The organism is Verrucomicrobium sp. BvORR034 (genome assembly GCF_000739635.1).
Taxonomy (GTDB): Bacteria; Verrucomicrobiota; Verrucomicrobiia; order Verrucomicrobiales; family Verrucomicrobiaceae; genus Verrucomicrobium.
The window spans coordinates 1-56318 of sequence record NZ_BATQ01000141.1; the positions used below are offsets into that span (position 1 = coordinate 1).

The window sequence follows — 56318 nt, forward strand, 5'->3', positions numbered from 1 at the left end:
TCTCAACCAGCGCAGCCTCTCAACCAGCGCAGCCTCTCAACCAGCGCAGCCTCTCAACCAGCGCAGCCTCTCAACAGCCCGCTTGCGGGCCGCCCAACCAGCGTGAAGCGCGCTTAACCCCCATAAGCTCCCACCACCCCATCCGCCCCCGCCGCTATCAAGGCCTCCTTGGGGAAGCTTGTCGTCAGCCCCACCACGCGACATCCTGCTGCCTTTCCAGACCTTACTCCGTTGATTGAGTCCTCAATCACCAGACACTCGGCCGGATTTACGCCCAAGCGCTCCGCAGCCAGGAGATACGGCTCGGGATCCGGCTTGCCACGTTTCACGTCATCGCCCGTCACCACGGTCTCGAAGAGTCCATTCAGGTCGAATGCATCGAACGCCATCTTCTGCATGCTTGGTGCCGCAGACGTCGCTACCGCCAGCCGCAGCCCCGCTTCCCCGGCAGCCACTGCAAACTCCCGGGCTCCAGAAATCAGGCGCACCAGGGAAAAGCGCTCCACAAACAGGTCAAAAGCCCGCTTCATCACTGCCGACGCCTCTCGACCGGACTCAGGAAACAACCGCATCAGCCCTGCCGCCACCTCTCGGTCCGGCACGCCCTTGAAGGTCAGCAATTCCGTCTCCACGAGCGCCCGGCCGCCCATCTCCTCTGCCAGAGAGGAAATGCAGGTCGCATGCACCGGCTCGGAGTCGATCAAGACACCATCCATGTCAAACAAGATGGCCTTCATGCCATCCAGCAGGCGGGATCCCACCTGCAGGCCCGTTTTCCCTATCCCACACCTCTCCAGATCACATTTCACGTCAGCTTCCATTTCGAGGGTTGCGTTCATGCTTCACGCTCCCTTCAAACTGGCCATTCTTCCAATGGCATGTTTTCATGATGGTGATAACCTGTTGTTATGGACATTCGCGAATTGCGATCCTTCGTCACCCTCGCTGAGCAGCTCCACTATGGGCGCGCCGCCCGGTTGCTGAACCTGAGCCAGCCTGCTCTGACCAAGCAGATCTTGCGGTTGGAGGAAGCTCTGGGGTCGCCCCTCTTCGAGCGGGACCGCCACGGCACCCGGCTCAGCGCCATCGGCCATCGGTTCCTCCAGGGCGCGCGCCCGATTCTGGCTGGGTTTGACCGGCTCTTGGCGCAAGGCCGCAAAGCAGCCTTGGGTGAAACGGGCAGCCTGCATGTCGCGTTTGGCTTCCACACCTTCGAACTGGTGCCACACCTCATCGTGCAACTGCGCGAGCAATGGCCTGAGGTGGAAGTGAGTCTGCGCGACCTCTCGTCTGCTGAGCAAATCGAGGGTCTGAACAACGGCCAGATCGACCTCGGCTTTGTGCGCCTTCCCGCACCTGTCCAGTTGCAGACCCTGCCCGTCATCAAAGACCGTCTGGCCTTAGTTTCTTCCGCGAACTCTCCCCTGCGTGAAAACGCCACCATTGCTGACTGTCGCAACGAGCCCTTTGTCGCCATCTCCGAAAAACGCGCTCCCGGCTTCCATCACCACATGCTGCTGCTTTGCGCCAAGCACGGCTTTCACCCCCGCATCGTTCAGGAGGTTGGAGAAATCACCACCGCGCTCGCCCTGGTTCGCGCCGGACTGGGCCTCGCGGTGGTGCCCCAGTCCACTGCCACCAGCGAGTTTGCCGGCATTCGCTTTCATCCCCTGCGTGACAAAGAAGCCGTGTGGACGGTCGGCGCCGCCTGGCGCAAGGGCGACACCAACCCGGTATTGAAGCGCTTTCTTCAGCTGTTGCGCCCCGGCGGATGGGTGAACAGCAAAAAGAAAACGGCAAACGGTGGAGCAACTGCAACTGGCACCTGAAAAAGCCGCTATGACCGCAATCCCAATTCATCATTCCCAACTTCTAGCTTGAGCAGCACGCTCTTCGCCTCCAGCCCACCGGCGAAGCCGGTGAGCTTGCCGTTGCTGCCAATCACCCGATGACATGGCACCACAATGGAGATCGGATTGCGGCCATTCGCCGCTCCTACGGCGCGGACGGCCTTCGGCCGGCCAATCTGATTTGCAATCTGCCCATAGCTGCGGGTCTCACCAAAGGGAATGGTCGATAGCGCCCGCCATACCTCTTTCTGAAACGCAGTGCCTTCGGCTGCGAGCCTGAGATCAAACTGGGTCCTCCGGCCCGCAAAGTAGTCGTTTAACTGCCGCTCCGTCTCCAGCAACACCGGATGCTGGTCATCGCGCACGGTCTCACCGAGCGGCACACGTTTGGGATCGTCGTCTTCCCAAAGGATCGCTACCAGTCCGTTGTCGCTGGCCACCAGCGTGAGCTCGCCCACGGGTGATTTGATGGATTTGTAAACATGCTTCATGGTCTTGATTGGATGATTTACGGCCCCAGCATGCCACGGGGGCAGGATTATCGCTGGCCGTTTTCGGACATGAAAGTAAAATGACATCCATGTCCGAAAACGGCGAGTTTCAGCGCGCCAGTCCGGCTACCTTGTCCTCAGCCATGAACAATCCAGAAGGAAGCTCACTCATTGATGACCAGGCAGCCTATCAGGCCCTCACCTCCCACGATCCGCGGTTTGACGGTGTGTTTTTCGTGGGGGTCACCTCCACGGGCGTGTACTGCCGCCCCATCTGCCCTGCCAAGGTGCCGATGCTAAAAAACTGCCGGTTTTTTGGGAGTGCCGAGGCGGCCGAGAAGGCACAGTTCCGCCCCTGCCTACGATGCCGGCCTGAGCTCGCCCCCGGCCATGCACCGGTGGACAATGCCCAGCGCATCGCCCACCTCATCACCCACCGCATGAACGAGGGTCTGCTGGAAGACGGAGCGGGGATCGAGGAAATCGCAAGCGAATTCGGAGTCAGCTCCCGTCAGCTCCGCCGCATTGTGCAGAAAGAACTGGGCGTCTCCCCCATCGAACTCCTCCAAACCCGGAGGCTGCTCCTGGCCAAGCAGCTGCTCACAGAGACCCGCCTTCCTGTGATCGACGTCGCCTTTGCCAGCGGCTTCTCCAGTCTCCGCCGGTTTAATGACGCTTTCAGCGCCCAGTATCGCATGCCCCCCAGCCGCCTGCGCAAGGAAGCCACCACTGGCGAGGACACAACGGCTCCTGCCGGAGTGACCTCCACCCTCCAGCTCAGCTACCGCCCTCCGTATGACTGGCAGGCCATCCTGGAGTTTCTACAGGGACGCATGATCAAGGACGTGGAGCATGTCACAAGCACCTGTTACGCCCGCACCGTCCGATTGGGCAAGCACGCCGGCTGGGTACGCGTGACCCAGTCACCGCAGAAACATGCCCTGCTCGTGGAGTTCACCCACAGCCTCGCCCCGGTGCTGCCCGCGCTGTTGGACCGGCTTCGCAACCTTTTCGACCTTGCAGCGCGCCCTGACTTGATTTCCTCGCACCTTTCCCAGGATCCCCTCCTGCGCCCGAGTCTGGAGGCCCACCCAGGTCTGCGAGTGCCCGGAGCCTTTGACGGATTTGAGCTCGCCATCCGCGCCATTCTCGGCCAGCAGGTCACTGTGAAGGCCGCCACCACCATCTCCTGTCGTTTCGCCGCGGCCTTTGGGGAAAAGATCGAGACTCCGTTCCCCGACCTCACGCGGCTCTCCCCTCAAGCCGATCGAGTGGCACGCGCCACGCTGGATGATGTCGCCCGACTGGGCATCGTCGCTGCCCGCGCCAGCTGCATCATTGGCCTCGCCCGCGCTTATCACGACGGGACCCTCAAGCTAGACGCTGGATCCCCACCCGACAGCGCCATCGCCCAACTGGTTACCCTCCCTGGCATCGGCCAATGGACTGCCCACTACATCGCGATGCGCGCCCTGCGCTGGCCCGACGCCCTCCCAAAGGAAGACATCGCCGTACGCAACAAACTCGGCGGGGTGACCGCCAAGCGGGCGGAAGAGATGTCACAACGCTGGCGTCCCTGGCGGAGCTATGCCGTCCTTCACGTTTGGAAATCACTTTGAAACAATAAGTAGTGCTGGGCCTTAGCTCGTCAGTCGTAAGACCCACGACTATCACCTCATCCCGGCCTCTGACAATCGCCACAGGGAACCTCAACGTCTACGTGGGGTTGAGGAGGGTGGAGCACTCACTCCGAAGGAGTTTCGGCGGTCCGACTTGCCACAGCCCCCAGAGGTCCTCTCCGGACACCGCACAAGGTCGCCTCCACGAACCGTTCCCCGCCCCGCCCTCCGCACACGTTGCTCAAATTCTACGAATGATTCCCCAGTCACCCACGTATGCCCTCCCACGCTCAAGCCTACGTCCATGTCCCGCCCCGCCCTTCTCGTTTGTTCCCTCGTCCTGGCCACCAGTAGTGTCGCCAGTTTTCACGCCACAGCCCAGGAAAAAGCTCCACCGACCCCGACCGCGGTCCCATCGGTGCCTGCCACGACGCAGCCCCCGGCCGCGACGCCCCCTGCAGGGTTCCGGACGCTGTTCAACACCAAGGACCTCACTGGCTGGCATGGGCTCAACCCGCACTCCGTCGCCAGGCTCACGGGTGAAAAGAAGGACGCCACCCTCAAGCAGATGCGCGAGGAATTCCCAACCCACTGGCGTGTGGAGAACGGCGAACTCGTCAACAATGGTACTGGCCCCTACGCCACGACCGACGAGGACTTTGGCGACTATGAGTTGATGCTCGAGTACAAGACGGTGGCCAAGGCCGACAGTGGCATCTACCTGCGCGGCGTTCCGCAGGTGCAGATTTGGGACTGGAACCAGGTTTTTGATCCCACCAAGCCCGACCGCCGCCCCCATCTGGGTTCAGGAGGTCTCTTCAACAACCCGCCCAAAACACTCGGCCGGGATCCGATTGAACTCAAAGACAAGCCCTTCGGCCAGTGGAACGCCTTTTCCATCAAGCACATCGGTGACCGCGTTTGGGTGACTTACAATACCCGGCTCGTGGTCGACGGCGTGCGCATGGAAAACTACTGGGACAAAACACAACCGTTCCCGGCCAAAGGGCCCATCATGCTTCAGACCCATGGCGGAGAGATCCGCTGGCGCAACATCTTCATCCGCGAGATCAAGGAGGCCGAGGCCAAGAAATTCGTCGCCGAGAATCCTCCAATCCCCAACCCCACCGAATACGACGTGGCCTATGGACCGCACCCGAAGCAGGTCATGCATTTCTGGAAGGCTGAGTCTTCCAAGCCCACTCCTCTGCTCTTCTTCATCCATGGCGGCGGTTGGTCGGGTGGTGGCCGCCTGAGCGGTGTCACCAAGATGCTGCCCGAGATGCTCAAGGCGGGCATCTCCGTCGTTTCCGTGGAATATCGCTTCGTCGGTGAGGCCACCAAGGACGGCGTGGTCCCGCCTGTGAAAGGTCCTCTGCATGACGCTGCCCGCGCCCTGCAACTGGTGCGCAGCAAGGCCACCGAGTGGAACATCGATAAACAGCGTATTGGCGCAAGCGGAGGCTCCGCCGGAGCCTGCACCTCCCTTTGGCTTGCCTTCCATCCCGACCTCGCCGATCCCAAGAGTGACGATCCCATCGCACGTGAATCCACCCGCCTCTGGTGCGCGGCCGTCCTCGGAGCCCAGACCACCCTGGACCCTCAGCAGATGAAGGAATGGATGCCCAACAGCAGCTACGGTGCCCATGCCTTCGGCATCTCGGGTGACATGGCCAAAAAGACCTCCTCCTTCGTCGAATTCCACGCCAAACGGGAGACTATCCTCCCCTGGATCGCCGAGTACTCGCCCTACGCTCTCGTCACCTCCGATGATCCGCCCATCTACATGTCCTACAGCGCCGCTCCCGCCATGGGACAGAATCAGAAAGACCCCACCCATTCCGCGAACTTTGGCGTGAAGCTGCAGGAACACTGCCGTACCAACAACGTCCCTTGTGAACTGGTGTACCCTGGGGCCCCGGAAGTGAAGCATGCCACCGCCGAGGATTATCTCCTCGAACGTCTGAAGGCGGAGAAATAACCCGCTTTGCGGGAGACTCCAGACTGCCAGACCTCAGACGCCAAGCTTGAGGCGGGAAGAAATGACCACCAAGAAACGGCGGCTTGTGCCTTGAGCACAAGCCGCCGTTCCATATAGCGCAGGGTCACTTGTACTCCAGAATGTCGCCCGGCTGACAATCAAGCGCCTTGCAAATCGCCTCCAAAGTGGACAGTCGAACCGCTTTTGCCTTCCCATTCTTCAGGACGGAAATGTTGGCCATCGTGATGCCGACTTTCTCGGCGAGCTCGGTGACGCTCATCTTCCGTTTCGCCAGCATGACGTCGATGTTGATGATGATTGCCATGGAGGAAAGGATTGCGGAAGTCGGAATGCCGATACTGGACTTTGAAGTTTGAAATTTGGAGTTTGGATTTTGAATCTTGGCTCCTAAACCGTCAGGTCGTTCTCGGACTTCAGTTCCACGGCACTTTGCAGAGTCCTCTCGAACACAGCAGCGACAGTAGCAACAACCGTGGAGATGAACATCAGCAGCAGCCCCATCATCACCCCACCCGCAATGTCCTCCTTGCCACGCTGAAATAGGAAGATGTAGGCCTCTGCTCCCAAAATGAAACCGACCAGCGACATCGCGCAGTACTTGATCGTCCGCAGAGATTTCACTGCGCGTTGCGAGAACACCTCATTCTGCCCCACATAGCCAAGAAGCCTGAAAGCCTGGTAAAGCGCGGTGAAGAAAGCGATCGAAGCAAGATACACATACGCCAGAAACGGATCGTTGAAGTAGATCTGAAAAACTGTGGAGTGGGCATTCCTGCCTTCAAGTTGAGGCTCCCAAAGCATCAGGCCAAGCGCAACCATGCCGACGAGCACAACCACCGCTTGCAGAAAGACCGTGGAGCTTTTCTTCATGCTCCGACCTTACATCGATCATTTATCGTTTGTCGATATATTTTTATCGTGATTTTCAAAAGGAGATACCTCCGGCACCTTTGCCAGTCCTGCTCATCCCAGCGCGCATCCGCCGCCATCAGCCCGCCGCACCCGGCCAAACGACTGGCACCTAGCGGCGCATTTCAGGGTTGAAGCCCAACTTCTGCGCCAGCATGGCGAAACTCTGCTTCGCCGCCGCCACGGGATCGTAGCCCGGCTTGTTAAAGATCATGGCACTCACTTCGACGACCACAGGGCCCCTCCAACCGGACTGCTTCAACAATTTCGCGAACTGAGCGTAGTCGGTGCGGCCTTCGCCTGGCAGGAGGAACTGGACCTTCTTCGCATCACCCGCGGAGTCCTTGACGTGGATGAAGCGCGTCTCGGAGATGAGCGGCTTGAGCGTGGCTTCCATCTCCATTCCCTGGAGCTCAAAGTGGCTGTAGTCGTAACAGAGTTTCACGAACGGACTTGCAGCTTGCGCGTGCAGCCAGAGCAATCGTTCCGGTGAATTCACCGCGCTGTTGACGTGTGCCTTAAGACAGATCGTAAGCTTATTTTCGGCCGCGGTTCTCGCCCAATCCCGCACCCGATCCGCCATTCTTTCCTTCAGCGCGCCCCACTCGGCGGGTTTACCACCCAGCACGGATTCCAGAATAGGCGGCGCACCGGGCGAGAGTTCGTATGCGAACTCGGCCGCGATCTTGATATGCTCCAAATTCTTAGCGTGTGCGGCATCGTCCACCACGAGGCTGAGGTTGTTCATTAGACCGGAGACGGTGAGTTGATGTCTGCCAAGTGACTCGCGAAGAGAGGCACGATCCGCCGCAGACAGCCGGCCCGGCTCGGTTGGGAATCCCGCATTGAGGGGGAGTTCAACGTTGTGATAGCCGATCTCGGCACACGCCTTGAGAGCCTCCGCGACGGGTAGCGACTTCATCCCATAGAGGCTGAAGCCCAGGCTGAGATTGGATTCTGCCGCATCCACCGGCAGGGGGAAGTTTGGCAGCGCAAGTCCAGCGGTGGCGGCGGTTTGTTGGAGGAATTGGCGGCGAGTCGGCATGGTGTATTGAGTGGAGGCTGATTCAAGCAAGTCCGACATGCTTTAACGCTTCAATGGGCGGACCTTCGAAGGTGGCGGTTGGCCTGTTGCCCACGTAGCCGATGGCCTGCATGCCCTCAGGCGTGGTGTAGTAGCCGCCTGCGGTGAGATCGCGGTAGCGCTTGAAGAATGAAGCGGGCTTCTTGTGCTCGGGCTTCACTTTTGCGCCGGCTATGTCTGTACAGATCGTAGTTTGCTGGTCGTGAGTGAGATCAGCGAAGGGTTTGGAGAAACGACGTCGGGCTTCTTCGTCAATCCATTCCAAACCTTCGAGGATGACGCGGCGATCACCGGCTTGAGCGGGATACGGCGAACTGATCCATTCATCAATGAAGTCGGGCACTCCGACGGCGGAAGCGCTCGGCGAAGCATCATCGGCGGGGATGATCACATCGCACAAGGCGCGTGCCGTGTGCCTCTGTGGCCCGGTGAGTGTGAGCGGCCACACGTCGCCAGGCTTGTAGATCTTCGCCATCACTGGGTCGGGGCCGTAACCCTTGGCTTGGACTGGGGTGTCGGCGGCAATGGCAAGGTGATCACGCGCGGCAAGCGTTGCCGCAGCCCCAAGCATCCACTGAATGGCAACGCGGCGATCCACGCGCGGGAGGTCGTCTGGGGAGCCCATGTCAGATATTTCCTTTCTTGAGTTCGTCCATGAGGTGATCAGCCATGCGCCAGGCGAGGGCCATGATGGTCAGCGTGGGGTTCTTGTCCGCAGTGCTGGCAAAGGGTGCGCCATCGGCAAGGAAGACGTTCTTCACATCCCATGTCTGACTCCATTGATTGGTCACAGACATTGAGGGGTCATCGCCCATGATGGCACCTCCAACTTCATGAATGACCGTGCCACCGGGCTTCAGGGACTTCAGCACATCGGCATCCGTCTTGGGCGAAACCTTGCCCCCCATCGCCTCAAGCAGTTCACCGATGTGCTTTTGCTGATGGCGCGCTTGATTGAGTTCAAAGTCGCTCCACTTCCAATGGAAGCGCAGCACCGGAATACCCCATTGATCCCGCACCGTCGGATCAAGTTCACAGAACGAACCATCATTGGGCAGCATCGTGCCCTGTGCTCCAAACCCGACCCGGGAGCCGTAGTAGCGCCTTGCGTCTTCTTTGAGTTTTTTGCCAAAGAGCACGCCGCCATTGCCCTCGAAAGTGTCGATGCCATTCAGTGATGTTAGTGATGGCATCTGTCGCCCAGTAGTGAACTCCAGGTGATAACCACCGGGGAATCCCAGCCCGCCTTCGCGATTCTGGTCATGCAGCGTCCACGGCACATACGCATGAGGGCCGCCTGCGCCGTCTTCATTGTGAACTGGCATTCCTTCAAAGGCTGGGATATGCGCACTGAGGCTCGTAGAAACAGAATCTGTGATGTATTTGCCAATTTTTCCGCTCGAGTTCGCAAGCCCTTGAGGAAAGGCATTCGACTTTGAGTTCAAAAGCAGGCGCACCGATTCCTGCGAACTCGCTGCCAGCACGACGACCCGCCCCTTGGCATGGCCTTCGCGACCACTGGTCTTGTCGATGAAGGTGATCCCTGTGGCCCGGCCCTGCTTGTTGATCGTGATCTCACGCGCCATTGCATTGGGCAGAATGTCGAGGTTGCCCGTCGCAAGCGCAGGTCGCAGGTGCACGGTCTGCGAATCGTAGTTCGCGCGGATCGAACATCCACGATGGCAGTCCGTCGCCCAGAAGCACGGGGCCCGCAATCGCATGTGCTCCGCCAGAATGCGCTGAGCTGTGGCATTGTGCGGATGCAGCTTCGCCGGAATGGTCTCCGCGTCCTGCACCTGGGTGAGTACCGCACGATGAATGGAGGTGACGCGCGCATTCACCTTCTTCCCGTGCTTTTGCGCATACAGTTCGCCGACTCGCAACTTCGGTGCTGGCTGCAACACACCTGGCGAAGAATCGGGCGAATTCTCCAAACCTTCGTTTGTGCCGAATACACCGATCAGCATCTCTACTTTGTCATAGTAGGGTGCAACCTCTTCATAGCTGATCGGCCAGTCAAAACCCGCTCCGAAACGCGTCCGCGGCTTGAAGTCATACGGCCCGTTGCGCAGGGTGATGCGCCCCCAGTGATTTGTGCGTCCCCCCATCATCCGCTGCCGCCACCAGCGGAACTGATTCGCCGGCTCCGGGTGAGCATTTGTGTAAGGCTCCCCCGGAATCTCCCAACCGCTGTTGATCGAGCAATCGTGGAAACCGTATTGCTTGTCCGGCGTGGGCACGCCCCTCAAAGGCGCCTGGCTGGGCAGTTGAAACATAGCAACCTCAGTCGCCGGATCAAACGAACGCCCCGCCTCCAGCACGAGCACCTTCACGCCTTCCATGGTGAGCGTATAGGCCGTCTGGCCGCCGCCGGCACCAGAGCCCACGATGATCACATCGTAGTTCTCCTGAAGTTTGTCATGGGTGATGACTGGCATTGGGGAGGGGTCTTGTTAGTTGCCGCGTGCCGCTTCCAACATCTTGATCCAAGGACCGACGTAGTGGCCGTTGTCGTGAAAGGTGCGCCCGCTGACCATGTGGCGGTCGACGACGCACGGTTCGTTGACATAGATGCCTCCGCAGACTTCGAGGTCGAACTTGCACTTCGCCACCGTCGCCATCCGCAGCCCCTTCACGATGCCAGCACGGGCGGGGATCTCCACTCCGTGGCACACGCTCGCCATGGGTTTTTCGTTCTCCCAGAACCAACGGGTGACGCGGAGCAGGTCCTCATCCTCGCGAATGTATTCCGGCGCTCGACCGCCGCTGAAGAAGATGCCCGCGTACTCTTCGGGCTTGATGTCCTTGAAAGTGATCTCGGCATCGATCGTGTAGCCCTCCCACTCCTTGGTAATCGTCCAGCCAGGCTTCACCTCATGCATTACCATCTGGTATTTGCGCTTCTCCGGCGCGGCGACGACGGGCTGGAACCCCGCTTCGATGAGGCGGTAGTAAGGGTACAGGGTGTCCACCGTTTCGGTGGCGTCGCCGACGATGACAAGGACTTTGGGCTTGCTCATGGATGATGAGGATTCTTTGGATTGAGTTGGAGATGGATCCGATGCCGATGCCGCACGCAGGAGGACAGTTCCCGCGGCAGCGAGACTGGAGTGTGCGATGAAACGGCGTCGATCCACGGCGGCAACCCTATCCCCTTGCCAGCAGGCGCCAATACAACTATGGTGCACCAATCCTCAGGTTTTTCGTCACCCGTTTTTCCGGACATGAGCCTCCGCAAACGCCGCCGCGCCCCTCGCGTCGCACTCCTCATCGAGACGACTCGCACCTTTTCGCGCGATATGCTCGCGGGAGTCCGTCGTTACGTGGCAGAGCATGGCCCCTGGTCCACCTTCCTCGAACTCCGCGCTCCTGACTCGGCACCGCCGGCCTGGCTGCGCCATTGGGATGGCGACGGCATCCTTACGCGAAGCTTTACCCGAGAGACGGCTGATTTGATCGATGCCACCGGCCTGCCAGCCGTCGAATTGCGATCCAAGGCCCTCGCCGGAAATCGCCCCTTTGTCGGCATCGACAACGCTCATATCGGACGCACTGTCGCCGAGCATTTCTACGAGCGTGGTTACCGGCGATTTGCGGTCTACAGCCTGACAACCGAGATCTTCTTCATCGAACGGGTGCGGAATTTTGTCAGCACCGTCGAGGCCTACGGTTGCACCTGCGCAGAGCTTCCTGAGGTCGTTTCCGACAATGTCTCTGACTGGGAGAAGAACCAGGCCCGCCTCATCTCCTGGTTGGCGCAATTGCCGAAACCCGTAGGCATCTTCGCAGCCAACGACCAGCTCGGCGTTCACCTTCTTGCCGCTTGTCAGAGGGCAGGCGTCGCCGTGCCCGAGGAAGTCGCCGTCGTGGGTGCGGAGAACGAGGAAACTCTCTGCACTTTCGCCACGCCACCCTTGAGCAGCGTCCGATTCGACGGCCAGGCTGTTGGGTACCATGGTGCGGCAGTGCTGGACAATATGATGCGCGGCAAGACGGCACCTGTTCGGGAGATACTCTCGCCCCCTAAAGGGATCGTCGTGCGCGGCTCGTCTGATGACTTGGTCATCAATGATGCGCTCGTTGCCCATGCCGCGCGCTTGATCCGTGAGAACGCGATGACCGGCATCAATGTGGACGACCTTTGTCGCAAACTAAACGCCTCACGAAGCACGCTCGACCGCCGCATGAAAGCCGCGCTCAACCGCAGCCCCAAGGAAGAGATCACGCGCATCCGTTTTCGCGAGGTGGAACGCCTCCTCTGCGAGACGGACCTCACGATCGACATCATTGCCCGGCAGACCGGCTTCGCGCACAGCCACTATCTGCAAGCCGCCTTCAAGCAAGCTTACGGCCGGACTCCCGGAGCCTTCCGGCGCGCCCATGCATGAGGGCTGCGGGCGCGTATTGAAATCACCCGTTCCAACCTTTCCGCATGACGCCAATGTTTGCAGCAGAATGCTCTAGGCCAATGGAAATCAAGTTTTTTCGGGAACGACGCTGGATTGGGACCGAGATGGAAATTAACACCTTCCATTCGTTGCCTCGCTGTATCCCTCTGTCATACACCGCAGTGGAGCCGCCTGTCGTTGCCCACCACCATCTGGGCAACACTAATCATTGAAATAACCACGATACCCCAGGGAAATGAAGCTGATGACGTTGGTGAACACACACACCCATGCTACGGCTCTCTCAACTTTCACAGTGCTGCGAGACGCCAGCAATGCGGACCAGAACAATGCGACTGGCAAGAGCAGATACTGAAGAACGCCCATGCCCCCAGTCCACTCCATAACCTTGTTCCACCTGCGCGCATGTTCCTTGTCCTTCTCGAAGATGCTGCGCTCTTCTGAAGTCAACAGTTTCCCTTCTTTAAGGGACGGATCTTCAGTCTCAATGCTACTTGCGATTCTCCAAATCTCCTCTCTTTCGAACGGGGAATAGCGTAACCTTCCTCCTTCCCTGTTGGGCAACATGTTGCCGCCAGCCAGGAAATGCCAGACTTCAATTTGAAGGCAGGTATTCAACACCACCGCCGAGAGGATCCCACATAGGTAGCGAGCCACATACAAAACCTAGAGACTCCCCGCTCAAGATCAAGAGCTTTGGTCCGCATGTGCTTCATGCAAAACTTCCGAGGGGAAAAAGCTGGCGGAGAGAGAGGGATTCGAACCCTCGGTAGCTGTTAAAGGCTACGCATCTTTAGCAAAGATGTGCTTTCGACCACTCAGCCATCTCTCCAATAAATGCTCAGCTCAGGCGGTTAAGCCCGGGAAGAGATTCTTAGCCGAGCCGCCTTCAGAGTCAAGCAAGAGGTGCATTTTTGACACAAAAAAGACGGGCTTCGGCCCGTCTTCTTCGCAGATCTTTTGTTCGCTCTCGCAATCGGGGTCACTCGACGGAGTTTCGGCCCGTAAGGCCGGGGTGGAGGCGATCCACCCGGTCATATACACTCACCTCAACGCCGCCAGCTCCAGTCCCTTCAAACGGGCTCCTTCAGGAGCGTGAGCGCCTGGTCAACCTTGGCGCCTTCGTGCACGATCGCCGCCAAACTGCGGGCAATTGCCGCTGGGCTCTTGTGCTGCCAAACGTTGCGGCCAATCGCAATGCCCGCGGCACCGGCCTTCATGGCGTCATGCACCATGGAGAGCAGGTCCAGATCATTGCCGTCTGCCGCGCCGCCCAGCACGATGACCGGAGCGTAGCAGGACTCTACGATGCGCTTGAAGTCCTCTACCGTACCGTTGGTGGGGTACGCGGTCTTCACCACATCAGCCCCCATCTCGGCGGCCAGACGCACGGCGAATCCGATGTTTTCCACGGTGTACTTGTCCTTCTGGCCCAGTCCGTAGGGCAGCGTCTCAAGAATGACGGGGATGTCCACGTCCAGGCTCTCGCTGATGAGATCGGCACAGTTCTGGGTGATCAGCTCTTCATTCTCGCTGAAGGGAAAGAGCATGTTCATCACGCCGGTAGCCCCCACCATCTCCGCCTCGCCGAGGCCGTAGATGTTGATGCTGCCAGCTCCCTTGCCCGTGGTGCGGACGTTGTACACGTCAGTGCGCAGACAAATGCCCTTGCCCGTGAGCATGTCGCCCGTGCGCAAAGCCAAGCCGAGATTCAAGACATAACCATCCACATAGGGGTTCACATCCTCGATCAGTTGGAACGGATTCTCCAGACCGGGGACGGGGATCGCCACTCCGTGGTCGATCGGCAGAATGACGGTCTTTCCGTCACGGAAGAAAGTCTCAAGGTTGTCTTGTCGGCTCATAGCGGGTCGGAACCTTGAGGCCAATTGGGGAAAAAGTAAAGTCCGCAATGGTCGAGGCCTTCCGGAGGCAGCCCGGCCTTCCCACCTGCACTAAAGGTTCTCAAGCGCAGTCGGGAAGCCATCTGCCCCCTTGCCATCGGTCGCATAGCGTCGCTCCCGTCCCGCCACGCCATCCTCATAGCCCCGCAGGCACATCTCAAATACCTCTCGGGGCGGATTCTCCACACCCAATGATTTCAGCGCATACGCGAGATCCGCAGCGGTGGCCACGGGCGCAGTCTCAAACGCCGCACACACGCCAGCATGAGTGCGCCCCAGGCGATGACCAAACTCATACCAGCGTCCGGTGGGATGAGGCGCCTCCACAAGACCCGCCGCCTTTCTCAATGCATGCCAAACCGGGCCTGACCGGGTAGCGTCCCAGGCCAGGCCCGCTGCGAGCACCACCAGCACTCCTGCTGCAATCCCCACCCGCAAGCCAGCCCGCCCAGCCCGACGGGCCGGGAGCGGAAGCTGCCCGTGCGGAATCCCCGTCTGGGCAGGGCGGACCGATACACCAGGAGCGACCGCCATACCTGGTGAAGCAGACCGTGGCGGCGGGGGTGGCGAGGATGGAATCGGCACACCCGCGTTGGAAGATCCCGACGGGGCCGGAATGGAAGACGGCATAGGCGGCGGCACCAGAGGTGCGGAAGGCGGTGGCAGTGAAGATTCCATGGTGCTTTCAGGCCCGGCTCTAGGATATCACGATAAAGGGTGTTGCATCAACTCAGCCAACTCGCCTCAACGGCCATTTGGCGAAACGGCCGCACGATCGTCCGCCAGCCCCAGCGCCACCAGCACGACCTGATGATAGCCCCCATCTTCTCCCAAAAGAGGACGGCTCAGAGCGAGGTAGCCCGTGGTTCCCCCGACCATCAACGGCACCCGCTGGGACAGTGCTCCCGTCTGCGACAATGAGGTGAGCGCCACCGTCATCGCTCGCGGGAGAGCCCGTTGCAGTTCACGGCTCACGTCTCCCACCGCAGCCGCCAGACTCCGGATCTCCTCCCCTGCCACCAGGCCACCTTTCGCATCGGTCGGCACCTGAAATGCCATGAGCAATCCCGAGCGAGTTGCCTCAGCCGAACCGGACTCGCCCGTTCGCACCACGCGAATCATCAGAGAACTCCCCCCTGCAGACTCCATCCAGGCGGCAGGTTGAGTGCTCCCCTGCGCCGCAGGCAAATCCGTGCTCCCCTTGGCAAAGTGCTGTTGCATCAACAGTGCCTCTGCGGCGCCTGGCAAGTCCATGCCAGGGAACGTCTCCCGCCCTGCCCGATACCAACTCTGAAGAGTTTCCCACTCCGCCTTCAACAGCGCCGCAGTCGGGCCACTTCCCAGCCGATTCCAGTTCACACGGAGTCGCGACTGCTCCTTCTCCTCCTGTGCCCGTTTTTCCGCCAGGAGCTGAGCTTCCTTTTCCTGCTCTTCCTCCATCTTCCGCTGGGCGGCCCGGCGTCGATCCTCCTCCTCCATCCGCGCCTGCTCCTCCGCCTTCACGCGATTCGCCGCAGACTGCACCATGGCCTTGGCCTCTTCCTCCTGACGCTGTATCTCCAACTTGCGGGTGCGCTCCAGCGCCTCTGTCATAGCGCGGGTGTCCTTTACCTTCTGCCGCTGCTCTTCCTTGACCCGGTCGTATGAGGCCCGCGTCATCCAGCGGCCTTCATACTGCACCATGCCCTGGTCCCGAAGCAGCAAAACCTCAAGGATGGGCTTCAAGAAACGAGGTGACTCCTGTCGCACCGCTGGGTACCGGGCCTCCAGCGTGCGTGTCCGCTCGACCACTTCCAGCAGAGGCGCATAGTCCTGCAGGTCCACCAAATCCACGGCCAGCAGCACGGGATCGTACTCAACCATCCCGAAGACCTCGCTGATCAAAAACACTTTCTCCCCGCTCCCTGTCACCTGGACCTTGTAGTTTACCGCAAACTCCTCACAGCGGGAAAACGTCACCACCTTGGCGAACTCCGGACTGGTATTCGCCCCTTTCAGCACCAGCAGTCCCAAGGCCCACGCCGCCCCCGGCACAGCCATCCCCAGACTCACCGCCATCAGCGTGACCAGCGACGCCCATGACCGCCCCCGGAGGAGGACGTTGGCCGCGGTAGGGAAGCGGGATTCAGACGGAAACGGGGGCTTCATGACGGGATCCATGGGGCAGAAAGTCGGGCCTTCATGATCCGACACCGGAGAACTCTACGACAAGCCCTAAAAAAATTCGAAAAAAGCGGCAGGATCTTTGCAAATTCAGTTGCAAAGATCACAGGCTGGGTAAGATAACGGCCCTCACGGAATTCCTGAGTAGCTCAGCGGTAGAGCGGGTGGCTGTTAACCACTAGGTCGTAGGTTCGAACCCTACCTCAGGAGCCAATCAAAATTGGCTCCGACCATTCAACCGATCACGGTCAAAGCGCTTCGTGTTTTGGGTATACGTCCTCGAGAATCCATCTGGGAAGTTCTATGTCGGTCAGACGGAAGATCTGGATGCGCGCCTGCGCAGCCATAACGATGACAACTCCCCCACGGAAGGCAAATTCACCCGCAAAAACGGCCCTTGGGCCTTGGTATGGAAGGAGATTCACCCGGACCGAGCCTCCGCCATGCGCCGGGAACGCCAGATCAAAGCCTGGAAGTCCGCTCGCCAGATCCGCACACATCTGCTGGGTCGCACGTAGTAGCTCAGCGGTAGAGTCCCGACTTGTCGGGATTAACCACTAGGTCGTAGGTTCGAACCCTACCTCAGGAGCCAATCAAAATTGGCTCCCTATTCTCCAAGATTAGACTTGGGAAACTTCATTTGAATCGATGGTCGGCGCGCCATGCTCGCGACCTTTCAGGCCGCAACTCAAGGGGGATGTCTGTGCCCAGGGTCTCCGTCCATTTCGCGGCCTCGGTCCCATAGGCTGGACTCTTTAGGCCCGAATCATCACCAGAAAACTGCGATTGTAATTTCCTCCGGCCTTTCCTTGCCGTGCGGCTACTGCGCCTGCGCTCACCGCTCCCTTGCACCGACAGTTGCAACCCGCGAGGTCCAGATTACAGTTCATGGCAAAAATACCCCCATCCACCAGTCGCCTTCCCCGCTGCTCTACCTGATTTGCCAAGTGCAAACGGTGCGCGGAGGCGGCTTTTCTTGCAATGTCATCGCTCACACCAGTCGCATCAGTTCCCACGGCCGCCATCTTGGCACCGCCTGGCGAGGTGGCCCTATGCCCTCCTGCTCCCGCCGCCCCGGCTCCTTCATCCTCGCCATCTCCCCCGGGTGAACTCGTTGCCCTCCAGGCGCGGTGCGCCTACCTGAGCCAGGAGCTCAACCGCCGCGGTCTGGCCATTCACCAGCAGGCAGCGCGTCTCGAGGAGAACAAGGTACAAATCACCGCGCTGGAGAAACGCCTCGCCAAACAGGAGAGTGCGATCAAACGGCTTCAGAAAGTAGTGGCTTCTGCAAAAGAGTGGCAGCAACGCGGCTGGATGAAACGAGCCTTTCACAAGTGGAGGGCACCAGGCAGTGAAGGATCCTAACGCGTCCCTCCCAAGGCAGCCCCTCAACGACAGACTCGATACATCAGATCCTGGAACGCTCCCTTGGATGCTTGGCCGGGCTGGCGGGGCGACCACCGTTCTTCTCGAGTTGACGTCTGCGCACAGCTCACCGTTCAACGGTACTGCCACCATTCAGATTGCTGCAGACCAGATCCTGTCAGTCGCTTCCGACGTCGAATCCCAATTCCCGCTTGCGGATATCCTGCTATGGATTGGCGATGCTCACCAGCGTCCGCTGTCCGAGTGCCAAACCATCCTGCAACGGATTTCCCGGCTGACCGACTGCATCCTTTTCGCCGCAGAGCCTCCCCCTTTCGTCTCACCTGACCAAGCAGAGACTACGGCCGCGTTGTGGCCAGATCAGTGGTCAGTCCACTTTGCTGACGCAGGCTACACCCTGGTCGATTTGTTCCGCGATGAGCTGTGTCAGGCACCCTCCGTGCCGGACTCGCTGGCCCAGAACCTCGTGATGTACGTCCGCGGTTCCCGCCTGAAGAATCATCCCACGTGGCAACAGCACATTCTGCCCACACCCAAGCGTCGGGTGCACCCCGACAGGCTTTGCAGGCATCTGCATGAAGCGACAGACTCGGGACAGGATTTGAAACTCTCCCCCCATCGTCTGGCAGGGGGCAGCATCGCTTCGTATCTGGCGGATCGGTGGCACGGCCACCCCGTCAAGAGCAGCATCTCCGTGGTCATCACCTTTCACAATGAAGGGGCCTATGCCCACCGCACGCTCAACGGCCTGGAGTTGATGTGCCAGTCTGCGGCCGGCCATGGTCTGCAGGTGGAACTGCTGTGTGCACTGGACAACGCCGATCCCCTGACTGCCAGGATTGTTTCCCAGCACCCGCTCGTCACCCGGCTGGGCAGATGCCTGGAAATGCGGCACGGCGATGTCGGATCCTCGCGGAACCACGCCATCGATCAAGCCAGCGGTGACTACGTTGCCATTCTGGATGGGGACGACCTCTACTCCCCCCGCTGGCTCGCACTGGCCCATCACCGGTGCCGCCAGTTTGAGTGGCCTGTCATTGTCCACCCTGAGCGTATCGTCAGCTTCGGCATTCTCAAAGGCATGGCGACGGTGTTTGACACTACCTGCGGTGACCTGAACGAGATCTCTCCACTCACCGCCAACCGCTGGATCGTCACCTCCTTTGCTCCTAGATCCGTGTACCAGTGCCTGCCCTACACCGCCACGGACACGGGCCGCACCGGCTTCGGCTTTGAGGACTGGCACTGGAACTGTGAAACCCTCGCCGCCGGCCTCCACCATGTGACGGCGGCGGAAACGGCCCTCTTCTACCGTCGCCGCCCGGATTCCATGGTCATGCAGCAACTCGGCCAGCGGGCCATCATCCGGCCCACCGCCCTGGCCCGCAGCCCACACTATGCCGGAGCCTACACCCCCAGATAGATCCGATGCCAAAGCCCCTCCCCCCGCCGCTCTGGGTCATCGAGGACATGGTCGCACTCTCGACCGTGGAACCGCAGTTGTTTCCCGATCCCGACGACCGCCAACTCTTGTGGCATGACTACCACCCCGTCTCCAGCGCCGGTGGCGTGTACCATCGCGATCTTCTCCCCCGGCTGCATGCCGCCCGCGCCGCACAGATCTTCATCGTCCCGAACCCGGCAGAGACCACGGCACTCCTGCAGCCGCATCTTGCCCAGGCAGCCGCAGAAGGACTCCGCTGCGCCGTTGTCTGCACAGGCTCCGCAGAGGAGAGCACAGACGCAGACTCAGACCTTGTGTTCGAGGAAACTGCATCCGTCGCGGTCATCCCCTTCGGAACACTCGCGGCAGACCTGCCTGAGGAGGAGCGTCTCACCGTCCTCGTACAGTGGCTGCAGAACTCCGGCGCCCGCATCCTGCACATCATCCAGTGCCCCATGGGATGGCAGATCATCAGCCGCTGGGCTCGACAACTGAAGCAGACTGGCATGCGCCTGCACGTGACCGTAGCACCTGACGACTCCACCCCTCTGGGTCAGGCCGCCGGCTCCTTGGTGACATTGTTCCCCCTCTGCGCCCGTCATCTGGACGCTCTCTTTTCCTCCTCCCAAGCCTGCACTGCCACTCTGCAACATCGCGAAGGCTACCCCTTGGAACGCATCCTCCCCCTCCCAGGCACCACCCCGTCCCACGGCTAAATTCATGCCCGACCCGTTTGTCATCAAGATCCGTTATGGCGGTCTGGGAGACCACCTCTTCTACAGCCACCTGCCTCGTATCGCCAAGGAGACCGGCGCTGCGGACCGCGTGTACATCTCGAACTTGTCCGAATACCGTTCCGCCGACTACAAGGAACTCGTCTGGGCCATGAACCCGTATGTGGACGGCTTTGTGGATGAGGATGCACCGTACCCTGAGTTTGACCAGGTGGAACCCGGCACGAATCTGCTGGACCGCATCATGCTCGAACGCGGGCTGGATGATGGCCTCCGCCACCACGAGCCGGAGGTCTACTACCGCCCCACGCTCCTCCCAGACTATGTCTCTGCCTACGTCTACGATCCCAACTACGTCTCCTACGTGGGCAACGCATCCGCCGAAAAGATCACCTACCAGCTCCGCCGGGATCTGCGCCATGTGATCCAGCTCCAGCCACGGGAAAAGTCCCTGCCTCTCACGAGCCATCCTCCCTTACTGACGACGCAGTCTTTCTGGCACTACTGCGATATCATCTGCTCCTGCAAAAGGTTCTACTGCCTCACCTCCGGAGGCGCTACTCTGGCCGCCGCCCTGCACCGTCCCGCCACCGTGTTCCATGGCGTGGGACAAAACACCATGTTTCACCACTCCCATCTCCACCGATACTGCGACGTCTCACCCGAAACGGCACTCCCCAACCCCTCTGATTTCCCCATCCTATGATCATCGTCCGGCTCATGGGTGGTCTGGGCAATCAGATGTTCCAATATGCTGCCGGGCTCAGCCTCGCCACGACCCGCAGCACACAGCTGAAGCTGGACCACAGCTTCCTGGAGGACCGCACCCCGCGCGTGAATTTCATGCCGCGAGAGTACTCTCTGAATCTCGTGGGAGTCACCGAGCCTCGAGCTACTCCGGCAGAAGTGCGTCGCTTCCGTCAGCACCTGGAACCTCAATCTCGTACTTGGACGCAAAAGCTGCGCGACCGGTTCCAACCTGTGCAATTTCACATGGAGCCGACACCTCCTGCCTGGCAGCCAGAGTTCGCCAGCCTGCCCCGCCATACGTATCTGGAAGGTTATTTCCAGGATGAGCGATACTTTGGCCATTGCGCCGTACTCCTGCGCCAACGTTTCTTCCAAGGGCTCCAGTCCCTTCCCCATGATGCAGAGGCCGCCACGCTGGCGCAGAAAATCGCCGCGCAATCCTCCATTGCCCTTCACATCCGGCGCGGCGACTACATCAACATCGGGCCCACCCATGCCTTTCATGGGGTCCCCTCCGTGTCTTACTATGCCCGCGGCTTGGCCGCCCTGCGCGAGGCAGGTGTTTCCGGACCCGTGTACGTGTTCTCAGATGATGTGGCATGGTGTCGGGAGAACCTTTCTGCTCTAGGCGGGCTGCACTTTGTGCCTGAATCCCTGGGAGGTCCGTCCGGCACCACGCACCTGTATCTCATGTCTCTCTGCCGCCACTTCGTCATCGCCAACAGCACCTTCGCCTGGTGGGCCGCCTGGCTGGCAGAGGAAACTGAAGCTCTTCCAAAAAAGATAATCCGCCCTGCGGCCTGGTTCCGCGCCGCAGAGTTCCGCCAGGTGCACCCCTGCCCACCATCGTGGATGGCGCTGGATGACGAAGCCGCCGCTTGATGTGAACGCCCACCCCAATCCCATCCGGGTCAAGATCATCGCCCCTTGGTGCAGCGATGCCCAGATCCACCATGAATGGAGGCGCTATGCGAGGGCAGGCGGTCGCTGGAACCATCTGCAACTTGTGATGGAGGATCCGTACGACGTCCTCGTCGTGCACAATTACCCAGACCGGCCTTTCGATCCAGCACGCACTTTAGTATATCAACACGAACCCAGTGCCTTCCGTGCCGCCTGGCCCGCCCCCTGGCACGATCCTCCAGCTGATGCCGCCGCGTTGGTGCACACGATCGACCGCCATCACATGCCGATCCACTGGTACGTGGGTTATGACCGTGATTGGGAATTCCTCACTCATGACCGACCTGAGAAGTCCCGTACCCTTTCCGCCGTCATCTCCGGCAAAGACCACCTCAAAGGTGGATGGCACCGGGCCCGGTTTGTACGGGAGCATCTGCACCACATCATCCCTCATGTTGACCTCTACGGTCGCTGGCCTGAGCCTCCGTCACCATGCTATCTGGGAATGACGGAAGACAAAAGTGAGGCACTGCGCCCCTACCGCTACACCATCGCCTGCGAGAATTGCTACGAGCCCAACTACTTCACTGAGAAAATCACCGACGCCATTGTTTCCGAGACGCTCGCCTTCTACAGCGGGTGCCCCAACCTCGAGGATTTCTTCGATCCTGAATGTTTTGTCCGGATTGACCTGTCCAAGCCCAAACACGCCGTCAAGGTGATCAACGAAGCGATCGCCATGGGGCTCTATGAACAACGGATCGATTCCATCCGTCGGCAAAAGAGGGCCATCTTGGACCGCCTGTCCTTCTTCCCCATGATCGAGCGGCACATCAGCGACCTGGGATTGGACGCCATCGACTGCCAGCCGGCCTCTATTTCGTAGAACTGTGATCCAGGTACACGCCTGCCTCCCTCCACGCACGCTGAACTCCCGTTTCCCCACCCCATCGCCAAACAGAGCCTTGACCCCATCCCGCCATTCCCTAGGCTGGGACCTATGCGCTATATTGGGATTTCCCCCTTTCTCATCTGGCTTGCAGCAGCCCCGCTGATTTACGCCCAAGTCTCCACACCTCCATCGGCCGCGACGTCAGACGGCGCGTCTGCCACGGACGGAAAAGACACGGCAGAACGCATGGCCAAGGCCATCACTCATGCCATCGCCGCTGGCGAGGACGTGTTGGCGCTGGAACGCAGGGACAATATTGCCGCCAGCAAGCAAGCCTCCGTCGTGCACCACACCGGGACCTTGCTCGCCTCTGCCGGGCGGGATCAGGAGGCCCTCCCCTGGCTCCAGGCCGCCGTGCGACTTACTCCCCACCGGTTCGACTGGCAGTGGAGCATGGCCCAGATGCAGAACAAGCTGGGCAACTCCCAAAAAGCCAAGTCCCTGGCGGCCCTAGTGTATGAAAGGGCCGAAGATGGCGACCTCATTTCCCAGAGCGCTGCCCTGCTGGGAAAAAAGCCCCAGTGGACCGTACCGCCCATGGCGGACACCAAGCCTGGAGAGCCAGTAATTTGCCTCACCACCGCCGGACCTGTGCAACCTTGGCTGCTGCACGCTGCCGCCCGCAGCATCGAAACCCGCCTGGGCGTCCCTGTGCGATTGACCGGCATCACGCTGGATCTTGGCAAGCCCGACCGCACCAACGCAGAATCCGTGACAGCACAAGCCCGTCAACAGATCATCTGGGACTCAGCCTTCACCCGTCAGGTCATGAAGGAACTCAACATTCCGGGTGAAGAAGCCGCCACCGACGAAGACGTGGTGACGCTGCTGGCCACTCTCATGCTCGAGGCAGGGCAAAAAAAGCCGCCATGAACTGGCTCAACGCCTACTCTGAGGAACTGGAACGTCCTCAATGGAGTGCCGAGACCGTCGCTGGCAAAGCAGGGAATGCTTACCGCGAACCCAACGCGACCGGTCCCAGGGTGCTGCTCAACCTGGTGCTGACCGAGGCCGACATCTTCCAGCGCGACAGCAACTACGTCTTTGCCGTGTATTGGTCGCCTCCGCCCAGTGCAGTGGTTTCCACCGCCCGGTTCAAGGCAAACTTCTACGGCACCACGCCCAATCGATCACGCCTGCAGGAGAGGATCGAAAAGCAGCTTCTCACCAGCATCGGCCACGCTGCCCGCGTGACCCGCTGCAGCGATCCTCGTTGCGTCCGCGCCTACCCGGCCTCGCTAGATGAGTTCGATGCGAAGGGCAGCACGTACTGCGCAGATTGTCAGGCCGGCATGGAGCGTTTCCTCGGGCGAAGCCTGCCTTCAGGCAAAGGAAGGGAATAGGCCCCAAGCGAGCCATGAAGACCGCCATCCTCTTTCTCCACTGGGGAAATGCGCAGGAATGCCTGCACCTCAACCTCGCCGCCATTCAGGCGCGACTGTGGAACCCCCATGCGAAAATCTATGTGCTGGCCGATGCTGCCGCACGTGAATCCCTGACCTTGCCCGGAGTCGAAGTGGTTCCTCTTGAGGACTACCACACGGCTGCAGAGAGCTTTCGCGGCCACTATGTCCATTTCAGCGTCAACCGGCCCGCATACACCCGGTTCAACATCGAGCGCTGGTTTATCATGCGCGATTTTGTGCGGCAACACGGCCTGCAGCGCATCCTGCACCTCGACAGCGATGTGCTGCTCTATGACGATGTCGAGGCCGCAGGCCAGCAGTTCGAGGAATGCGATCTGACTCTGAGCTGGCCGTCCACCTCACAGGTCCCGAACTCCTCTGGACACAGCTCGTACTTCAACCTCCGTGCGCTGGAGGAGTTCAGTGCATTCGTAGAAGCCGCGTATGCCGATCCCGCCACGATCGAGGCCTTCGAAAACCGGGTGGCTGGGCGCCGGGCCAACGGCGGCGTCTACAATATTGGCGACATGTATCATCTGGCCTGCTTTTCCCTGACCACACAGCTCAAGATCGGCTATGGCCAGCAAGGCCACCCCCTGTTTGACGGGAACATCAACTACGATTTCGAAACCAAATCGAGATTGGCTGACGGGCACAGACCGATCGAGTATCGCAAGGGGCAACCGCACGCTCGATACGCAAGCCAGGAGAAAGTCGTGCGCTATGCCACCCTGCATTTTCAAGGGCGGGCCAAAGCGTGGATGCCGGAGAACCTCCAGGCCCCGGAAGGCACCCAGCTCCCCTGTGATCTGCTTTTCCCCCTCATGGCCCGGCTGAGCCGCACTACCAACCACAGCTTGGGCGAATCGAAATCCGCCAAGCTCGACTTTCAAAAAGAACGCGACAAGGCGCTGGCAACCGCAGCGTCGTTGCAAAGTGAGTGTGAAAGTCTCAAGGAACGACGGGCGGAAGATGCCCGGAATCTGAAAGTCATCCGTCAGGCCATGGCTCAGGCAGAAAAGAAGGTGGAAACAGCCGCCCGGTCCCAGTGGGTGACCCGCGGCACCCAGCTTGGCCTCACCAAAGCCGGCACCCATCTGCAGAGTGCAATTGACCATCTACAGGTCCCGCAGCAGAAGCAAAATCCAGACTCGCCACCAAAGTCGACTAGGAAATAATCTACACTTGGCGTCAGAGCCCCCCAACTGCCTCCGTCCCGCCATTCCGCACTCCGCATTTCCCTGAACCCGGAGGGTTTAAGGCATAACTGGCGCAAGAAAGAACCAAGAACCTTTCACCGCCCCACTTCTGCCGCAACAAACCACTCTACCGTCGCGCTCAACACGTGCGAGTCCGTCATGTCATACAACTCTACTTGCACCGTCACCACCGCCCGCCCCTTGGCCGCCAGATTTCCCTTCAATTGCGTGACCCGCTCCTCACTGAGTGATGCCTTGGCGCCCACCACCCCGTTCGCCGGTTTGCGGAATTTTGCCTCCAGGCGGCGGACCACTGGCACGACACCGTCACTCGTACCGAAATGCTGCAACAGGCACTCCCCACTCGCCGCCTCAGCAAGGGACAGGAGAGCGCTCGCGTGCACGGTCCCCAGGTGATTGAGGTATTGATCTCCAGCAGGAAGGCGGAGCAATAGCTCCCCGTCCCTGCACGATTCGAGACCCAGAAAGCTGTTGAACGGCAGCTCCGTGACGCTGTGTTTCATCTCATCAAATTGCACTGCCACTTCAACGGACCGCCTGACTCGCCACCGGTTCCTCCACGATCAGCGGGGTCGGCAGTGGACGGGCCAGAATCTCAAAGTCATCCACCAGGGCCACCCCTCCGGGTCCACTGGCCCGCAGGGCCACCCAGACCGGCCCTTCCATAATCCCTCCCAAATGGAAGTCGGCCCCCATGAAATCGCGATCGTGAAACACGCCCACGCGATTCCCATTCTCCCCGTTGCGCCGCACTTCGTACACTGCCCCTTTCACCCGGAGCCGGTCAGCGGCCATCCGGATGAAGACGACTTGTAGCCGGTACCATTGACCCACTTCTGTCTCAAACTTGTTCTTTCCAATCCAAGATCTCGGAGCCTTTGTCTCCGCAGGCTTGCTCATGAATTGAAACTGCAGCGACTCATCCTCTGGCGTGAGTCGCAGGGCCACAAATGGCGCTCCAGACACACCACTCAGGTGCCCCTCGCTGCTCGCAATAAGCCCGAGCGCCAGCGCATTGGAAGCCGCACCGATGTCCTGGCGCTGGAAACAACACGACACCTCCAGAAACGACAGCCGTGTGAGATCATACGATTTGCGGCTGTACACCAGCGTCCCCTCCGTGCTCATGTTTTGCGCCAGCACCAAGCCCTGCGTCCTCGCCACGCCATGAATGGTGTTGGCATAGCCGCTCCGGCCAAAGAGGATGTTCTCAGCGAAGTAATCCGCAAGCTTGCCAGAGTCGAAGTCCACCACATCCGTCCCGGGCCGCTTGGGCTTCGGCCTGCCCGTCAGGTCATAGATGTAAACAGCCACCCCCGCGATCAAGAGGCCGGCGACAACGACCGCCAACACGAGTTTCCACCTCTTTCGGCGCGATACAGGTGCCGCCACCGCTACCGCGGGCTTGGCTGCCCCAGCAGACGGTGCCGCCGAGGCGATCACGGCCTCAATGGACGTCCGCAACGCGCCAGCCGTGGGGAAGCGCAGTTCGGGCTGTTTCTCCAGTGCCCGCAGCACGATCTCATCAATGCGGATATCCACCTGCACATGCCGGGAGGGAGCTTCGATCTTCCCCTTGGGCCGCTCACCTGTTAGCATCTCGTACAGCACCACCCCCAGGCTGTAGATATCCGCCCTGTGATCGGCTCTTCCTGTGGCCTGCTCCGGAGCAGCGTAGTCCGGCGTGCCCGCCAGACTCGCGCTACCAGAAGCCTCCTCAAACGCCCCAGTATTGGGTTCAACGATTCTGGCAATGCCAAAGTCCGCGATCTTCACCACCCCGGCCTTGTTCACCAGCACGTTCTCTGGCTTGATGTCGCAGTGCACGATGTGGTGATCGTGCGCGCATTGCAGGGCATCACACACGGGCGGCACGATGGTCAGCGCTTCCTCGGGAGTCAGTCGCTTCGTTTGCAATAGCTGCCGCAGATTCACCCCATCCACAAACTCCATGAGCAGGTAGTAGTACCCGCCGCTCTCGCCAAAGTCATAGACATCCACGATGTGCGGATGATTGAGCGCCGCCAGAGCCCGGGCCTCCTTCTCGAAATGGGCGGAAAACTGTGCATCCCCCGCCCGCTCCGGAGCCAGCAACTTCAGAGCCACGAGTCGATTCAGGGACTTCTGGCGGGCCTTGTACACCACCCCCATGCCGCCCCGGCCCAGGCATTCGATGATCTCCAATTGCGGGAAGTGCCGGGCCAGATCTTCTGGCTTGGGAGGAGGCACGGCCGCCAAATCATCTTCCACCTGCGTGGGCAGCATTGCCGCAGCCATGAGGCAGCGCGGACATAGGCCACCCACCGCGTCAGCAGGCAGACTTTCGCCACAGCGTGGACAGGTCGATTCCGGGGCAGAAGATAGGCTCATGCTTCACCGTGGCGTTTTGCCGGGGAATGGTTACACGCATTGCACACATTTTCTTTTTATCCACCCAGCGCCAGGAACAAGGATCGCATTTCATCCTCCACCGCTCCTGGATCGGAGAGGGTCCCCGCAATCTCTTCCTTCACACACTTGCGGAACCGCTGCCTGAGCCGGTGCACCGCTACTTTCACCGCGGCCGCGCTCATGCCGAGCGCCGCAGCGGCTGCAATTTGGTCCCCATGCTCCGCCTCCCCCAGTAGCGAGGGGCGCAGTGCTTCCAACAACGCCGCCTTCCCACCCGCGGCGCATTCTGCCGTGATCGCATTCATCGCTCGCGCCAGCACCGTGATGGCCCACTGCCGGTCATAGACCGCATCGGGCGACAACCGGCCACTGGCGGGCACTTCCAAAGGCAGAGCATCCGGCAACTCAGCATCCAGCGAGAGCGTTGCCACTCTGCCTCCGCGCTTCTGCCGGATCGCCGCCTCGCGATGATGAGAGAGAAAGTGCTTCACCGCCCCCAGCAGATAAAATCGAAAACGCCCTCGTTCTGGATCTGCCGTGCCTATCGCCCCGCCCTCCAACACATCCGCAAAAAAAGCGTGGCTCATCTCTCGTGCCGCATCCGCATCCCGCAATACACTGCCCAGATACGCCACCACCGGCTCATAGTAGGCATCACACAGATCCGCCAGCGCCCTACGTCCATCCTCAGAGTCCGCCTTGGCCAAGTTCACCCGCGTCCACCGCGTCGTGTAAAAATCAGCGGGCACGTGAGGTTTGGAAGCTGATTGGGGATTCTCGTTCTGAGTCATGCGATGCGCCGAAATTCATCCTGCCATGATCCCATGGCGTTTTGGAGCAGAAAGGTGACATCATTCCGCGCAGGCAGCTGCACCCCGGCGTTCCTTTGATTTTTGGGAAGCCCCTGTGATAGGATAGCAGCCGTTCGTGAATTCGATGTCCTCCCCACCTTCCTCCGATCTGATCATCCGCGCTGCGAAGGTTTCAGAGCGTGAGATGTTGGAGGCGTTGCAGTGGCGGGCATCTTTGGCCAATGAGGAGCATCAGGCCGATCTTCTGGCCCATCCTGATGCCATTGATCTGCCGGTTGAGCACATCACGGAAGGCTGCACCCTGGTGGCGGAGCGGGCCGGGGACATTCTGGGCTTCAGCGTGATCCTGCCTCGGGATGATGGCGAGGCGGAACTCGACGGACTATTTGTGGAGCCTCACGCGTGGCGATCCTTGATCGGCACCCGCCTGGTGGCGGAATCCAGCCGCGTGGCGGCGCTCAGCGGGGCGACCTTCCTGTGGGTCGTCTGCGGGCAAACCGCCGCCGCCTTCTATGCGAAATGCGGCTTCGAGCAGGCCGGACAATCTAAGACCCGTTTTGGGCATGCAGTGTCGATGCGAAAGCGGGTTACTCCTCGGGCATGACAAATGCCTTTCCGACTATGCGCCAGTCTGCTGATATCACCTGTGCAACCCCAACGTTCCGCTGATTCCCGCCATGAGTGTTCCTAGCAGCCGACGCCGGCTCTCCCATAGTCTCTTCATCTGGCCTCAGTGGTCTGGCTCGCCTGTCCCGTGCTTCCAGCCCAGACTGAAGGCCAGCTTAAAGCGTTGTATGCCCAATCGGAACGGGTGGTCAGCGGGATGATCTCCGAGGCATTGCCGTTCACGTCTGGCATCAGCGCCATGTGGTCGGTGCGCATGACGGTGGAGGAGGTGTTTAAAGGAGACCCCGCACTGAAGGGACAGGAGGTCCGCATGCAAGCAGACCTCCTTCCGGCCTCAGGCGTGAAGTTTTGGAAGGCACCTCCGGATGGGGGCGCGAACCACTTCAAGACCGGCGAAGCCCGGGTGCTCTTCCTCCAACCTACTGGCAGGAGCAGTCCTGTATGGGAGGTGATCCCCACAGGTGTTCCGTCGGAGGGATCACCAGTTTCCGATCACACCGCGCAAATCTCTGTTTTGCAGCGACTGCAAGTCGAAGCCTGGCCGTTCAAGTGATTGAACTCACCCCGGATTCCCAAAAAAATCGGGAACTCAGAGCAACCGCTCGCACAAAAAAACCCGCCTTGCGGGCGGGTTCCATAAAAATGGAGCGGGTGACGCGATTCGAACGCGCGACATCTTCCTTGGCAAGGAAGTGCTCTACCACTGAGCTACACCCGCAGGATGCGGGGCAGAGAGTATGCCTATAACCGGAAAAAGAGCAAGTAAAAAGGTGCTCTTTTCCCCAAAAATCCATGCAAATGCGTTTTCACCACCACCTCACGCTGAACGGCAGGCGAATTGCGATGTCTCTAAAGAAAAGGACGCCGTGCAAAAAATGGCACGACGAAGGCTGACATCTATGAAATCGAACCAAACCCCATCCAAGACCGTTGCCCCTTTGCAAAAAGAAGTGAACCGGCTCCACGCGAATGGAAAAGCGCCGGACATGATCGCAATCCGCCTGGGAATTAAAATCTCCAAGGTGCTCGCGCTCATCACGAAGCCATAGAGTTCATTGTTCAGTTACCCCCTCTAATCCGCAGGAAACAGACCAAAAAAACCAGTCCTGCGACAGACGCATTAATTCATTGTCCAAACTGGCTGTGACGGGACTATCCCCGTCACAGCCATGCGTCTGACCCTACCTTCCTTCGCTTTCCTCGCTGCGGCCACGTTGCCTTTCACGGCACGCCTGACCCAAGCAGCCCCGCCCCAGATCTCCGGCATTTACCCGGGACTGGCCATGTTTAACAACGAGGGAGAATGTGGCACCGGTGCCGTCGTTCCCTGGGCAGATCGTCTCTGGGCCATCACCTATGCTCCGCATCAGCCGAAGGGCTCATCGGACAAGCTCTACGAGATCACCCCCGAGCTTCAGCAGATCGTGCGGCCGGAAAGCGTGGGCGGCACCCCTGCCAACCGCATGATCCACCGCGAGTCGAACCAGCTCTTTGTGGGGCCTTATGCCATCGATGCCCAGCGCCAGGTGCGCGTCATCCCGCCCAGCGTCATGTTTGGCCGTCACACCGGCAATGCCCGGCACCTGACTGACCCCGCAGGCAAGATCTACTACGCCACCATGGAGGAAGGCATCTACGAAGTGGATGTGAAGACCCTGGCGGTGAAGGAACTCTGGGCTGACGAAGCCACCAAGGGCAAGCCGAAGGCCGACCTCCCCGGCTATCACGGCAAGGGCCTGTACTCCAGCCAGGGCCGCCTGGTCTATGCCAACAACGGCGACCGTGACAAGAAGGTGACCACTGACCCCACGGTGCCTTCCGGCGCCCTGGCCGAATGGGACGGCAAAGCAGACAAGTGGACGCTCATCCGCCGCAACCAGTTCACCGAAGTGACCGGCCCAGGCGGCATCTACGGCAATGAGAATCCAGACAAGGATCCCATCTGGAGCATCGGCTGGGATTTCCGCTCGCTGATCCTCCAGCTCCTGGAAGACGGCAAGTGGCACACCTACCGCCTGCCCAAGTCCAGCCACAGCTATGACGGCGCCCACGGCTGGAACACCGAGTGGCCCCGCATCCGCGAGATCGGCGAAGGCGACAACCTCCTCATGACCATGCATGGTGCGATGTGGAAGTTTCCTAAAACCTTCTCCACAAAGAACTCCGCCGGCGTCGTCCCCCGCTCGAACTACCTGAAGGTGATCGGCGACTTCGCCCTGTGGAAGGACAAGGTCGTCTTCGGCTGCGACGACACGGCCAAGAATGAGTTCTTGAACAAGCGCAAGGCCAAGGGCGAGATCGCCGCACCGCAGTCCCAGTCCAACCTCTGGTTCGTTGAGCCCGCGCAAATTGATCACCTGGGCCCGGTCATCGGCCGCGGCGCGGTGTGGATGAATGACGCCGTGAAGGCGGGCGAGCCCTCGGACGCCTTCCTCCTGGCAGGTTACGACCAAAAGGGGCTGCACCTCCGCACCAAGGCCCCGGCAGGAGCCCACCTCACTCTGGAGGTGGACGAGGCTGGCAACGGCACCTGGACCAAAGCCCGTGAGATCGAGCTCTCCGGCTCCGGCTACCAGTTCGTGGACCTCACCGACGTGAAGGGCACCTGGATCCGCCTGACCTCCAGCGCCGCCCTGGAAAAAGCCACCGCCTACTTCCAATACCGGAACAACGACAAGCGCAGCAACGAGGCCGACGCTATCTTTGCGGGTGTGGCCCGTGTGGGCGATGACAACGTTACGGGCGGACTCATCCGTGCCCGCGCCGAGAACAAGCGCACGCTTGCCTTCGCTGCCCAGGCCTCTGGAGGCAAGGATATTGGTTACTACGAGCTGGACGCCGAGCTGAAACTGAAAGCCGTAGCCGATGCCCAGCTGCTGGAACATACAAAGACCCACACCGCCATCCCGGCGGGTGTGCTGACCGTCGACGCCGCCTCCGTCATCTTCACTGATGACGCCGGCAAGCGCTGGCGCCTTCCCAAGGGCGATGCTGGCTTCGACAAGGCCGGTCCGCTGCAAGGCTCCCGTGTCGCCCGTGAGGTGGCCACCGAGCGCGACCTCTTTGCCGCGTACGGTTCTTTCTTCGAACTCCCCGCCAACAATGCCGGCGGCTTCAGCAAGGTGCGCCCTGCAGCCACGAGCAACATCCGCATTCAAGACTACTGCTCCTATCGCGGTCTGTTCCTCATGACCGGTGTCAGCACCGATGCCGCCGCCACCAAGGACAATCCGCACATCATTCGCAGCGATGATGGCAAGACCGCCCTCTGGGTCGGTGCCATCGATGACATCTGGAAGCTCGGCAAACCCCGTGGCGAAGGTGGTCCATGGAAGGACACAGCGGTCAAGGCTGGCGAGCCCTCTGAGCCATATCTGATGACGGCGTACGACAAGAAGAAGGTCACCCTCAACCACACCGGCAAGGACGCTGTCAATCTAACAGTGGAAGTGGACGTCACCGGTTCCGGTGACTGGGCCGCGTACCGCAGCTTCGAGGTGACCGCCGGCAAACCAGTCATGCACGAGTTTCCTGCCGCCTTCACCGCCTACTGGGTGCGCGTTGTGTCGGACAAGGACACCACGGCAAGTGCAACGTTCTTGTACGAGTAGGACCGACAGAGTCGCGGACGAAAGACAGAAGACCTGATCCTGAGCGCCCCGGTTTCACGACCGGGGCGCTTTTTGTTTGAAGGCGTGACTGCAACAAATAGCGCAGATTGGCAATCTGCTGTGCCGCCGATTGGCAATCGGCATCAGTCGCCAGCACAGCAACACGCGACCTCCTGCAACACCCCTCTCAACCTGACACCCCACCACTCACTGAAACGTCACACCTGCGCCAATCTGGCCAAAACGTCACGCCCCATTGCGCCACTTTGTCCCCAATTCCACCCATCACCGCTTCACCCCGTCACTCCACCACTCCCACAACCAATTCACCTTCAACGTCTTAACTCAAAAACAATCCTGATGGCACGTCTCGTGCCCTACTACACCCACCCGGACCGATTCCGGGCACGAAAGGAACTTTACCAACATCATGAGCAAAATTTTAGGCATTGACCTCGGTACCACCAACTCCTGCATGGCCGTCCTTGAAGGCGGTGAGGCCCAGGTCTTGGAGAACTCCGAAGGTGCACGCACGACCCCCAGCGTGGTGGCTTTCACCAAGGGCGGCGAGCGTGTGGTGGGCCAGGCTGCCAAACGCCAGGCCGTGACCAACCCGCGCAACACGGTCTTCTCCGTGAAGCGTCTCATGGGCCGCAAGTTCGCGGAGCTCACCGCCGCCGACAAACAGGTGCCCTACAAGATCGTTGAAGCCTCCAACGGCGACGCCCACGTGGAAGTGGAAGTGGGTGGCGAAAAGAAAGTTTACAGCCCCCAGGAAATCTCCGCGATGATCCTGGCCAAGCTGAAGTCTGACGCCGAAGCCCGCCTGGGTGAGACCATCACCGAGGCCGTTATCACGGTGCCGGCTTATTTTAACGACTCCCAGCGCAACGCCACCAAGGCTGCTGGTGAGATCGCCGGACTCAACGTCCGCCGTATCATTAACGAGCCGACCGCCGCCTCCCTGGCCTACGGTCTCGACAAGAAGAAGGACGAAAAGATCGCCGTGTATGACCTCGGCGGTGGCACCTTCGACATCTCCGTGCTGGAGATCGGCGACGGTGTCTTTGAAGTGCTCGCCACCGATGGCGACACCCACCTGGGTGGTGACGACTGGGACAACAAGCTCATCCAGTGGATCATTAACGACTTCAAGGCAGACTCCGGCATCGACCTCAGCGGTCAGCCCGACGCCCTCCAGCGCATCAAGGAAGAGGCAGAGAAGGCCAAGATCGCCCTCAGCTCCTCTCAGAGTTATGACCTGAACCTGCCCTTCATCACGGCAGACGCCACGGGTCCCAAGCACATCATGAAGTCCCTGAGCCGCGCCAAGATGGAGCAGCTTACCGACGACCTCTTTGAGCGCACGGTCAAGCCCGTCCGCGAGTGCCTCAATGCCGCCAAGCTGGACGCCAGCAAGATCGACGAGCTCGTGCTCGTGGGTGGCATGACCCGCATGCCCAAGGTCATCGAAACCGCGCGCAAGCTCGCCGGCAAAGAGCCTCACAAGGGCGTGAACCCGGATGAAGTCGTCGCCGTCGGCGCCGCCATCCAGGGCGGTGTGCTCCAGGGCAGCGTGAAGGACGTGCTCCTGCTCGACGTGGCCCCGCTCACGCTGGCCATCGAGACGGAAGGTGGCATCGCCACCCCCATGATCCCGCGCAACACCACCATTCCCAAGCGCCACACCCAGACCTTCTCCACCGCCTCTGACAACCAGCCCGGCGTGGAAGTGGTGGTCATCCAGGGTGAGCGCCCGATGTCCCGCGACAACAAGACGCTGGGCACCTTCAAGCTCGACGGCATCCCCCCGATGCCCCGTGGCACCGCGCAGATCGAAGTGACCTTCGACATCGACGCCAACGGCATCCTTCACGTCTCCGCCAAGGAAAAGACCACCGGCAAGGAAAGCAAGATCTCCATCGCGGGCTCCAGCGGCCTCAGCAAAGACGAGATCGAGCGCGCCAAGCAGGAGGCTGAATCCCACGCTGAGGAAGACCGCCTCCGCAAGGAAGGTGTCGAGACCAAGAACCAGGCTGAAACGATGGTGTACCAGGTGGAAAAATCCCTCGCCGACCTCGGTGACAAGGTGCCCGCCACCCAGAAGCAGCCCATCGTGGACAAAGTGGACGCCCTCAAGAAGGCGATCGCCGACAACGACACCGCTGCCATGAAGTCCCAGACGGATGAGCTGCAGAAGCTCTTCGCCGAGGCCTACCAACACATGGCCCAGGCCGGTGATGCCCCTGAGGGTGCCGCCCCCGGATCGGAAGCCGCAGGTGACGCCCCCGAAGGCGCTGCTGAGTCCACCAAGGACAAGGGCAAGGTCGTGGACGCCGACTTCGAAGTCGTCGACAGCGACAAAAAGAGCTAAGACTCCCCCTTTGAAGCACGTGGTATCCACCCCCTAAAAATGGGTCCGATCCCGTGCTTCAACCGTATTCTGCGTCTCCCCCTTCGACGTGGATTCAGTGACCAACAGAGATTTCCCCACAGCCGGTAGCGACACCGCATTTTTGAAAAACGGCGCGCTACCGACTGGGTGAACCAAACCAAAACACAACAGAAACCCGAAAAGCAAACAGCATACCAACCATGGCTACCAAAATCACACCTCTGGGCCGCCGCGTCCTTGTTAAGCGCGTTACGAGCGAGGAAAAGACCGCGGGCGGCATCTTTCTGCCCGACACCGCCAAGGAAAAGCCCCAAGAGGCTGAAGTTCTCGCACTCGGCACCGGCAAGGATGACGAAGGCAAGGACGTGACTTTCACGGTTGCCGTTGGCAACAAGGTCCTCATCTCCAAGTACGGCGGCACGGAAGTGAAGCTCGACGGCGACGACGTGCTCATCATCAACGAAACCGACATCCTCGGCATCATCGCCTAATTACAGGCGCTTCCTCCCCACTTAACTCAAACATCGAATACCTAAGAACATGGCTAAACAACTCAACTTCGACGAAAGCGCCCGTCAGGCACTTCTCCGTGGCGTGCAAAAGATCGCCAGAGCGGTCAAAGCCACCCTCGGGCCTTCCGGCCGCAACGTGATCCTCGAGAAGAAATTCGGTTCCCCCACGATCACCAAAGACGGTGTCACCGTGGCCAAGGAGATCGAACTCAGCGATCCCTATGAAAACATGGGCGCCCAGCTCGTGAAGGAAGTCTCCTCCAAGACCAGCGACGTGGCCGGCGACGGCACCACGACCGCCACGGTGCTTGCCGAGGCGATCTACTCCGAAGGTCTCCGCAACGTGACCGCCGGTGCCAACCCGACCTCCCTCCAGCGCGGCATCCTCAAGGCCACCGAGGCCATCGTGGCCAAGCTGAAGGAAATCAGCCAGCCCGTGACCAACGCGACCGAAATCGCCCAGGTCGCCACCGTCTCCGCCAACTGGGACACCGAAATCGGCAACATCATCGCCGACGCCATGGACAAAGTGGGCAAAGACGGCACCATCACGGTGGAAGAAGCCAAGAGCATCGAAACCTCCCTCGACGTCGTGGAAGGCATGCAGTTCGACAAGGGCTACCTCAGCCCCTACTTCGTGACCGATGCTGAGAGCATGGAAGCCGTTCTCGAGAACGCCCTCATCCTCATTCACGAGAAGAAGGTCAGCAACCTGAAGGACCTCCTTCCCCTGCTTGAGAAAGTGGCCCGCACCGGCCGCCCGCTTCTGATCATCGCTGAAGACGTGGAAGGCGAAGCCCTCGCCACCCTCGTGGTGAACCGCCTCCGCGGCACCCTCAACATCTGCGCCGTCAAGGCTCCTGGCTTCGGCGACCGCCGCAAGGCCATGCTTGAAGACATCGCCATCCTCACCGGTGGCCGCTGCATCACCGAAGACCTCGGCCTCAAGCTCGAAAACCTTGAGCTCAGCGACCTCGGCCGCGCCAAGCGCGTGACGATCGACAAGGAAAACACCACCATCGTCGAAGGCGAAGGCGGTTCCGAAGCCATCGCCGGCCGTGTGAACCAGATCCGTCGTCAGATCGACGAAACCACCAGCGACTACGACCGCGAGAAGCTCCAGGAGCGCCTTGCCAAGCTCGCCGGCGGTGTGGCCGTCATCAACGTCGGTGCCGCCACCGAGACTGAGATGAAGGAAAAGAAAGCCCGCGTGGAAGACGCCCTGCACGCCACCCGTGCAGCCGTTGAGGAAGGCATCGTCCCAGGGGGCGGTGTTGCCCTTATCCGCGCTCAGGCCGCTCTGGCTGATCTCAAGCTGAGTGGCGACGAAGCCACCGGCGCTGACATCGTCCGCCGCGCCATCGAAGCTCCCCTCCGCCAGCTTGCCGCCAACGCAGGTCTGGAAGGCGCGCTCATCGTGGCCGAAGTCAAGAAGGGCAGCGGCAACAGCGGTTACAACGTCGCCACCGGCGAATACGTCGACCTCATCAAGGCCGGCGTCGTCGACCCGACCAAGGTCACCCGTAGCGCTCTGCAGAACGCCGCCTCCATCAGCGGTCTTCTCCTCACCACCGAGTGCCTCATCTCCGACATCCCCAAGGAAGAGAAGGCTGAGCCTGCTCACGACCACGGCGGCATGGGCATGTAATTCAGTGGTTCGGTAAACCGGTAAAACGGTGAACCAGTAACCCAAGCATCAGCGGGTCGCAGGAAACTGCGGCCCGCTTTTTTGTTTTCAGAAGGAGCTGTAGCCCCCAAAGCATCGGGCGGAGATCGATTGCTCCAACGCGCACAAGTGTCGCAAAGCGTCTTGGAGTGCTGGTGGCTTGACACCGCTTTCGCGGCTCAACTAATGTCCTAGAACCTCGGAGCTTCAACAGGGCGGGTGACGCCCTCTCCCATTCAGCATCCGCGGCGTGAGGTTGGAGTTCCGTCCCGCATGCGGGACCAATGCCACCGGTTCAAAAGGACCAAAGGCTCGGCCTCATCAAGCCTGCACACCACAAATATCCCTGAATGAACCGGGCCTACAGCCCTGAGCATTTTACATACACGATCACCTTGGGCGTTTGGCCAAAGGGCGGGCATGACACCGGGCTTTCAGCCCTCAGTTCGTTCCCAAAGGGAGAGGCTATGGGAGGGGCCGCTCTCTTTCCCTGATCGCATTGATCCCGCATGCGGGACGGTACTCCAACCCTGCTGCAAATTTCACATGCCACAGGGGTGGACACCAAGGAACCAGTTCAACCGAAGGCTACAAGCCCAACGCTGACGGCTTCCAGCGAGTCTACCTTGGGGTGAACGAAATAGGGGCCTACTCCGAAGTGCCTCCATCAAGGCGTGAGCTCACGTCTTGCGTCTTCTGTCTTGAAGTCTTCCGTCTCCCCCACGGGCGGGCCTCACTTCAATACAAACACCACCGTCGCCGCCACCAGTGTTGCCACCGCCAGCCAGATGAACAACGCCATCACGGGGTTGCCATTGGCAGCCGCGGCCTCACGATGTTCACGGGTCATGATGCTGCGCAGATGATCATCCAGTTCCGGATGCTGGGAGAGCTCCAACTGCGCCATCGTCACCTCACTCAAAAAGGGGCTTGGCACATCCTTCGGTTGACGCCAGGTGACTTCGCAGACGCTGCCGCCGCACATCATCAGCGCCAGTCCCGCCCCTGGCAGCCACAGGGTTCCTTCATAGAGCAATGCGGCATCGCCCGTGGGATTCGCAGCCTGCGATGGAGACACCACGTCCGATTCCTGGAAGGGATCTGTCACCGCGTCTTCCTTGCGCCATCCTGCACCGGAGACAATCGGTTGCATGGCCAGCAAGGCCTCGTGCAGTGGGACATCCACGATGGCTTTGCCGGCCCACCGATACTTGTCTGAGTCCTCAAAGGAGATCTGGTACAAGCGTTGATGCTTGTCGAACACGAGCTCCAGGTCCCAACCATTCGTGACCAGAAAACACTCCTCATCATCTTCCCACTCAGAGGTATCCACGCCCTCCGCATTCAGCACCGCCTCCACCTCCTTGCGGCTCATCCCCGGACGCAGCCCGCGCCAGGATTTCAAGTCAGACAAATCATAAGCGAGTTCGGCGGGGGCGTTCATAGCAATAAATCTCCAGGATGAGCAACATGGCCATCGTCGCCAGACGATCACTCACGATGCAGTTCTGCCTTATGCATGTGCAGCTCCCGCTGCTTGTGACACCGTCGCGTCACATCTTGGTTTTGTCCCCACGCTCCAGTCACAAGGCACTTTCACTTCCTGCCGGAAGCTATTCCGTCCTCACCTGCCCCAGCGGCTTCGGCGGCAACGTCTCACCAGACCTCAACGCCGGTCTGGCCGGCCTCTTGATCACTGGCTTGGGTCGACTGCCAGCTTTGGGCGCCGTGGATTTCGGCAAGTCCAGCGCCTTCTTCAACGGCTCGATACTGTCTGGCTCTTGAGGACCACTCAGCGCCTCCTTCACCGACTGTAAGATCTGCGCAGCGCGTTCTGGCTGCTGCTCTGCCAGCACACCAAAGAGCTGCTCGACCAGCATGCCCAGCACGGCATTGTCACGCTGCAGCTGGAGGATCTTCTGCTCAAGCGACCACGCTACCTGGGTGATCTGGGAACGGTTCACGGTGGAGGCTATCGATGCCCGATCTGCCGTTGTCACAGCGTCATCGATCCTGCCATCTTGGAAAAGATCCGCCAAATCACCGAAGAGCAGACTTGTAAACTTCATGCCCAAAACCTAACGCCTCGCTCCCAACTGTAAAGAGCCACGCTCAGAACCTGTTTGGATAAAAACGCTGGGGGTGTTGCGAGGCAGAATTCAGCCTCGGCGAAGCATCTCCTCTTAATTCCTTAATTTATCCTGCCACACCCAGATTTTTTATCCCAACAGGTTTTCAGTCCGGCGTTCGCAACGTCTTCAGCAGCCGGTATCCTGTCTTGCGATAGCCCAGTGATTCATAAAACGCGTGCGCCTCCGTGCGCTGCTGGCCGCTGTGCACGCGGATGTCCTCCACCCCGCGCGCATGGTAGTACACCTCTGCCGCCTGCATGAGCGCCCGTCCAATTCCCCGCCGCTGATGCCGCGAACTCACCGAAAGCGCCAGGATCCACCCCACCTCCCGATTGTACTCATACACCGGCAGACAGATCAGCCCGATGAATCCCACCACCTGGCCGTCCACCACCGCCACCAGGGTGTGATACAGGGGAGCAGTCAGACGCTGAAACCGCCCCCGCAGCTCCTCCTCCGTCGCCGGATACCCCAGGTCCTCCATGAGTGCGACCATTCCCGGAAAATCCGAGTCCTCAATGGGACGCACCAGCGGCAGCTCAGCATTCATGATTCGCATCAAACGACTTCAGTCATCCGGGTCAAGTCAAAGCTCCTCTTGTCCACCTCATTCCTAGAACTTCCTCCGACATTCTGATCCGCTGGTTTACCGACCCACTGAATTACTGAGTTACCGAACTACCGTCCTACCGAAAACTTCCCGACCTCTATCACTTCTTTCTTCCCCTCCAGCCGCCGGGTCACCGCTTCACGACGGGACTTCGCTCCATCTTGATCGTACGCGGTCTGGAACTCGACCTGCACAGTCGTTGCCCCGGCGAGCTTCTGCTGGGTGTTGCCGTAGTAGTTCACCTTCACCGTATAGGTGCCCGGCAGCGCGCGACGCACAGTGAACACTTCCGGCCCGTACCCACGGGTGCAGTCGGCACTCATGTATCCTCCCGCCTTGGTGCGATTGTGGTTGTAGATGCAGACCTCGCCGGTGGGGTCGATCACCCACAGGTCCATATCCGTGTTGTCAGCGTCCCAGGTCAACACCACGCGCAGATCCACAGGCACCCCCTCCAGCAACGCAGCGGGGATGCCCATGGCCTCAGGCTCCGGGCGCAACGCGGGCGGGCAGGTCTCCGGAACGCTCTGCAACAGTTCATTCAGCTCATGCAGAGCGATCACTTCCACATCGCGGAAGCGGTCATCCCAATTTCGCCGCACCACCTCCCACAGCAGCGTGGCGGCGCGGGCGTAATCTGGAGACTTCATGCTGGCAAGGCACAAGGCCAGGTCGCGTCGGCTCTGCGGCTCCTCCCCGCGCATCTTCAGTACCGCCTCGAACAAAGGCACCGCCAGATCATGCCGTTCCAGCTGCCGCAGGCGGTAGGCCAGAATGCGCAACAACGGCGCACTCTCCAGATCCATCTCGGCCAGGTTCGAGAGCACCCGGAGCGCAAGCCGCTCATCCTTTTTCTCCTCGCGGAAGAAGTCCGCACAATCCAGGAAGAAGGCAGAACTGCTCGCATTGTCCTGCCGCTCCTTGAGGTACACCACATAGGCATCCTCCGCCTTGCGCAGCTTCTTCAGATAGGGCGTGTCAGGATTCCAGGCTTTCACTTCGATCTGACTCGTCATGGCAGGTAGGGAGGCATCGCCACTCTCACCTACGACCGATTTGGCGCTGGCGCGACTCCGTGAAACCTCAGCAGGAGCTGGAGAAGCTGGGGACATCGGCATCACGGCCATGGGCTGGGCCGCAGTCGCCGGGCGGGGCGGCGGCGGAGCCGCTCCGCCAGCAACCCCATAGTTGTCCCTCGCTCCCCCCTCAGCCTCCTGCTTGAGTTGGTCGCCAGATCCAGGCAACAATTCAAGCCGCCGCTGCCGCAGCACGTCCACTGCCAGCATCACCTTGGTTGCCTCCTCGATCCATTGGTTCCGGCTCGCCGTCTCACGCCCCTCCTTCTTCCATCTGGAGTCCAGATCTCGCGCCTTCTCCTTCAGAGCAGCCGCGGCCGCTGCGTCTTCCTGGCTCAACGCGCCCCGCTTTCCAGACTGGCCCAGGGTCTTCCCGCCCGCCTGGGTTTCAACAGAGAGTGCCGCATACAAAGCAGCCTCCCGCTCCGCCGCCGGTTTCAGCACCGTCTCCAGCCAGGGATGGCGTTGGTCGTGCCAGGCCTTGAACTCCTTCCAGGCCTTCGTCACGGTGGTCAGATGATCCGCCGCGCTCTTTTTGCGATCATCCTTGGGCTGTTTCTTCAACAGCGTCAAATACGCATCCCGCAGTTCCTCCTCAGGAGGTTCTATCCCATGACGCACATAGTCCTCCAGACGGTCCAGCACAATCAGGGACGTGCCAGCCGTTACCAGCCCCTGCGCCTTGCCCAGGGCAATGATGGCATCCTCATTGCCACGCTCATCCAGCGCCAGTTCTGCGACACGACGCTGCGCCCAGGCATGTCGCACAAACGCCCCGCGTTTTGCCTCGATCGCCTCTTGGGGGTCCACCGTAACCCTGCGGGTCAGGGTGGTCTTGCCGTTCTGGCCAAAGCTCAACTCGATCTCGCTGCGCCCCTCGAATCGACCCGCCATGGCGAACGTCGCTCCAGCGATCGCAGGCCTGGAAGGCGACAGTTCCGTCGCCTTTCCTGAAACCACCCTCGCTCCCAGGAACTGGAAGGGGCTGGACTGCATCGTTGCCACAGCCTCCGCCACCGGGGTGGTCAGGAGGTTCAGTACTCGTCCCCCCGCATGGGCCACCAGCTGGCGGAGCGAGGTCTCATCCACCATTGCCGCCGCGTGCACGGCATGCACCGCCACTGCACCATTGCCAAACTCTCGCTGGCTTCCGGCTGCAGTATCGAAGTTGAAGAAGCCGTCTGAGATCAATACCGCGACATCCGCCCCCGGCACTCTGGTGAGATCCAGTGCCCCGCGCGATGTGCCGCCGTCAAGAGGAAGTGACTCCACCGCCGCCTTGAGTTCCGCTGCCTGTCCATCCCGGATGACAAACCGTCTCGGCGCGTCGGCTTCATTCCGGAACGCCACCAGATCCACCTCCACACTGCCCAGCGCCTTCAGCCAGGATTCGAGGAAACGCCACTCTGCCACCCGATCCCTTTTGACGGCACTGCCAGAAGCATCGTAGAAAAGGGCAATGCGCCCCGGCTTTTCCACCGGCGCCGCATTTGGCACATCCAGGGCCAGCCGGGTGTGAAAGTAGCCCGTGCCCGGCTCACGGGCATCCGCCACCGTCAAGGTACGCACTCCGCCCCGTTTCTCACCACTGGGAATGAGGAAGCTCAGCGGCTTCTCCAGGCGGGAGTTCTCCAGCGTCAATTCTGCCACATAGCTGTCCCGCCATTTTTCAAAGGTGAGCACTGCGGCCTCCTGATCAGCCGCCACTGGGGGCATCTCCTGCTTCACCACCTCTGCCCGGGCATGAATACGGCCCACCTTGTCACCAAAGGCCATGGGCAAGTGATAGCGAAAGCTCTCCGTCCCCTCCTCACCCACCTGTGATTGCAACTCCTGCTCAAAGGTCACCGATACCCGCTTCGTCCCCTGAGCCGGGATGGGATACACCCGGGTGCGAAAGACATTGCCCTTGGTGAGCTCCGCCAGACCGGGGTCAATGCCGCGTCGCACCACCTCCTCAAAGATCTCACGCCCCTTTTCCTTCTCCACCACCACTGCCTGGCGCATCTTCCCTTCCACCTCCAGCGCATAGCCCGCCACGGTCTGTCCCACACCCAGCGGAAAGATCAGTTCGCCCTCCAGCACCCGGTTGTTGGGATTGTAGAAGGCCATCTCCATCGTCGTCGTGGCCAGATGCCCCTGCACGCGGATGTCCACCTTCACCTCCTGCACCGTCATCGCCTTGAGCTTTCCTTGTTGGGGATCCACCCAGATCACCGGCGGCCGGCGGTCCCGAATGCGATCTTCCCCTTCTTGCAGCAACCGGGTGATGGGGCGATTGGGGCGAGGCGGCAGGCCATCCCGCTTGCTCTGGCTCCAGGCAGCGGTCCCAAGAGACATTGCCGTCAGCAGTGCGAGAAACACCGGCTTCATCCAAATAGCAGAAGGGCGAACGAAAGGATGCATGGCGAAAGAGATCAGGTTGAGCAACGAAGAGATGGAGGAACCCACAGGACGAATCCCGCCAGGCATCACGCATCACCGCCGCAGATCTTGGGTAAATCCTCACCCGAATCCCGACGCCGACACGCGACCACACTCTGCATGTCAAAAGCCAAAAGATTGTGACAGGGGGGGCCCGCTGCGCGCATGCTTGCCAGGTCTGGTCAAGGATTTGCACCGCAGTGGCCTTTCCATCCCGAACCCGGAGGGTTCATGCGCCAACGCACGAGAGAACCAAGAACCTACTTCCTCCTCCTCCGTCCCGCCACCGCCATCAATCCGAGCATCAACAACAACGCCCTTCCCGGCTCCGGCGTCACGTTTAACTGCAGGATTCGGCCCGAGATATCAAACTGGAACGTCCCGATCTTACCCGCCCCCAGACCAGTGACGGCAAAGTCGGTCAGGTCCACACCCGTCGCGGTCACCGCCAGATTTGTCCAGTCGATGAGGTCGTAGATGCCATTGTCGTAGCCTACGCCCGGAGTGATGGCAAAAGTCGTGCTGCCCGTGGTGTTGGAGGTGAAGGTACCCCCAGTGAGAACAAGCTTGTCGGACGCAGCAGTCGTTCCGAGATTGTAATTCAACACCGCACCACCGCCCCCATTCAGCGTTAGTCCTCCGGCCAGCGTCAACGACCCAGTGCCCGCGCCCGCGCTGTCACCTGGTGAGATGATGGCACCGCTTGCGACCGTGACTAAGCCCCCCACTGAACCCGTCCCCGCGAGCGTACCTTTGGTCGTGCTGTTGGTGAAATTCACGGCAACATTGGTCGCTCCCAAGGAGCCGACTCCCGCTACCCCCACCTGAATCGTGCCGTTGCTAATGATGGTGTTGCCAGTGTAGGTGTTTGCACCCGTTAACACGAGTGCTCCTGTTCCGGTACTGCTGCGGGTAAGCTGCCCATTGTTACTGATCACCCCGTTCACGGTCGTTGTACCGTTGCCTTGGAAAACCAGCCCACTCGTCGCCGTGCCCAACGTGCTGATGTTGCCATTGATCGTGAGGCTGCTCGCTCCCTCCACACCGATGCGGGTGATCAATGTCGTGTCCGCAGCGATGTTGCCATTCCACACATTGGTTCCACTGCTGCTGTACAATGCGCCGAGATTGCTCGCGCCACTCCCCGCGATTGAGGAAGTGGTACCGGTCTCAGTGATCGTCCTGCCACCCGTCAACTCCAGCGTCCCACCCGAGAGCACCACCGCTCCGCCAGCTGATGTCCCCATCCCCTGATCATGCAACACCCTCACGGTGCCAGTTACGACTGTCGTCGCGCCCCCGTATGAACTGGCCACCGTCAATGTCAGGACGCCGCTCCCCAGTTTCGCCAGTCCGACATTGGCATTGGTCAGCCCAGTACTCAAGTCATAGACCCCACCAGATGCGTTGGTCGTGTCCAGCCCCAACGAGCCACCCGCGGCAAACCCCATGTTTTGAAGGAAGAGGACATCCGCCAGGGTAAACTCGTCCGTTCCGCCCACGTTCAGCCCGAAGATGCCCGCAGCTGCCACGGTGATGTTGGAGGCCGTCCACTTTGAAGTATCCGCATTGTACAGAGACACGCGTTTCCCGAACTGTAGTGTACCACCGCTCACCGTAGTAACGCCAGTGTACGTGTTCACTCCGCTCAAGATCCACCGACCATTCCCCGTGACACTCCTCGTCACTCGTCCTGCCCCGCTGATATTTCCTGAAATCACGCCACTGCCATCCCCCTGCAGCACGAACTGATTCCCAACAATGGAGCTGATCGCGATGTTGCCGGTAATGTTCAGAGTACCTGAGGTGGAAGCCACTCGCGTGACCAAGGATGTTCCCACCGTGATGTTGCCCGCCCAAGTATTGGTGCCCAATTCATTCCGCAGCGCACCAGCCGTCGCCGCCCCATCGCCATCGATCGCCAGTGACTCGCCCGTCACCGTGACGTTGCCCGCCATCAACAAGGCCCCGCCGGCAGTCACGACGGTGTTCCCATCCGTTGTCCCCAGCCCCTGATTGTGACGCACACTGATGGATCCGTTGGTGATGGTGGTAACTCCCGTGTAGGTATTGGCTCCAGCCAATGCAAGAATGCCGGAGGAGCCGCTGTTCTTGGTGATCCCGACACTGCCACTGACGATGCCGTTGATGATGCCTGAAGAGTTTCCCGTCACTGTCAGGGCACTGTCCAAAATCACGTTGGAGTCAATGATGATCTGAGGGATCGTGTTGAGGTTCGATCCGGTAGTGCCCGTAGCATTTAATGCCAGGGTGGGCCCAGTCCCGCCGTTGCTCACGAAGTTCAAGGTCCCGCCTGTGATGGTTACCTTGGCAAAATTCTGTCCGGTCCCAGTCCCCGCATAGCTCATGGTCAGCGAGTTGAGCAGAAACGGATTCGCCACATCGTTGTTGGCAGTCAACACGTTGGTGTTCACCAATCCTGCCCCGGCCCCGAATACCAGCGAGGTATCGCTCGCGCTCACGGGCACGGCGGTCCAATTCGTGCCAGCCGCCCACTGCGTCGTCGTGCCCGTAGCAGTGTTGTTGTAGGTGTAGGTCAGCGCGTAAGCCGCGCCGTCTCCTCCCAGCCCCATCCATGCTAGGGCCATCGCCGCCCCCACTGCCCGCAGCCTTCGCTTCATAGATACCCTCCAGCCCGGCTGAATTGCAAAACGACACCCCGCTGCCCCTGGAAGGAGGGCAGGTTGGGGCGCCACCTTTGACAAAGAGGCGTCTGGATTCATGGCGGGAGGAGTCGTGAAAAAGAGTCTGGAATCGCGAAACAGTTCCGGCACCCTGCCCCCTCCGCCGTACCGCTCTGGCGCCGCCCCATCAGGATACCCGTCCTTGTATGGTCATTGTCGCCACAATCCCGAAACTGCACGGCCGTTTCGGAATTCCTGAAAAAGATTCGTCGCCAACCGCTTGGGTGGATTTCAGGTTTTCCCGGGGAGGACATTGTAAGGCTGCCCCCCAAACTGGCTGGCAGGGGGAACGAGATGGCCCGAGAAACTCCAACTAGCCACTCCACGATTTCGGGCCGCGAGTCCCTCCGGCACTCTCGCTTACTGAGTACACCCCGCTCCCACCCCTACCCGAAGCGTCCTGGAGCGCCGGCGGCTCGAGATCGCTTTTGCCGACCGCTCCCACGTCGAGCCAACCAATCCCCGTCCCAGTGTCTTCCGCTCACCCACGGAATCATGCAACAAACACTACGCAGGCCCAGTGACTCCCGCTACCATCCCTAGTGAGCTAGATCCTCTATCCCCCACGCTCCATGGCCGCCGACCCCCAAGTGACGCCAAGGCACTCTATTTCGACCGTTGCCACTGCGCTGTGTTTCATGTTGGCGGTCCTCGCCGTAGCGTTCTCCTTTGAAGCATGGCGTCAGATGCGCTTTGATGAAACGGCACTGGTGCATGAATTCGAAGGATACATCAACTACGGCTCACCCATCGACCCCAAAGCCATCGAAGTCTTTGGCACACCCTCTACCACCGTGCTCACAGAATCTCGTATTGAGGAACCTGTGCTTCATCTGCATGAATGGTTCGGCCGTTGGGCATATGCCGCGACGCGTGTTCTCAAGCACCCGTTCAAGCCGCTCCATGAGAGACCCCATCTCGTCGAGTGGCCACTGTCGTCGCTCTAACAATAGCTTTCGCAAAGACTCCAAACAGGACAGTGATTTCGGAACTCCCCAAAAAGCATCACCTCCAGCGCCCTGGGCAGACTTCATCTGATGCCTCTGAATCGCGGCACTGCAACGTCCAACACGACATACAAAAAGCGCTATACCTTCCACTTCGTGATCCCTACGATGGACGATCACAGCCCGATCTTCCATGCTGGCCGCTACCGCCCTTCCATCCACTCCCGCAATTCGGGTTTTTGCCACGCCCCTGTGCCTTCTGCTGGCCACTCTCGCGGGAGCCTTTCTTTTCGAAGTTGAGCGGCAGAGAGCCTACGACGAACGGGCTTGGGGCGGCTACGGCACGCCGATAAGGGCCAGTGCAGTCGATGCCCTCGGCACCCCAACCACCATCGTCCTCACGGAGTCCAGAATTGAAATGCCCCCGGTTCGCTGGCAGGAAAAATGGAGCAATCATTGGACCTGGTGGAGATTTGCCGCAGAACGCGTCTTACACACCCCGTTTGCCTCGCCGGACAAACGATAGCACCCACTCGAAAGACCTATCCAGACCTTCCCAATCCCAATGAGCCCCTCCACACCGCGATCTTTGGCGATGGTCATTGCCATGGTGCTCGTCATCCTGTCAGGCACCTTTGGAGTGGAAGTGGAACGGCAGCGACGCTACGACGAGGAAAAGATCCAACGCGAGCTGCTGGCACTGTTTGATCCAGCAACTGCTATCTCCTACGGCACGCCAGTCCCGGGTCTCGTGGTCAAACCTTCTCGCGCCGGGACACGATTTTCGCTTGTGCAAGACGATCTGCACACGTGGTCACGTACTGCTATCCGCGTCCTCCGACACCCTTTGAGTTCACTCGACTACCGTTGATTCAGTTCGATCCCCGCCTCTCACAAGTTCATGAACTAACATTGAGCGATCTCGGATCGCCCCAAAATCAAACCCACTATAACCGCCATGCGCTGGCAAGATCACCCTCCCTTCGACCCCACCCCCATCGGGCCACTCAACTACAACGACGACGCGCCAAGCCCGCATGAGCCGGCCGGTGCCCGTCCTCCTTTCAAGCCGGAGCGGTTCACAGACGACATGGTTCAGCTCCGCCGTCACGTGGATCGTCTGACGCTGGCGTGCCAGGCCATGTGGGAACTCATTCGCGATCGCAACCTCGCCACGGAGGCCGAGCTGGAAGAAAAGATGCTGGAGGTGGACTTGCGCGATGGCAAGGCAGACGGCCGTATTGCCACCCAAGTGCTCACCTGTCCCCAATGCGGCAGTAATACCAATTCCCGTCGAACGCAATGTGTCATCTGCGGTGCACCATTAAAAAAAGAACATCTCTTTGAAGGTTGAGCACCTGGAAAACCGCTGTGGCCCCAGTAAAACCCCTCTATCTTATCCTTTGTCGTCAGTTCCACGATGCCGTGACCGCATTTTCTCCTTTGAGTCGCGCCATCTCTCGCTAACATCCTCACATGGCTCAACCCATCTCTCTCCCCTCGCTTGATCAGCTCAAGCAAGCTCTGGTCATTGCAGAGAAAATTCAGCGTCTGCAGACCGATCTCGCCACCGTCATCCGTTCGTCCACGCCCCCCACACCGGGACGTCGCGGCCGCCCGAGCAGCAATGGCCCCCTTGATATCACGGCGTTCCTGGCCGCCGCCACCCGCGCCGTTGCCACCGTCACCACCAAAGGCACAGGCAAGCGGGGACGCAAGCCTGCTGAAGAAGCGCCAAAGCGCGGTCGAGGCCCCGGACGCCCACCGGCAAGCAAGAACAAGGTCAAAGCCAAATCGGCAGGCGGCAAGCGCAAGATGTCCGAGGAAGGCCGCCGCCGCATCATTGAAGCGCAGAAAAAGCGCTGGGCTGCGGTCGCCGCTGCCAAAAAGTCCTCCGGTTCGTAGACACACCGTTCGTCTTCTCATCTCACTCACTCCAAGGTCGATGCCCCTTCCCAGGGCCTCGGCCTTTTTCTTTTCCACCACCTCCTACGGCGGATGCGATTTCAATACTTCATCCACTTCTCTGCCAGACCGATTTCACAAATAAAGTATATGGGGCGATGCAAAACTCCATCACCATAAGACCCTTCCGACAGGCGCCAAGGCTCCGGTCACCACGACCGAGGACGAACTCCCCCCTGAATCACGCCCCTCTTGACTAACATGGAGCTCACCCCCGCAACCACCGCCCCCAGCCCCACCTCGGTGCCGGTTCATGAGCTCAAGTTGATCCGTCGCAAAGAATGCCCTGCGACAATGGCTAAAGAGACAGGGTCAAAAGAGAACGGCACCACCTCTACCAATCTCCCGACCTTCGTCATCAACCTTGCCCGGGCCACCGAGCGGTTGGCCGATTTTGAGTTGGGCAGGCAGAACCACCAGTGGGAAGTCAGCATCTTCAACGCCATTGACCGCCGCCACTTGAGGGTTGCAGAAAGCAGCCCCACGCACAAGCTGGTGCAGCACCGTGACGACAGCAGCATCCGATTGTACAACGTCCCCGACCGGGCAGGGAAACTCTCTCTTAGCCTCGGACACATCGCCTGCGCGCTGTCCCACATGGCCCTTTGGCAGAAGGTTGTGACAGAGGGGCTTCCTCATGCCTGCATTTTTGAAGACGACGCCCAAATCCTGAGCCCGTGGTGGCACCAGCCCTGGCCCGCCACCGCCGACTTCATCTTCCTCAGCAATCGCGTACCGGGTCTCGTACCCCAACACATTCAGAGCACCGACAAGCTGGAGGCCCACCTGGCCGCGCATCCCTACATCCCTCTCGCCCCCGGTTGCGGGACCGAGGCCTACATCGTCACCCAACAGGGAGCCCGCAAAGCCCTCGCCATCATGTCAGAGATGTACCTCCCGGTCGATCTTCAGCTTCTAAGCTGTGCCCATGGCTCCCGGCTCATTCAGCACTCCCTCCTGGCAGACAAACTCCCTGCCATGCCCGAGCTCGAAATGTGGACCACGTCCCACTTCTTCACCCAGCACCCGAACGACTGGCCCAGCTACGTGAATGAGCGCTAGCTCCGGCTCTGAGCTTTTCCTTTATCCCTCTCCCGCATACATCATCTTTTTCGTCATCCCACCATCGATTACGAAGTTCTGCCCAGTGATGAATCCGGCCCGCGCTGAGCCAAGATAGGCCACCATTTCCGCGATATCTTCCGGATGCCCCACCCGGCCGGCTGGATGTTGGGCATGATCTTGCGGACGTAATTGTGGTGCCTTGCGCTCACTGCGCTTCTGCCACTCATCCACCACGATCCATCCGGGGCTGATGCAGTTCACCCGCACGTCCGGTCCCAGACTGATGGCCAGCGCATGAGTGATGGCCACGATGCCGCCCTTGCTGGCCGCATAGGCCTCAGTATCCACCTCCGACTGTAGCGCCCGGGTCGAGGCAATATTGACGATAGCGCCCCGCTGCTTGCGCAGGTGCGGCACCGCATGCTTGCTGCAGAGAAAAGTCCCCGTAAGGTTGGTTCCCAACACCCGGTTCCAATCCTCCAGAGTCAGTTCCTCCACCGGGATGGGCTCCTTGGTCCCATGGCCGGCATTGTTCACCAGCAAGTCGATCTGGCCGTAAGTGGCAAACGTCTCCGCCACCATGTCCCGCACCGACCCTTCATCCGAGACGTCCGTCTGAATTCCAAAGACGCGATCCGGTGCGTTTTCCCCCAGTTCATCCGCCGCCTCCGCCGCCGCGTCATCGTCCTTGTCTGCGATCACCACCCGCATGCCGCGAGCCAGCAGCTTCATCACAATGCCCCGACCAATTCCTTGGCCACCGCCAGTAACGATGGCCACCTTGTTCTCCAGTTCTTTTGCCATGACAAAATCCAGTGCAGAAATTCCAGCTAACAACGCCTGGAAATCTCGCAGAACCATCCCGGATTGCAACGTCAGACCTTGTCTCCTGCAGGGGACACGAGGGTTCCGCCCGGGTGCAGAAGGGCGCACCAATTCCCATTGCGAAGCGCTTTGTCCCCTCCTGTATCTCAGCTCTCTCAATGTAGCGCTCGGTGGGAGCCCACAGTCCTAAGACTTGGGGAGGCTTCATGAAAACGACCAGTCCGCCAAAAGGTGGGACGTCATATGACGCAAATCCGTTCATTTGGCGGGCAAGGAGTCACTCGCGGCGAAGCAAAGCGTCACTCCACCCAGCGCTTCCACATCGCCTTCAATGACACGCAGCAGGACGCCTTGTCGCCCGTTTGAATCAAGACTGGGGTCAACTATCCCAATGCCTACAACCTCGGTCACAAAGGGCTTGTGGTAATGCCGCGACTCACCTCGCTGTCCAATCACCAAGCGCGGACCCTCGATGAGAGTTCCACGCACCATTGCGGTGCGGTCCAACAAAGCCGCGACCTCGTCTGCGATGTAGTGGGTATTCATTGTGCACGTCCTTGAAGCATTTTGCTAGTCACCGCCTAGGACCCTGCCCGCCGTGAAGTCAGCATGTCCCAGTTGTGATCCCTATCAGGGCTCAAACGCCCCGGTGATGGGCCAAACACATTCCGCCAAATAGGGCGGCAGGTTCGGGGCGCTCACCACATTGTACAGAGTATCCATCACCGTCGTCATGGTGGAATCGATAAAATCGAGGGTGCGTTGTTCCAACCCCATCCGTGGGATGGCCTTCTCCAGCGCGGCGGCGATTTCAGGAAGAGGGGCGTTGGTATGGGAGAATATCTGTCCGAACGCTGAGTGCTGCTGCCCCAGAAAGCCCAGAAACCCCACGGTCATGTCAATGGCATTGCGATGCTGGCCATAGAAGTCCGCGGAGCACTCCCTGACATTCTGAATCTTGCTCATCGCCGCCATGGTTTCAAAGGGTGTTGGCGGCACCTTGCTTTTTTTACGTTGGAAGAAACTAAAAATGCCCATGACAACTGGTGGTGTAAAAAAAATCGGCGTTTGCGATCTCGGAACCCCAAACGCTTGCTGATCGATGTCTGCTCGCTGCAACCCATTGCCGATGCTCCACAAGCAATCAAGCACGCTCACATACACGGTGCAGGTTCTTGGCCGCCAGCCTCAGTCCGAAGTTCATTCCAGAAGGGGATGGGTAGCACAGTCCAATGTTCACGAGCTTGCAGCGAGTCTACGTTGGGTAGAAGCAGTGAAATGCCTCAACGCTGAAAGCGTTGTGTAGATGCCTTCTCTCCTGAGGTCCCCTGGTACGCACAGCTGGAGTGCCTGCGAGGATTACCCTCATGGCATGGCACCAAGGCCCAACAGACGCAGCCCCTTTCGCCTATCGCGTTTTCACCTCCGGCTCCACCACAGTACCGTCCGCCAGCAATACCACGTGTGAATAAACCAATTTCCCGCTATCCGGAATGAAGGTAAATTGAATGTACCACTTGTCGGCCAGATCCACCCCTTTCTTCGTCGTGGATACACGGCGCACACTGATCCCGTTTAGCTTGGCATTCGGAGCAACTTCGGGGTGGTGTTTCGCCAGGGTTTGAACAGCTTTCTCCAGCAGGGAAACCTGATCAAAGGGAGTTTTCCCGCGCCCATCCCAACTTGGAGTGGCAGCCAGCACCGCCGTATCCACCTTCCACATCACCGTTTCCTTTTCCTTGGAGGCGGAACTGAGGAAGATCTCTTCCGCCGCTGCATACCGGGGGATTGCGGTGCAAATCCAGAGACCCAGCAGCAGCGTCAGGTTGCGCCCCAACCGCAGTTGGGGCCTCGAGTTGGAGCGCGCAATAATTTTCATGTTGGTTCGACGTGAGGACCGAACCAATCCTACATTCTACCAGTCGCGTGGTGCAATCACTTCTTCAATATCCAGGTCGAAGCCGTACGCTTTGACAATAAAATCGAAGTCCGCCGCCAGGATCTCCCGCGCATTGGTCTCCAGTTCACTGTCGTTGTCTTCAAACTCTGAGGCCAGCTCATTGATCTCCTCCGTCGCCGCATGCGTCAGCTCGAGCAGGTCGGAGTCCTTGGCCGGATTGGTGCGTTCGATTTCTTCACAAAGTGCGATGAGAATATTGCGGCACTTGTCTACAAGAAAGGTCGGGAAGTAGTCGTCCTCGTACATTTCTTTGACAAAGGAGTACGAGCTAAGGTTGTCATTGGTAATGGCCATGGGAGAGGGCGCTGGAGGGGTGTTGTTTTGTTGGGTTGAATACCGTCGCGCGCACCATTGAAACATCCCCCACCGGTCGTCAAATCCTCAAAATGATAGAAGAAGTACAAAAGGATGACCTTCTGTGCTCCGAACTGTGGTCAAGGTCAAAAGAAGCTGCCCGGTATCGGGTTCGCGGAGGCAATGTTGCCACTTCACCTTTCCATTCCCGGCTGTCGCTGGCAATCAGGCCCCGACGCTGGCCTCCTCACCCACAAGGACGTACCCGAGCTTGCGACCCCAGCTCCTCGCCAGCGGAATGTGTAGTCACACCTTGACTTCTTCCCACCGCGCCGTCTGTTTCTCCCCAGTATGGATCCCGTCATACTGGTAGAAGTGCTCACCATGGCCCTATGTGCCTTAGTGTGGATGAACCTCGTGGTGGTTCTCCACGAGCTGGCACGTTGTTTGGTCGCATGGACACTCCTCATCCGCCCACGGTGCGTCCTCTTGGGCAGTGGCAGGACCTGGATCCGCTTTCACATTGGCTCTGTGGAGGTTCGCTGGAATCCCATGCCTCTTCTGAGCACCACCGCACTTTCGTTCCCCATGCGGAGCTCTTTGGGCATTCGCTACTGCCTCTGCGCGCTGGCTGGACCGCTCATGGATGCCGTCATGCTCAATGCCCTGCTTCCCGTGGCCGCGAAATTGAATCTTCCATTCTCAGACGTGGGATACCTGGGTGCCGTGATCATCAGCTACACTGCGGCATTGTTCATGTTCGTGATGAACTTCCTTCCCTTCGGCTCTTGGGACGAGCCTGAGCCAGGTCATCACACCCCCAATAGCGACGGCTACCTGTTGTGGCTCTGGCTCAACGGCTCACTCAGCCGGATGACCGACGGCGGGAAGCAGATCTATGCCAACTGGGTGCAATACTACGACCCCAGGTACAAGGCTGTGCAGGCGCCGGCTGTCATGCATGAACTTCCGGAGTACCTGAAGCTCCATGATGAAGCCCTGGATGACCTACAGGCTGGAGAATACACAAGTCTCATGAAAAAAGTGGCGACGCTGGAAGTCCTGCCCCCAAGCAAAGGTGAGCTGGTCTTGATGCTTGATCGGCTCGCCACGCTCCCTCTGGCGAATGATATGCCCGAGTATCTCCCGCATGCCCTGACGATTGCTGAAAAGGCTCACCTGCTAATGCCCGACTCTCTGACATTGCGAGCCACGCTCGGAGCCCTGCAAATCGAAAGTGGAAAAACGGAACAAGGGATGGCGCTTCTCCAGGAACCCTCCAAGGCGAAGCACGATCGCGCAGCTCGGTCTATCGCAGCCTGCTACCTCGCCTACTCACACCAACTACGGGGCGACTCCAAGGTCGCCCGCGAATGGCTCGCCACTGCCTTTCAGACCAGGGATCACGGCACCGTGTATGTCTACAACCAGATTGCCGCCCGCATTCAAAAGCTGCGCGGCAGACCGGACGGCCGGGCATGACCGTAACGGGCCGCGCCCAATGGCTCGGGCAGTCCGTTACGGGTCTCCTACCGTGTGGGCATCACGCGACTTTTTCCACCTGAAGTAAATGATCGTGTTCCCAGCAACAAAGAAGAGCCCCGCCCACATCAATGCCTTCACCCGACGATTCAGGTGATCCTCCATCACGTCGGCAAATGCCAGCAACGGCGGCCCCGCATCGCCCACGCGGGTTATTTCCAAAATCACATTCCCACGATGAAGGGGAGCATAGATGACGCGTAAAGCGGCTCCATGGGGAATCAGGCTCTCAATACCCACCGCCGGAGATTCCTCGGGGTCTGTGTGTGATAACCGATCTCCCCCATCAGGAGGAGTAAGATGCAGGACAAAGGAATCACTTCCGCGTTTGGACACCTCCCTCACCACCTCAACCTTCTTTGGAATAAATTCCGCCACCGGAAAGCGCTCCTTTGATTGGAAGGGATTGGGCCCGATCAAAATCACCATCCCCACCATGCAGAGTGGCAGGCCCCACGCAAAACTGGCCAGTTTGATGTCGCTATGGGTGATCATTCGCCTAATCAAGCCGTGCGCCCCCACAGGGTCAACGCTGCAGGCAGGGAAACTACCGGGCATTGACACCGTCCTTCTCTCATCGTTTCACCCCCACCAGCGAGGTGGCACACCCGAAGAAGTGCTCTTTAACTTCCACATTGAGCCCCGCATCGACCAACACCGGTGCCACATGGGCACAGGAGCCAAAGGCGGCCGTGTATTCTCCCAGCATGCGGTAGCACTCAATGTCTCCCAAGCACAGCTTTCCCACCCAGGGGATCACGGAGCCAAGGTACCATCGGTAGAGCGGTCCGAGCGCCCAGCTATCGGCCCTGGAGATCTCAATCAAGGCAAAGCGCCCACCTGGTTTCAAGATCCGCTCGATCTCCATGGCAAAGCGGCCCAAAGCCTCCTTGCTCAAGGTCTTCAAACCAAAAGCGGAGATCACGCAGTCCACTGAGGCATCCGGCAGGGAAGTCGCCGTGGCATTCTCACACAGAGTGCTAAAAGACCCCGCGAGGCGCGCTCGACGCCGCTTCTGCCGGGCTACCATTTCGGGAGAAAAATCAATCGCCACCAAGGAAGACCACCCCGGTGGCAGGTGGGGCCAGCATTCACCCGCACCCGCCATCATGTCGCACACCGCGTCCCCAGGTTTCACCTGCCCCAGACGCACACACAAGCGCCGCCACATGGAAGAGAAGCCGAAAGAGGAGACCCAGTTCACCACGTCATACGTGGGTCCCATGCGATCAAAGAGCGCCCGCACATACTCATCCCTGTAAACGTCCTCAGTCACTTGGTGACGGCGTCCTCATATCTGTTGGTGGATTTCCAATAGGCAAATTCCAGCTCCCTTAGCGGCCAATAGGTCGCTTCCAGCGCCTGGGGCCAAACGCTTCGCGCCTTCTCGAACGCTCCCAACAGGACGTGCTTATCCGCCGCAAGTTTCGCACTGACGTCACGCCACTCCATGACGGAAGCCTTGATCCCGTTGCCCGCGGGATCCAAGGGATTGTAAATATTCAGCAACTGACCGGAGCTCCTGAGAACACC

At 59.9% G+C, this 56318-nt stretch carries 56 protein-coding genes and 3 tRNA genes (1 of these 59 running past the window's edge); 29 read left to right on the top strand and 30 right to left on the bottom strand.

The annotated features are described in order from the left end of the window. Nucleotides 1-113: 113 nt before the first annotated feature. Entirely contained in the window at nt 114-839 is a 726-nt protein-coding gene (locus BV034_RS24260) for an HAD family phosphatase (protein WP_050029556.1), read from the bottom strand. Nucleotides 840-908: 69 nt separating this feature from the next. Here BV034_RS24260 and BV034_RS24265 point away from each other — a divergent pair, with 69 nt between their 5' ends. Further along, entirely contained in the window at nt 909-1829 is a 921-nt protein-coding gene (locus BV034_RS24265; RefSeq protein WP_050029557.1) for a LysR family transcriptional regulator, read from the top strand. An 8-nt stretch (nt 1830-1837) separates the two neighbouring features. Here BV034_RS24265 and BV034_RS24270 read toward each other — a convergent pair whose 3' ends face one another. After that, a complete protein-coding gene (locus tag BV034_RS24270; protein ID WP_050029659.1) occupies nt 1838-2341 on the bottom strand; it encodes a methylated-DNA--[protein]-cysteine S-methyltransferase in 504 nt (167 codons plus the stop codon). Nucleotides 2342-2484: 143 nt separating this feature from the next. Here BV034_RS24270 and BV034_RS24275 point away from each other — a divergent pair, with 143 nt between their 5' ends. Further along, on the top strand, nt 2485-3960 hold the full coding sequence (locus BV034_RS24275; protein ID WP_050029660.1) for a DNA-3-methyladenine glycosylase 2 family protein: 1476 nt from the start codon (nt 2485-2487) through the stop codon (nt 3958-3960). Nucleotides 3961-4264: 304 nt separating this feature from the next. Next, nucleotides 4265-5941, top strand: coding sequence for a family 16 glycoside hydrolase (locus BV034_RS24280; RefSeq protein WP_265593408.1), 1677 nt, complete (start codon nt 4265-4267; stop codon nt 5939-5941). A gap of 124 nt (nt 5942-6065) precedes the next feature. Here the strand turns inward: BV034_RS24280 and BV034_RS24285 are convergent, their stop codons facing one another. From BV034_RS24285 to BV034_RS24310, 6 genes are all read right to left on the bottom strand, one after another. After that, the gene (locus BV034_RS24285; RefSeq protein WP_050029558.1) at nt 6066-6266 is read right to left on the bottom strand and encodes a helix-turn-helix transcriptional regulator; all 201 of its coding nucleotides are present in this window, start codon (nt 6264-6266) and stop codon (nt 6066-6068) included. An 83-nt stretch (nt 6267-6349) separates the two neighbouring features. After that, a complete protein-coding gene (locus tag BV034_RS24290) occupies nt 6350-6832 on the bottom strand; it encodes a DUF2975 domain-containing protein (RefSeq protein WP_050029559.1) in 483 nt (160 codons plus the stop codon). Nucleotides 6833-6983: 151 nt separating this feature from the next. Beyond that, nucleotides 6984-7916, bottom strand: coding sequence for a sugar phosphate isomerase/epimerase (locus BV034_RS24295; protein WP_265593409.1), 933 nt, complete (start codon nt 7914-7916; stop codon nt 6984-6986). 22 nt (nt 7917-7938) lie between these two features. Next, complete coding sequence (locus BV034_RS24300) at nt 7939-8580, bottom strand: gluconate 2-dehydrogenase subunit 3 family protein (RefSeq protein WP_050029561.1); 642 nt, start codon at nt 8578-8580, stop codon at nt 7939-7941. Nucleotide 8581: 1 nt separating this feature from the next. Continuing rightward, the gene (locus BV034_RS24305; RefSeq protein ID WP_050029562.1) at nt 8582-10393 is read right to left on the bottom strand and encodes a GMC family oxidoreductase; all 1812 of its coding nucleotides are present in this window, start codon (nt 10391-10393) and stop codon (nt 8582-8584) included. 15 nt (nt 10394-10408) lie between these two features. After that, complete coding sequence (locus BV034_RS24310) at nt 10409-10975, bottom strand: DJ-1/PfpI family protein (protein ID WP_050029563.1); 567 nt, start codon at nt 10973-10975, stop codon at nt 10409-10411. A 204-nt stretch (nt 10976-11179) separates the two neighbouring features. Here BV034_RS24310 and BV034_RS24315 point away from each other — a divergent pair, with 204 nt between their 5' ends. Next, nucleotides 11180-12343 (top strand): DNA-binding transcriptional regulator, encoded by a 1164-nt coding sequence (locus tag BV034_RS24315; protein ID WP_050029564.1) that lies wholly within the window; start codon nt 11180-11182, stop codon nt 12341-12343. A gap of 222 nt (nt 12344-12565) precedes the next feature. On the opposite strand, the gene BV034_RS24320 is transcribed toward BV034_RS24315, so the two are convergent. The 5 genes from BV034_RS24320 to BV034_RS24345 all read right to left on the bottom strand — a co-directional run bounded on the left by BV034_RS24320 (nt 12566) and on the right by BV034_RS24345 (nt 16416). Then, complete coding sequence (locus BV034_RS24320; RefSeq protein WP_265593410.1) at nt 12566-13021, bottom strand: hypothetical protein; 456 nt, start codon at nt 13019-13021, stop codon at nt 12566-12568. A gap of 83 nt (nt 13022-13104) precedes the next feature. Further along, nucleotides 13105-13196 (bottom strand) — tRNA-Ser (locus tag BV034_RS24325). Between the two features lie 241 nt (nt 13197-13437). Beyond that, complete coding sequence (locus BV034_RS24335) at nt 13438-14229, bottom strand: hypothetical protein (protein WP_050029567.1); 792 nt, start codon at nt 14227-14229, stop codon at nt 13438-13440. A 90-nt stretch (nt 14230-14319) separates the two neighbouring features. After that, entirely contained in the window at nt 14320-14802 is a 483-nt protein-coding gene (locus BV034_RS24340; RefSeq protein WP_050029568.1) for a hypothetical protein, read from the bottom strand. A gap of 210 nt (nt 14803-15012) precedes the next feature. Continuing rightward, nucleotides 15013-16416 carry a hypothetical protein gene (locus tag BV034_RS24345; RefSeq protein ID WP_265593411.1) on the bottom strand — a complete coding sequence of 468 codons (1404 nt, stop codon included), beginning with the start codon at nt 16414-16416 and terminating at the stop codon, nt 15013-15015. 153 nt (nt 16417-16569) lie between these two features. On the opposite strand from BV034_RS24345, the gene BV034_RS24350 reads away from it, so the two are divergent. From BV034_RS24350 to BV034_RS24405, 11 genes are all read left to right on the top strand, one after another. Then, nucleotides 16570-16644: transfer RNA gene (locus BV034_RS24350), tRNA-Asn, on the top strand. 47 nt (nt 16645-16691) lie between these two features. Beyond that, entirely contained in the window at nt 16692-16949 is a 258-nt protein-coding gene (locus BV034_RS34265; RefSeq protein WP_063768889.1) for a GIY-YIG nuclease family protein, read from the top strand. A 463-nt stretch (nt 16950-17412) separates the two neighbouring features. Beyond that, nucleotides 17413-17796: a hypothetical protein gene (locus BV034_RS24365; RefSeq protein WP_050029571.1), complete on the top strand. Its 384-nt coding sequence runs from the start codon at nt 17413-17415 to the stop codon at nt 17794-17796. 67 nt (nt 17797-17863) lie between these two features. Continuing rightward, complete coding sequence (locus tag BV034_RS24370; protein WP_050029572.1) at nt 17864-19240, top strand: glycosyltransferase; 1377 nt, start codon at nt 17864-17866, stop codon at nt 19238-19240. 5 nt (nt 19241-19245) lie between these two features. Then, a complete protein-coding gene (locus BV034_RS24375; protein WP_050029573.1) occupies nt 19246-19977 on the top strand; it encodes a hypothetical protein in 732 nt (243 codons plus the stop codon). Nucleotides 19978-19981: 4 nt separating this feature from the next. Next, nucleotides 19982-20701, top strand: a complete 720-nt coding sequence (locus BV034_RS24380; RefSeq protein WP_050029574.1) for a hypothetical protein — start codon at nt 19982-19984, stop codon at nt 20699-20701. Next, entirely contained in the window at nt 20698-21627 is a 930-nt protein-coding gene (locus BV034_RS24385) for an alpha-1,2-fucosyltransferase (RefSeq protein ID WP_050029575.1), read from the top strand. Before BV034_RS24380 ends, BV034_RS24385 begins: the two co-directional genes overlap by 4 nt. Beyond that, nucleotides 21608-22534 carry a glycosyltransferase family 10 gene (locus tag BV034_RS24390; protein WP_050029576.1) on the top strand — a complete coding sequence of 309 codons (927 nt, stop codon included), beginning with the start codon at nt 21608-21610 and terminating at the stop codon, nt 22532-22534. Before BV034_RS24385 ends, BV034_RS24390 begins: the two co-directional genes overlap by 20 nt. 114 nt (nt 22535-22648) lie before the next feature. Next, nucleotides 22649-23473: a hypothetical protein gene (locus BV034_RS24395; protein WP_050029577.1), complete on the top strand. Its 825-nt coding sequence runs from the start codon at nt 22649-22651 to the stop codon at nt 23471-23473. Continuing rightward, on the top strand, nt 23470-23943 hold the full coding sequence (locus BV034_RS24400) for a hypothetical protein (protein WP_050029578.1): 474 nt from the start codon (nt 23470-23472) through the stop codon (nt 23941-23943). The genes BV034_RS24395 and BV034_RS24400 overlap by 4 nt, the downstream gene beginning before the upstream one ends. 14 nt (nt 23944-23957) lie before the next feature. Further along, complete coding sequence (locus BV034_RS24405; RefSeq protein WP_050029579.1) at nt 23958-25184, top strand: hypothetical protein; 1227 nt, start codon at nt 23958-23960, stop codon at nt 25182-25184. 116 nt (nt 25185-25300) lie between these two features. Here the strand turns inward: BV034_RS24405 and BV034_RS24410 are convergent, their stop codons facing one another. From BV034_RS24410 to BV034_RS24420, 3 genes are read right to left on the bottom strand one after another with little or no spacing between them, the layout of a single operon-like run. Further along, a complete protein-coding gene (locus BV034_RS24410) occupies nt 25301-25729 on the bottom strand; it encodes a PaaI family thioesterase (protein WP_050029580.1) in 429 nt (142 codons plus the stop codon). 22 nt (nt 25730-25751) lie between these two features. Then, nucleotides 25752-27596, bottom strand: a complete 1845-nt coding sequence (locus BV034_RS24415) for a serine/threonine-protein kinase (RefSeq protein ID WP_081888076.1) — start codon at nt 27594-27596, stop codon at nt 25752-25754. Nucleotides 27597-27652: 56 nt separating this feature from the next. Further along, nucleotides 27653-28366: a sigma-70 family RNA polymerase sigma factor gene (locus tag BV034_RS24420; RefSeq protein ID WP_265593412.1), complete on the bottom strand. Its 714-nt coding sequence runs from the start codon at nt 28364-28366 to the stop codon at nt 27653-27655. 187 nt (nt 28367-28553) lie between these two features. Between BV034_RS24420 and BV034_RS24425 the strand changes: the two genes are divergently transcribed. Together BV034_RS24425 and BV034_RS24430 are read left to right on the top strand one after the other, a co-directional pair. After that, on the top strand, nt 28554-29033 hold the full coding sequence (locus tag BV034_RS24425; protein ID WP_050029583.1) for a GNAT family N-acetyltransferase: 480 nt from the start codon (nt 28554-28556) through the stop codon (nt 29031-29033). A gap of 150 nt (nt 29034-29183) precedes the next feature. Then, on the top strand, nt 29184-29609 hold the full coding sequence (locus BV034_RS24430; RefSeq protein WP_265593413.1) for a hypothetical protein: 426 nt from the start codon (nt 29184-29186) through the stop codon (nt 29607-29609). A gap of 90 nt (nt 29610-29699) precedes the next feature. Here BV034_RS24430 and BV034_RS24435 read toward each other — a convergent pair. Next, nucleotides 29700-29774, bottom strand: a tRNA-Gly gene (locus BV034_RS24435). 19 nt (nt 29775-29793) lie between these two features. Between BV034_RS24435 and BV034_RS36385 the strand changes: the two genes are divergently transcribed. The 5 genes from BV034_RS36385 (at nt 29794) to groL (ending at nt 37222) form a co-directional block, all read left to right on the top strand. After that, nucleotides 29794-30105, top strand: coding sequence for a hypothetical protein (locus BV034_RS36385; RefSeq protein ID WP_265593414.1), 312 nt, complete (start codon nt 29794-29796; stop codon nt 30103-30105). Between the two features lie 120 nt (nt 30106-30225). After that, complete coding sequence (locus BV034_RS24440) at nt 30226-32667, top strand: hypothetical protein (protein ID WP_050029585.1); 2442 nt, start codon at nt 30226-30228, stop codon at nt 32665-32667. A 430-nt stretch (nt 32668-33097) separates the two neighbouring features. Beyond that, nucleotides 33098-35041, top strand: coding sequence for a molecular chaperone DnaK (dnaK, locus tag BV034_RS24445; protein ID WP_050029586.1), 1944 nt, complete (start codon nt 33098-33100; stop codon nt 35039-35041). A 221-nt stretch (nt 35042-35262) separates the two neighbouring features. After that, a complete protein-coding gene (locus BV034_RS24450; protein WP_009960420.1) occupies nt 35263-35553 on the top strand; it encodes a co-chaperone GroES in 291 nt (96 codons plus the stop codon). Nucleotides 35554-35602: 49 nt separating this feature from the next. Then, the gene (gene groL, locus BV034_RS24455) at nt 35603-37222 is read left to right on the top strand and encodes a chaperonin GroEL (protein WP_050029587.1); all 1620 of its coding nucleotides are present in this window, start codon (nt 35603-35605) and stop codon (nt 37220-37222) included. Between the two features lie 751 nt (nt 37223-37973). Here the strand turns inward: groL and BV034_RS24460 are convergent. From BV034_RS24460 to BV034_RS24480, 5 genes are all read right to left on the bottom strand, one after another. After that, nucleotides 37974-38684, bottom strand: coding sequence for a hypothetical protein (locus BV034_RS24460; protein ID WP_050029588.1), 711 nt, complete (start codon nt 38682-38684; stop codon nt 37974-37976). 169 nt (nt 38685-38853) lie between these two features. Continuing rightward, nucleotides 38854-39309: a hypothetical protein gene (locus BV034_RS24465; RefSeq protein ID WP_050029589.1), complete on the bottom strand. Its 456-nt coding sequence runs from the start codon at nt 39307-39309 to the stop codon at nt 38854-38856. Nucleotides 39310-39475: 166 nt separating this feature from the next. Beyond that, on the bottom strand, nt 39476-39922 hold the full coding sequence (locus BV034_RS24470; RefSeq protein ID WP_265593415.1) for a GNAT family N-acetyltransferase: 447 nt from the start codon (nt 39920-39922) through the stop codon (nt 39476-39478). Between the two features lie 128 nt (nt 39923-40050). Continuing rightward, complete coding sequence (locus tag BV034_RS24475) at nt 40051-43464, bottom strand: VIT domain-containing protein (RefSeq protein ID WP_265593416.1); 3414 nt, start codon at nt 43462-43464, stop codon at nt 40051-40053. A gap of 278 nt (nt 43465-43742) precedes the next feature. Next, nucleotides 43743-46124: an autotransporter-associated beta strand repeat-containing protein gene (locus tag BV034_RS24480; protein ID WP_050029592.1), complete on the bottom strand. Its 2382-nt coding sequence runs from the start codon at nt 46122-46124 to the stop codon at nt 43743-43745. A gap of 635 nt (nt 46125-46759) precedes the next feature. Between BV034_RS24480 and BV034_RS24485 the strand changes: the two genes are divergently transcribed. From BV034_RS24485 to BV034_RS24510, 6 genes are all read left to right on the top strand, one after another. Then, on the top strand, nt 46760-47134 hold the full coding sequence (locus BV034_RS24485; RefSeq protein WP_265593417.1) for a hypothetical protein: 375 nt from the start codon (nt 46760-46762) through the stop codon (nt 47132-47134). A gap of 193 nt (nt 47135-47327) precedes the next feature. Beyond that, the gene (locus BV034_RS24490; RefSeq protein WP_050029594.1) at nt 47328-47660 is read left to right on the top strand and encodes a hypothetical protein; all 333 of its coding nucleotides are present in this window, start codon (nt 47328-47330) and stop codon (nt 47658-47660) included. 39 nt (nt 47661-47699) lie between these two features. Continuing rightward, a complete protein-coding gene (locus BV034_RS24495; protein ID WP_265593418.1) occupies nt 47700-48005 on the top strand; it encodes a hypothetical protein in 306 nt (101 codons plus the stop codon). Between the two features lie 87 nt (nt 48006-48092). Then, a complete protein-coding gene (locus BV034_RS24500) occupies nt 48093-48488 on the top strand; it encodes a hypothetical protein (RefSeq protein WP_050029596.1) in 396 nt (131 codons plus the stop codon). A 122-nt stretch (nt 48489-48610) separates the two neighbouring features. Next, complete coding sequence (locus tag BV034_RS24505; RefSeq protein ID WP_050029597.1) at nt 48611-49039, top strand: hypothetical protein; 429 nt, start codon at nt 48611-48613, stop codon at nt 49037-49039. Between the two features lie 261 nt (nt 49040-49300). Further along, nucleotides 49301-50161, top strand: coding sequence for a glycosyltransferase family 25 protein (locus tag BV034_RS24510; protein ID WP_050029598.1), 861 nt, complete (start codon nt 49301-49303; stop codon nt 50159-50161). Between the two features lie 21 nt (nt 50162-50182). Here the strand turns inward: BV034_RS24510 and BV034_RS24515 are convergent, their stop codons facing one another. The 5 genes from BV034_RS24515 to BV034_RS24535 form a co-directional block, all read right to left on the bottom strand. Continuing rightward, entirely contained in the window at nt 50183-50968 is a 786-nt protein-coding gene (locus BV034_RS24515) for a glucose 1-dehydrogenase (protein ID WP_050029599.1), read from the bottom strand. A gap of 279 nt (nt 50969-51247) precedes the next feature. After that, complete coding sequence (locus BV034_RS24520; protein ID WP_050029600.1) at nt 51248-51535, bottom strand: hypothetical protein; 288 nt, start codon at nt 51533-51535, stop codon at nt 51248-51250. Between the two features lie 84 nt (nt 51536-51619). Then, entirely contained in the window at nt 51620-52147 is a 528-nt protein-coding gene (locus BV034_RS24525; protein ID WP_265593419.1) for a hypothetical protein, read from the bottom strand. A 250-nt stretch (nt 52148-52397) separates the two neighbouring features. Beyond that, nucleotides 52398-52868 carry a hypothetical protein gene (locus tag BV034_RS24530; RefSeq protein WP_050029602.1) on the bottom strand — a complete coding sequence of 157 codons (471 nt, stop codon included), beginning with the start codon at nt 52866-52868 and terminating at the stop codon, nt 52398-52400. A 36-nt stretch (nt 52869-52904) separates the two neighbouring features. After that, nucleotides 52905-53243, bottom strand: coding sequence for a DUF5713 family protein (locus BV034_RS24535; RefSeq protein ID WP_050029603.1), 339 nt, complete (start codon nt 53241-53243; stop codon nt 52905-52907). 351 nt (nt 53244-53594) lie between these two features. Here BV034_RS24535 and BV034_RS24540 point away from each other — a divergent pair, with 351 nt between their 5' ends. Continuing rightward, on the top strand, nt 53595-54725 hold the full coding sequence (locus BV034_RS24540; protein ID WP_050029604.1) for a hypothetical protein: 1131 nt from the start codon (nt 53595-53597) through the stop codon (nt 54723-54725). Nucleotides 54726-54761: 36 nt separating this feature from the next. Here BV034_RS24540 and BV034_RS24545 read toward each other — a convergent pair whose 3' ends face one another. The 3 genes from BV034_RS24545 to BV034_RS24555 form a co-directional block, all read right to left on the bottom strand. After that, nucleotides 54762-55280 (bottom strand): hypothetical protein, encoded by a 519-nt coding sequence (locus BV034_RS24545; protein ID WP_050029605.1) that lies wholly within the window; start codon nt 55278-55280, stop codon nt 54762-54764. Between the two features lie 79 nt (nt 55281-55359). Then, a complete protein-coding gene (locus BV034_RS24550; protein ID WP_050029606.1) occupies nt 55360-56061 on the bottom strand; it encodes a class I SAM-dependent methyltransferase in 702 nt (233 codons plus the stop codon). Then, nucleotides 56058-56318: the 3' portion of a hypothetical protein gene (locus BV034_RS24555; RefSeq protein ID WP_265593420.1), read on the bottom strand. The gene runs 69 nt beyond the window's last position; 261 of the gene's 330 nt are visible here — the last part of the coding sequence; its start codon lies off the right edge, out of view; its stop codon occupies nt 56058-56060. The genes BV034_RS24550 and BV034_RS24555 overlap by 4 nt, the downstream gene beginning before the upstream one ends.

What these genes read in the sequence shown, in the direction of transcription:
- BV034_RS24535 (WP_050029603.1), bottom strand. Translation starts at nt 53,243, where the DNA reads ATGGCCATTACCAATGACAACCTTAGCTCGTACTCCTTTGTCAAAGAA.
- BV034_RS24530 (WP_050029602.1), bottom strand. Translation starts at nt 52,868, where the DNA reads ATGAAAATTATTGCGCGCTCCAACTCGAGGCCCCAACTGCGGTTGGGG.
- BV034_RS24285 (WP_050029558.1), bottom strand. Translation starts at nt 6,266, where the DNA reads ATGGCAATCATCATCAACATCGACGTCATGCTGGCGAAACGGAAGATG.
- BV034_RS24290 (WP_050029559.1), bottom strand. Translation starts at nt 6,832, where the DNA reads ATGAAGAAAAGCTCCACGGTCTTTCTGCAAGCGGTGGTTGTGCTCGTC.
- BV034_RS24315 (WP_050029564.1), top strand. Translation starts at nt 11,180, where the DNA reads ATGAGCCTCCGCAAACGCCGCCGCGCCCCTCGCGTCGCACTCCTCATC.
- BV034_RS24500 (WP_050029596.1), top strand. Translation starts at nt 48,093, where the DNA reads ATGCGCTGGCAAGATCACCCTCCCTTCGACCCCACCCCCATCGGGCCA.
- BV034_RS24480 (WP_050029592.1), bottom strand. Translation starts at nt 46,124, where the DNA reads ATGAAGCGAAGGCTGCGGGCAGTGGGGGCGGCGATGGCCCTAGCATGG.
- BV034_RS24295 (WP_265593409.1), bottom strand. Translation starts at nt 7,916, where the DNA reads ATGCCGACTCGCCGCCAATTCCTCCAACAAACCGCCGCCACCGCTGGA.
- BV034_RS24510 (WP_050029598.1), top strand. Translation starts at nt 49,301, where the DNA reads ATGGAGCTCACCCCCGCAACCACCGCCCCCAGCCCCACCTCGGTGCCG.
- BV034_RS24395 (WP_050029577.1), top strand. Translation starts at nt 22,649, where the DNA reads ATGCGCTATATTGGGATTTCCCCCTTTCTCATCTGGCTTGCAGCAGCC.
- BV034_RS24300 (WP_050029561.1), bottom strand. Translation starts at nt 8,580, where the DNA reads ATGGGCTCCCCAGACGACCTCCCGCGCGTGGATCGCCGCGTTGCCATT.
- BV034_RS24515 (WP_050029599.1), bottom strand. Translation starts at nt 50,968, where the DNA reads ATGGCAAAAGAACTGGAGAACAAGGTGGCCATCGTTACTGGCGGTGGC.
- BV034_RS24410 (WP_050029580.1), bottom strand. Translation starts at nt 25,729, where the DNA reads ATGAAACACAGCGTCACGGAGCTGCCGTTCAACAGCTTTCTGGGTCTC.
- BV034_RS24335 (WP_050029567.1), bottom strand. Translation starts at nt 14,229, where the DNA reads ATGAGCCGACAAGACAACCTTGAGACTTTCTTCCGTGACGGAAAGACC.
- BV034_RS24470 (WP_265593415.1), bottom strand. Translation starts at nt 39,922, where the DNA reads ATGAATGCTGAGCTGCCGCTGGTGCGTCCCATTGAGGACTCGGATTTT.
- BV034_RS24365 (WP_050029571.1), top strand. Translation starts at nt 17,413, where the DNA reads ATGTCATCGCTCACACCAGTCGCATCAGTTCCCACGGCCGCCATCTTG.
- groL (WP_050029587.1), top strand. Translation starts at nt 35,603, where the DNA reads ATGGCTAAACAACTCAACTTCGACGAAAGCGCCCGTCAGGCACTTCTC.
- BV034_RS24415 (WP_081888076.1), bottom strand. Translation starts at nt 27,596, where the DNA reads ATGAGCCTATCTTCTGCCCCGGAATCGACCTGTCCACGCTGTGGCGAA.
- BV034_RS24345 (WP_265593411.1), bottom strand. Translation starts at nt 16,416, where the DNA reads ATGAAGCCCCCGTTTCCGTCTGAATCCCGCTTCCCTACCGCGGCCAAC.
- BV034_RS24260 (WP_050029556.1), bottom strand. Translation starts at nt 839, where the DNA reads ATGAACGCAACCCTCGAAATGGAAGCTGACGTGAAATGTGATCTGGAG.
- BV034_RS24495 (WP_265593418.1), top strand. Translation starts at nt 47,700, where the DNA reads ATGAGCCCCTCCACACCGCGATCTTTGGCGATGGTCATTGCCATGGTG.
- BV034_RS24450 (WP_009960420.1), top strand. Translation starts at nt 35,263, where the DNA reads ATGGCTACCAAAATCACACCTCTGGGCCGCCGCGTCCTTGTTAAGCGC.
- BV034_RS24425 (WP_050029583.1), top strand. Translation starts at nt 28,554, where the DNA reads ATGTCCTCCCCACCTTCCTCCGATCTGATCATCCGCGCTGCGAAGGTT.
- BV034_RS24280 (WP_265593408.1), top strand. Translation starts at nt 4,265, where the DNA reads ATGTCCCGCCCCGCCCTTCTCGTTTGTTCCCTCGTCCTGGCCACCAGT.
- BV034_RS24305 (WP_050029562.1), bottom strand. Translation starts at nt 10,393, where the DNA reads ATGCCAGTCATCACCCATGACAAACTTCAGGAGAACTACGATGTGATC.
- BV034_RS24440 (WP_050029585.1), top strand. Translation starts at nt 30,226, where the DNA reads ATGCGTCTGACCCTACCTTCCTTCGCTTTCCTCGCTGCGGCCACGTTG.
- BV034_RS24520 (WP_050029600.1), bottom strand. Translation starts at nt 51,535, where the DNA reads ATGAATACCCACTACATCGCAGACGAGGTCGCGGCTTTGTTGGACCGC.
- BV034_RS24265 (WP_050029557.1), top strand. Translation starts at nt 909, where the DNA reads ATGGACATTCGCGAATTGCGATCCTTCGTCACCCTCGCTGAGCAGCTC.
- BV034_RS36385 (WP_265593414.1), top strand. Translation starts at nt 29,794, where the DNA reads ATGCCTATAACCGGAAAAAGAGCAAGTAAAAAGGTGCTCTTTTCCCCA.
- BV034_RS24485 (WP_265593417.1), top strand. Translation starts at nt 46,760, where the DNA reads ATGGCCGCCGACCCCCAAGTGACGCCAAGGCACTCTATTTCGACCGTT.
- BV034_RS24540 (WP_050029604.1), top strand. Translation starts at nt 53,595, where the DNA reads ATGGATCCCGTCATACTGGTAGAAGTGCTCACCATGGCCCTATGTGCC.
- BV034_RS24385 (WP_050029575.1), top strand. Translation starts at nt 20,698, where the DNA reads ATGATCATCGTCCGGCTCATGGGTGGTCTGGGCAATCAGATGTTCCAA.
- BV034_RS24490 (WP_050029594.1), top strand. Translation starts at nt 47,328, where the DNA reads ATGCTGGCCGCTACCGCCCTTCCATCCACTCCCGCAATTCGGGTTTTT.
- BV034_RS24460 (WP_050029588.1), bottom strand. Translation starts at nt 38,684, where the DNA reads ATGAACGCCCCCGCCGAACTCGCTTATGATTTGTCTGACTTGAAATCC.
- BV034_RS24390 (WP_050029576.1), top strand. Translation starts at nt 21,608, where the DNA reads ATGACGAAGCCGCCGCTTGATGTGAACGCCCACCCCAATCCCATCCGG.
- BV034_RS24400 (WP_050029578.1), top strand. Translation starts at nt 23,470, where the DNA reads ATGAACTGGCTCAACGCCTACTCTGAGGAACTGGAACGTCCTCAATGG.
- BV034_RS24405 (WP_050029579.1), top strand. Translation starts at nt 23,958, where the DNA reads ATGAAGACCGCCATCCTCTTTCTCCACTGGGGAAATGCGCAGGAATGC.
- BV034_RS24380 (WP_050029574.1), top strand. Translation starts at nt 19,982, where the DNA reads ATGCCCGACCCGTTTGTCATCAAGATCCGTTATGGCGGTCTGGGAGAC.
- BV034_RS24465 (WP_050029589.1), bottom strand. Translation starts at nt 39,309, where the DNA reads ATGAAGTTTACAAGTCTGCTCTTCGGTGATTTGGCGGATCTTTTCCAA.
- BV034_RS24370 (WP_050029572.1), top strand. Translation starts at nt 17,864, where the DNA reads ATGCTTGGCCGGGCTGGCGGGGCGACCACCGTTCTTCTCGAGTTGACG.
- BV034_RS24475 (WP_265593416.1), bottom strand. Translation starts at nt 43,464, where the DNA reads ATGCATCCTTTCGTTCGCCCTTCTGCTATTTGGATGAAGCCGGTGTTT.
- BV034_RS24275 (WP_050029660.1), top strand. Translation starts at nt 2,485, where the DNA reads ATGAACAATCCAGAAGGAAGCTCACTCATTGATGACCAGGCAGCCTAT.
- BV034_RS24375 (WP_050029573.1), top strand. Translation starts at nt 19,246, where the DNA reads ATGCCAAAGCCCCTCCCCCCGCCGCTCTGGGTCATCGAGGACATGGTC.
- BV034_RS24270 (WP_050029659.1), bottom strand. Translation starts at nt 2,341, where the DNA reads ATGAAGCATGTTTACAAATCCATCAAATCACCCGTGGGCGAGCTCACG.
- BV034_RS24340 (WP_050029568.1), bottom strand. Translation starts at nt 14,802, where the DNA reads ATGGCGGTCGCTCCTGGTGTATCGGTCCGCCCTGCCCAGACGGGGATT.
- BV034_RS24505 (WP_050029597.1), top strand. Translation starts at nt 48,611, where the DNA reads ATGGCTCAACCCATCTCTCTCCCCTCGCTTGATCAGCTCAAGCAAGCT.
- BV034_RS24310 (WP_050029563.1), bottom strand. Translation starts at nt 10,975, where the DNA reads ATGAGCAAGCCCAAAGTCCTTGTCATCGTCGGCGACGCCACCGAAACG.
- BV034_RS24545 (WP_050029605.1), bottom strand. Translation starts at nt 55,280, where the DNA reads ATGATCACCCATAGCGACATCAAACTGGCCAGTTTTGCGTGGGGCCTG.
- dnaK (WP_050029586.1), top strand. Translation starts at nt 33,098, where the DNA reads ATGAGCAAAATTTTAGGCATTGACCTCGGTACCACCAACTCCTGCATG.